Raw genomic sequence first — 56089 nt, 5'->3', positions numbered from 1 at the left:
TGATCGCTGACGGCCATGAGGTGACGGGCCTCGGCCGCAATATATCTGCAAGCCAGCGCCTCATTCCCGATGCCACATGGATCACGGCGGATATTGCGCGCCTGACAACAGCCGGGGACTGGCGGCCGGTCATTTCCGGTTTTGATGCCGTCGTGAATGCGTCCGGTGCCCTGCAATCGGGAGGGCGCGATAATGTAGCGGCGGTGCAATCGGCTGCGATCATCGCCCTCATCGAGGCCTGCGAAGAAGCGGGCGTCAAACGCTTCATCCAGATTTCCGCCACCATGGCCGCGGCCGATGCAGAGACCGATTTCATGCGGACCAAGGGCGAGGCCGATGCGCGCCTGAAAGCCTCCAGCCTCGGCTGGACGATATTCAGGCCCGGACTGGTCATTGCGCATGCCGCTTATGGCGGGACGGCACTGTTGCGCATGCTGGCCGCTCTGCCCGGTTTCGGCCTGATGGCTTACGGTGACCGCCGCATACAGACGATTTCACTGGATGATATCGCCGAGGCCGTTTCTCTTGCAGCTGGATCAGAACAACTGACCGGTGTGGAGGCCGATCTGGTTGAACACAGCGATCAGACGCTGGTGGAAATCGTTGCGGCGGTCCGCAAATGGCTGGGCTGGCCGGATCATGTCTTTGTCCTGAACCTGCCGCGCTGGACGACGTCAATCGTGGTGCTGTTGGCCGACATGGCCGGATGGCTGGGCTGGCGATCTCCCTTGCGGTCAAATGCCGTCAAAGTCCTCGAGGGCGGCATTTCCGGCAGTGCCTCGGAAACTCGCGCCGTGCTGGGGCGGCCGGCCCTGTCTCTGGTGCAAACGCTGCGGTCCATACCGGCGACACAGGCGGACCGGTGGCATGCCCGGCTGAGTCTTGCCTTCCCGATTATTCTGACGGGCCTGATTGCCTTCTGGGGAATAAGCGGCCTTTTCGCGCTTGTCAGGTTCCCGGAAGCCGCCGCCGTTTTAAGCGACAGCCCGGCATCCGGGCTGGCCGGCTGGCTGGTCGCAGGCGGGATCGCCGCTGATCTGACCATTGCAGCGGGGCTGGCGTGGCGGAGCACGACCGCTCTGGCGGTCAAGGCCGCCATGGGTCTGACTCTGGCTTATCTGGCGCTTGGTAGCTGGCTGACGCCGGATTTATGGCTGGATCCGCTGGGCCCCTTCGTCAAATCGGCAGCGCTGATCGGGCTGCATGTCATGATTTTACCGCTGCTGGAGGACAGATGATCCACGAATTCATCCTGCGCTGGCTGCATGTCGGCGGGGCCACCGTCCTGCTCGGAACGGGCGCGGGCATCGCCTTTTTCATGTTGATGGCGCACCGCACGAAAGATCCGGCCCTGATTGCCCATACGGCCAGTGTGGTGGTGATCGCGGATGCCGTCTTCACCGCCACAGCCGTCATCCTGCAACCGGTGACCGGTATATTGCTGGCCTGGGCGGTGGGATGGCCACTTGGCGAAAGCTGGATCGTGCTGTCGCTTGTCCTCTATGTGGTCACAGGATCGTTCTGGCTGCCTGTGGTGTGGATCCAGATGCGGCTGCGGGATCTGGCCCGCGCTGCCCATGCGGACAATGCTCGTCTGCCGGCGTCCTATTACCGCCTGTTCCACATCTGGTTTGCCTGCGGGATTCCGGCTTTTCTCAGCGTTCTTGCCATTCTCTGGCTGATGATCGCCCGGCCTGTGATCTGGTAGGCGTCAATCCTCGCGGACAATCCGCGCCTTGCCGCGCCCCAGTGCCAGCGCCTTGATGGCCCCGCGGAAGGTTCGGGCTTCCTGTTCGGTGAAACGGGCACGGACCAGAGCCGAGCGCAGATTATTGACCATAAGCGGCGTCTTTTCCGGCGGATGGAAAAAGCCGGCGCGGTCGAGCTCGGTTTCGAAATGCACGAGGAGGCGGTCCATATCCTCCTTGGTGGCCGGATCGCTGACCACCTCGAAATCGGAAGACACCTCATCTCCTGCCCGCCACTCATAGGCGCAACAGGCCACGGTCTGAGCGAGGTTGAGTGACCAAAATTCCCGATCAACCGGAAGCGTGATGATGGCATCGGCATCGGCGATGATTTCATTTGGCAGGCCGGCTTTTTCACCGCCGAACATGACTCCTGCCCGCTCGCCGGCTTGATGCGCCGCTCGGATCTCGGCCATGGCCTGCCGTGGGGTCAGCACACGCTTTTCCATTCCGCGCGGACGGGCCGTGGTCGCATAGAGCCGGGTCAGGCCGCGCATGGCGGCGGCAGCGGTGTATTCCACCTGAACCTCTTTCAACACCGGAGAGCCGACCGCGACATTTTCCGCCTTGGGATTGGGCCAGCCATCACGCGGATCAATCAGGCGCAGATCGCGCAGGCCGAAATTCGCCATGACGCGCGCCGCCGCGCCGATATTCTCGCCCATCTGGGGCTGGTGCAGGATGAATGCAGGGCCCGGCATCAGTCAGCCTCTTCCGATATTCGTTTCACAGTGATAACTAGCGGCCAGCTTTACCGGAAATCTCCGGCTTCCGCAGACCTTCAGCAGCATTGGATAAAGACCGACATGGCAAAGATCAAAGTCGATACACCGGTCGTCGAGCTCGATGGCGATGAAATGACCCGCATCATCTGGCAGATGATCAAGGACAAGCTCATCCTGCCCTATCTGGATATCGACCTGAAATATTACGATCTGTCGATCCAGAAGCGCGACGAAACCGATGACCAGATCACGGTCGATGCGGCCGACGCCATCAAGCATTATGGCGTGGGCGTGAAATGCGCGACCATTACGCCGGACGAAGCCCGTGTCGAGGAATTCGGCCTGAAGAAGATGTGGCGCTCGCCGAACGGCACGATCCGCAACATCCTCGGCGGTGTGGTCTTCCGCGAGCCGATCGTGATTTCCAACGTGCCGCGGCTGGTGCCGGGCTGGACCCAGCCCATGGTCGTCGGCCGGCACGCTTTCGGCGATCAGTATCGCGCCACCGATTTCCTGGTCCCCGGTCCGGGCAAGCTGACCATGAAATTCGAGCCCGCTGATGGCGGCGACGTTCAGGAATATACGGTCTTTGATTTCCCGTCCGCCGGTGTGGCGATGGGCATGTATAATCTGGATGATTCCATCCGCGATTTTGCGCGTGCCAGCCTGAATTACGGCCTGCAGCGCGGCTGGCCTGTCTATCTGTCGACCAAGAACACCATCCTGAAAGCCTATGATGGACGCTTCAAGGACCTGTTCGAGGAGATCTTCGAAGCCGAGTTCAAATCCGCCTTCGAAGCCAAGGGCATTTCCTATGAGCACCGTCTGATCGACGACATGGTCGCTGCGGCGATGAAATGGTCCGGCGGCTTTGTCTGGGCCTGCAAGAATTATGATGGCGACGTCCAGTCCGATACGGTAGCGCAGGGCTTTGGGTCGCTCGGCCTGATGACGTCCGTGCTGATGAGCCCGGATGGCAAGACGGTCGAGGCCGAAGCCGCACACGGCACGGTGACACGTCACTACCGCCAGCACCAAAAAGGCGAGAAAACCTCTACCAACTCCATCGCCTCGATCTTCGCCTGGACGCGCGGCCTCGAACACCGTGGCCGTATGGACGGCAATGAAGCGGTCATGGATTTTGCCAACAAGCTGGAAGACACCATCATCAAGACGGTGGAAGCCGGCTATATGACCAAGGACCTCGCCCTGCTCGTCGGCGATCAGCAAGGCTGGCTCTCGACCGAAGGCTTCCTTGAAAAAGTCGCCGAACGCTTCGAAGCGGCGATGAAGGGCTAAGGACCGTCCACCGGCTCTTTCTCCGGATCGCCGTAGATTTCTTCACGGGCGCGGGTGATCCGCGCCCGTGCAGCATCCGGCGACATCCCGAAATCCTGAAGCGCATGAACGGCGAGCTGCAAAGCGGCTTCAGCGGCCTCGTGAATGACAAAACTGGCCCCCGCTGTGATCAGCCTGTCCGCATGCTTGCGATCGGTAGCACGGGCGGTGATCGGCGCGTCCTTGCGGCGGCTGCGGACCGCCCTGACAACGCGTTCCGCCTTGTCCGGATTGTCCACGGTGACAATGAATTGCGCCGCAGACTCAACACCGGCCTTGATCAGGGTTTCGATGCGCCCGGCATCGCCGTAATAGATCCGGATTCCATCCTTGCGGCACTGGGCAATCCGCTTCGGATCGGTATCAATCGCGATGATGTCGGCATTCTCTTCGAGCAAGAGCTCGCCCAGGAGACGTCCCACACGGCCATAACCGGCAATGATTACATGACCGTCCGGCATGTCGTCCGGGGCGTGATTGTGTACGCCCAGATCGCCGGGCAAGAGCCGGTCGGCAAGACGGCTTCCCGCGCGTGCAATGAAAGGCGTGATAAGCATGGACAAGCCAGCCATGGCGGTTATCTGGGCCGCCACCTGTACGCCAATTACATTGGCCGCGACAGCTGCCCCGACAACGACAAAGGCAAACTCTCCCGCCGGGCCGAGCAGGGTCGCGACCTGCACGCCGACATGGCGTGGCTTTCCAAACAGGCGGGCGCCCGAATAGACGAGCACGCCTTTTCCCAGGATCAGAGCCGAAGTGCCACCGAGTATAATCGGCCAGCTGGCCGCCAGCTCGAGCGGGTCAACTCCCATACCAACAGTCATGAAGAAAAGGCCGATCAGAAGTCCCTTGAACGGTTCGAGGTCGATCTCGATCTGGGTCTTGAATTCGGTTTCACCCAGCAACAGTCCTGCGAGAAAAGCGCCAAGCGCCAAGGACAAGCCGGCATAGGCCGTCGCCGCAGAGGCGCCGAGTACGGCCAACAGGGTCAATGCCAGCATCATCTCCCGTCCCCCGGCGGACGCCGCCAGCTGGAAAGCAGGCCGGACCGCAAACCTGCCGACCAGGCCGATGAATGCGATGGCGAAAGCGCCACCAATCACAGCCTGCCCGATCGCAGGTAACAAACTGCCACCGCCAATGCCCAGAAATCCGACCAGGATGAGAATCGGGGCGACCATAATGTCCTGGAACAGCAATACGGAAAACGCCGTCCGGCCGGTGGGAGTTGCCGCTTTCCGGTCCTCGATGAGAATCTGCATGACGATGGCCGTGGATGAGAGCGCCAAGGACAGGCCAATGACGGAAGCCGGCCCCGCTTCCAACCCCATGAACATCGCGACCGCCCCAATCAGGGTTGCCGACAAAAGAACCTGAAACGCTCCGAGCCCGAAAACATCCTTGCGCAAGGCCCACAGCCGGCCGAAGGATAATTCCAGGCCGAGCATGAAGAGCAAAAAGAGGATGCCAGCTTCGCCCATTGGCTCGACCGCGTGGGGATCGGAAATTGTGACGAAATGCAGCCAGGGAATGCTTTCCACAAGGCGACCGAGTCCGAACGGGCCCAGCAGAACACCTGCCAGAAGAAAGGCGAGCACAGCACTCTGTTTGAGGGCACGGAAGAAAGGCGCTGCAATTCCCGCTGCGGCGAGGAATACGGCGACATCCTTTAGCCAGACTTCATTTTCCACGCTTGTCTTTCCCGTTTCTGTCCGGGGTCAAGTTTGTCAGCTCCAGCCATTAAAGGCGAGGCCAAACAGAACCAGAAAAGCGATGAAAGACGCAAATGCCGTACCGGCCAGCCACAGGAGCCAGCGAAATCTGCGCCAGAGCCCCCGGAAATCCGAGTGCTGAATGAAGACGTCCGGAATATAGGCGGTGGTATAAAGGACATTCGCGATCAGCGCGTAGGCAAAAAGCGCCAACAGGTATTCGAAAACATCACCCCGAAGCATGTAAATGCTCAATGCCAGAAGAATGAGATTAAAGGCGATGCGGCCCCGCTCCCAGAAGCGCAGGGCATCTGTTGCGATTTCCCGGAATCCGGAGCCGGGTTCGCCGGTCATGAAGCCAAAATCGCTTTCATGGCATCGATGGCGGCCTGCGCATGGGCGCCGTCCGGGCCTCCGGCCTGCGCAAAGTCAGGGCGGCCGCCGCCGCCCTTGCCGCCGACAACCGGCGCCCCGGCTTTCACCAGTTCCACGGCATTGAACCGGCCAGCGAGATCATCGGTTACGCCAACGGCCAGGGCGGCCTTGCCGTCATTCACGCCAATGAACACAGCGATGCCGGAGCCCATCTGACGCTTGGCATCATCGACCAGCCCGCGCAAATCCTTACCGCCTACGCCCTCGACCACGCGGCCGGTGAAATTAACGTCACCGACTTTCTCCGGCCCGGCCGGCGCATTTGCGCCAGAGCCACCGCCCATGGCGAGTTGCTTCTTGGCATCGGCCAATTGGCGTTCGAGCTGTTTACGTTCGTCCAGCAAGGACTGAATGCGTGCCGGAACGTCCTGTGCCGGCACTTTCAGCGCATCCGCGGAAGCTTTTGCCAACCCGGCCTGCTGCTCGAGATATTGCCGTGCTGCCTCTCCGGTCAGAGCCTCGATCCGGCGGACTCCGGCCGAGACTGAGCTCTCGCCCACGATCTTGAACAGGGCAATATCGCCGGTCCGTGCCACATGCGTCCCGCCGCACAATTCCACCGAATAGGGCTTGTCGGGACTCGACAGATCACACCCCATGGTCAGCACGCGCACCGAGTCGCCGTATTTTTCGCCGAACAGGGCCAGAGCGCCAGCCTTGATCGCGTCTTCCGGTGACATCTCCCGGGTCTCAACCGTCAGGTTTTGCCGGACCACCGCATTCACATCGGCTTCGATGCGCGCGATTTCATCCGGCGTAACGGCTCCGTTGTGCGAGAAATCGAAGCGCAACCGGTCGGGGCCGACATAGGAGCCTTTTTGCGAAACATGCGGTCCCAGCACATCGCGGAGGGCGCGGTGCATAAGGTGGGTCGCGGAATGGTTGGCGCGCGTGCGGTCGCGGCGCGTCCGGTCGACGCTGAGATGCCCCGTATCACCCGGCTTAATCGTTCCAGATTCCAGGATTCCGGCATGGGCGAACACGTCCCCGGCGCGCTTTTGCACGTCATGAACAACGAATTTGGCGCCATTTTCGAACGTAATGGTTCCGGTATCACCGATCTGACCACCGGATTCGCCGTAGAAGGGCGACCGGTCAAAAACCAGTTCGCCGCTCTGTCCTTCCTCGAGCGTGTCCTGCGTATCGCCGCTGGCGACGATCGCTTTGAGCGTTGCAGCCTCTTCGCTGGCCGCATAGCGGAGGAATTCAGTCTCACCGGCTGTCTCGCGAACACCGAACCAAACGGCATCCGGCGCTGCATCGCCGGAACTGAAACCGGCTTTGCGGGCGCTGGCGCGCTGTTTTTCCATGGCCGCATTAAAGCCATCCTCGTCCACCGACATGCCACGGGCGCGCAATGCGTCCTGGGTCAAGTCGAGCGGAAAGCCGTAAGTGTCATACAGCTTGAATGCCGTTTCTCCCGCGAGCGCATCCCCTTCGCGCATTCCGGTTGTGGCTTCATCCAGCAGTGCAAGACCGCGGCCGAGCGTGCGCTGAAAGCGTTCTTCCTCGGCCTGGAGTGTGGATTCAATAGTCGCCTGGGCCCGGCCCAGTTCCGGGAAGGCATCGCCCATCTGGTTAACGAGTTCGGGCACCAGAAGGTGCATGACCGGTTCGGTTGCCCCCAGAAGGTGAGCGTGGCGCATAGCGCGGCGCATGATGCGGCGCAGGACATAGCCGCGGCCCTCATTCGAGGGCGTCACACCATCGGCCATCAGGAAAGAGGTCGACCGAAGATGGTCCGCAATAACGCGATGACTGGCCAGCGCTTCACCGGCGGCTTTCGACGACAGGACATCTTCGGAACTGGCGATCAGCGCCTTGAAGAGATCGACCTCGTAATTGTTATGGACGCCTTGAAGAACCGCAGCGATACGTTCCAGCCCCATGCCCGTATCGATGGAGGGTTTGGGCAGGCTGATGCGGGTGCCGCCCTCCTTTTGCTCGAATTGCATGAAGACGAGATTCCAGATCTCGATGAAACGGTCGCCATCCTCGTCCGGGGATCCCGGCGGTCCTCCGGCGATATCAGGGCCATGATCATAGAAAATTTCCGAACACGGGCCGCACGGGCCCGTATCGCCCATCATCCAAAAGTTATCGGACGTGGCGATGCGGATGATCCGTTCATCGGGCAGGCCGGCAATCTTCTTCCAGAGCGCGGCCGCCTCATCATCTTCTGAAAAGACCGTCACCAGCAGCTTCTCGGCCGGCAGCGCGAATTCCTTTGTGATCAGATTCCAAGCGTAGCTAATCGCTTCTTCCTTGAAATAATCACCGAAGGAGAAATTACCCAGCATTTCAAAGAAGGTGTGGTGCCGGGCTGTATAACCGACATTATCAAGGTCGTTGTGCTTGCCTCCAGCCCGCACACATTTCTGCGTGGTGACCGCGCGCGGCGGATTGCGCTTTTCCTGTCCGGTAAAAACATTCTTGAACTGCACCATGCCGGCATTGGTGAAGAGCAGAGTGGGATCGTCCTTCGGCACGAGCGGGCTGGAGGATACGATCTCGTGGCCGGCCGCATGGAAGTAGTTCAGAAAATCGCGGCGAATATCGCGCAGGCTGGTCATGTCACTATCCCGGAATAATTGCTGGTCTGGTCCCATATACGAACGGGCGCCCGGCATCGCCAAGCACCCGTTACTGTGAACTTCAGGATAGAGAGGGTTGGCGCGCTTATCTAGCCCGCATCCGCAATATCATCGAGATCGTCTTCCGGGCCGGGACCGACCAGCATCTCACCGGCGATCAGTCCGGCATTGGCGCGCACCTTCTCCTCGATGGAGGCCGCAATGTTGGGGTTCTCCTGCAGGAATTTCCGGGCGTTTTCACGCCCCTGACCGATACGCTCGGACTCATAGGAATACCAGGAGCCGGATTTCTCCACGATATTGCCCTTCACGCCCAGATCGAGCACCTCGCCCATCTGGGAGATGCCTTCACCATAGAGAATATCGAATTCCACCTCACGGAAAGGCGGTGCCACCTTGTTCTTGACGACCTTCACGCGGGTCTGATTGCCAATCACCTCATCGCGGTTCTTGATCTGGCCGATACGACGGATGTCCAGCCGGACAGAGGCATAGAATTTCAGCGCATTGCCCCCCGTCGTGGTCTCCGGCGAGCCGAACATGACGCCGATCTTCATCCGGATCTGGTTGATGAAGATGACCATGCAATGGGATTTCGAGATCGAGCCGGTCAGCTTGCGGAGCGCCTGGCTCATCAGGCGGGCCTGCAGACCGGGCAGGCTGTCACCCATCTCGCCCTCGAGCTCGGCGCGTGGCGTCAGGGCGGCGACAGAGTCGATGACCAGCACATCCACCGCGCCGGAACGGACCAGCGTGTCGGCAATCTCGAGTGCCTGCTCGCCACAATCGGGCTGGGACACCAGAAGCTCGCTGACATCGACACCCAGCTTGCCGGCATAGACCGGGTCCAGCGCGTGCTCGGCATCGACGAAAGCCGCCACGCCGCCGCGCTTTTGTGCTTCGGCGACGCAATGCAGGGCGAGCGTGGTCTTGCCCGATGATTCCGGGCCGTAGATTTCAATGATGCGGCCCTTGGGAAGTCCGCCAATGCCCAAAGCAATGTCCAGGCCCAGCGAGCCGGTGGGGACCGATTCGATATCCATCTCCGGGCGCTCGCCCAGCTTCATCACGGAACCCTTGCCGAAGGCCCGGTCTATCTGGGACAGGGCGGCGTCCAGCGCCTTTTTCTTGTCGTCACTTTTCACGTCGCTCACCAGTCGAATCGCTGCCTTGGCCATAATGCTATCCCCTTATTTCACGTCCCCGGGCGGGGAGCAATTAAGGGATATGTACCGCTTTTGTTCGCAGAACGCAAGGAGAACATTCAAGCTCTTATGCGGCGTCGCGAATTTCACCGGACAATACCGCCTTCACGCGCTCGGCCAGCTGCGTGAGCGTGAACGGCTTGGGCAGGAAGGAGATATTCCTGTCGCGGGACAGCGTGTCGGAAAACTGTTCCTCGGCGTAACCCGAGATAAAAATCACGCGCGTGTCCTTGAGGAGGTCGCCGGCCTTTGCCAACAGGCCCGGGCCATCGAGGCCGGGCATCACGACATCGGAGACGAGGAGGTCAAATCCGTCCTCATCACTGACGAGAATGTCATAGGCTTCCTCGCCATCGCAGGCCTCAACCACATCATAGCCACGTTTTGCCAGCGTCTTCGCGGCGATGGACCGGACCGCGTCTTCATCCTCAACCAGCAGGAGGCGTCCGCGGCCTGCCAGATCGGCAGGTTTTGGATCGGTCTTCGGTGTCTCCTCCGGGGCCGCTTCCTCCCCTTCAGCTGCCACATAGGCCGGCAGGAAAATGCGGAAGATCGAACCTTTTCCGATCTCGGACTCAACAAACAGGAATCCGCCCGACTGTTTGACGATGCCGTAAACCGTGGCGAGACCGAGTCCGGTCCCCTGCCCCACGGCCTTGGTGGTAAAGAATGGCTCGAAAATTTTCTGACGGGTTTCCTCGTCCATACCTGTGCCCTGATCGATCACTTCAATCTGCACCCAGGCTCCGTCCTCCACATCCGGTGCACCGGCAGCCGTGACCGTCTCAGGCGTTACGGCTGATGTGCGGATGGTGAGCGTGCCACCGCCGTTTTCGCGCATGGCGTCGCGGGCATTGGCCGCAAGATTCATGATCGCGGTTTCCAGCTGCCCCTTGTCGGCGCGGATGGCGGGAACATCGCGGCCATGGACAATGTCCAGCTTGACGGTCTCCTCGAGGATCTGGCGCAGAAGCACGGTGAAGTCAGACAGGACGTCAGCCACATCCAGAGCTTCCATGCGGAAAGTCTGCTTGCGGGAGAAAGCGAGGAGTTTCTTCACCAGGCCGGCGGCGCGGGCCACGGTCTGATTGATCACCTGGAGCTCGCCATAAGATGGATCGCCAACGGGATGGCGCCCCAGAAGCTCATCAACATTCAACCGGATGGCCTGCAGCAGATTGTTGAAATCGTGCGCGACGCCACCGGCGAGCTGGCCAACGGCCTGCATCTTGTTGCCCTGGCTGAGCTGGCGTTCGAGTTCCTTCCAGGCCGTCACATCAATCATGTAGGCCGCGCGCTTGCCGCCTTTGGACGGCGAGAAGACGAGGTGAATATCCATCGGCGGATCGGTCTTGAGCACAGCTTCGGCCGGCTCCCCCTTCCGCGATGCGATCTCGAACACGTCCTCGGGGCTGCGACCGGCCTCCCAGTCAAACAGGTCGGCAAATGTCGCGCCCGACTTGGCGAGTCCCCCTGTCATGCGCACCAGTTGCGGATTGCTGTCCTCGATGATGGCCGTGGCCGGATCCGAACCGGCAAGGCGCGCGACGCCGAATGGCGCGGCAGCGAACATGTCATCAAATGTCCGGCCCGCCTTGCCACCGGTCGCTCCGGCAATGGCCTGCGCCACACCCGAGGGGGCGCCTGTCGCGGTCAGCCCGTAAATCACGCCACGGGCCGAAGGCTTCTTCGTATTGTCCCACGACAAGGCAATAACCGCATCGGTTTCGATGCCGTCACGCCCCTTCAGGCGCGTTTCGAAGCGGCAAACATCCTCATCGCCCTGCGATTTTTCGAGCGCGCGGACGATGTCTTTCTCGAATATATCTGACAATGGCGGCAGCGGGTCGGCAGCAGCCAGACCGAGCCAGTCGCGAAGCGTCGCATTGGCGGCGACCATCCGGCCGTCGCCGGAAAGCGCAAACAACCCGACCGGTGATTTGTGGGTCCAGTCCGCCGTGGGAACAGACCCGGCCGCACTGGTCGCCTCGTGAACGGGCATTAGCCGCCAGCTGATATGGTCCTTTCCCGATGGCCGCGCCTCAAGACAGTATTGCCGGATGCCCTCTTCTTCGCCCGGCAGTTCGGGCAGACGCTCGCGTGCGACGTCACCCTTGCGGGCGGCGCGGGCGAGCCGGTAGATGGCGCCATCGCCGCTGGCGGCCCAGATCCGGTCAAGCGCTGGCAAGGAAGATGCCTGCCCTGTTGCGGCGAACCGCCCGGCAAGCTCGCGATAGGCCGAGTTGCCCCAGCGCACGGCGCCGCGCCGGTCTGTGACGAGCACCGGATCATCCAGGGTTTCCAGTGCTTCCAGCGCCAGCCCGGCCGGACCGGGTTCAGAATCGCGATCAACTTTTTCCTTCATGGACCGCCCGGCCGCTTCCCCTGCAGCCAGCGCGTACAGCATACCAAAAGCGGCAATGGCGATGCCGCACAGCAGGATAAATCCATTCCAGACCATGGCGGAGGCGGCAAACAGCGCGACCGCGGAGACACTCAGCACACCGAGTCCGATCACCCATTGAAGCCCGCGCCTCAAGCCGCGGGACAGGAAGGGGGATTTCATGGATTCTACTGGTTCGGTGAGATCAGCCATGGCTCTGTCCTTATGCGAATCAATATCCGCCATTTGAAGTCTACTCCGGTTGCGGCTTCTGTGCGCGCTTGCCGGTGAGTGTGAGGACGTAGCCAATAACTTTGGCGACGGCCTGGAAGTGTTCTGCCGGAATGGTTTCGTCGATATCCACACTGGCAAAAAGGGCGCGCGCCAGCGGCGGGTCCTCGACGATGGGCACATTGTGCTCCTCGGCAAGCTCGCGAATATTCAGGGCAACCTGATCAACGCCCTTCGCGACACAGAGCGGGGCCGGCGTTTCTCCCTGCTCGTATTTGAGCGCGACGGCGAAGTGGGTCGGATTCATGATCACGACCGTAGCTTCGGGCACGGCAGCCATCATCCGGCGCTGGGCCCGCTCCTGACGTATCTGGCGCAGCTTGGCCCGTATCATCGGGTCGCCTTCGGATTGTTTGAGCTCGTCCTTGATCTCGCGCCGCGACATACGGTTCCGCTTCATGAAACTCTGGCGCTGGAAAATGAAATCCGCTGCAGCAATAAAGGCATAGGCAACCAGCGCAGCGACGAGAACCAGAAGAATGTCGTAACGGATAATATCGAGCAGCGCCGACAGATCGACCTGGGGCATGGTCGCCAGCTCCTGCCGTTTTGGCCAGATCACCACGAAAACCGCCGCCGAGACGATGGCCATCTTGCCGACGCCCTTTAGGAAATTGGCCACCCCTTGCGGACCGAACATCCGCTTGAACCCGTCAACCGGATTCAGCTTTGAAAGCTTCGGTTCCATCTTTTCGGTTGTGAACATTAGCCCGGTTTGCAGCAAATGCCCGGAAAGCCCAGCGATGGCGATAACCGCAAAGGCCAGCCCGGTCGCGGCAATCACGCGCCAGCCCAATGCCAGGCTTTCGGCACGCAGGGCCGCCGGCTCGAGGCTCATCGTGTGGGCATTCGACAGAAACAGGCTGAGGTCAGACGACAGGGAACGGGCCGCCGCCGGGGCCATCAGGCCGATCACGACCAGACCGGATGCCAGCACAAACCATCCCGGCACTTCCTGTGATTTGGGGACATCACCTTTCTTGCGCGCGTCATCCAGCCGCCGCTGTGTCGGTTCCTCGGTCTTTTCGCTTTCGTCCTGCCCCTCGGCCATGGATTATTGAAACTCCACAGCAAAGCGTTCCATCCGGCTGAGCCAGAGCGTGGCCATCGAGCCGAGGGCAATCGCGGTAATGAACAGGCCCGCCATGATGTTGACCGGCATGGCAATGAAGAAAATCTGCGCCTGCGGCATCAGGCGGGAGAGAATTCCGAGGCCGAAATAGAAGACCAATCCGAAGACGATGAGCGGGGATGCGATCTGCACACCGATCATGAAGGCGTCGGCAAACGCGTTGAGCGCCCATTGCGCGGCATCCTCGATCATGGGCAATTGGCCGACCGGGAAAATACTGTAGCTGCCCTGCGCCGCCTGCAGCAGCAGGTGATGAATATTGGTCGCAAAAAGGAGCAGCATGAAGGTGAGGTTCAGGAAGGTCGCCATCAAAGCGCCCTGCTGCCCCTGAGAAGGGTCAAAGACCTGGGCCATGGCCAGGCCGGTCTGTTGACCGATCACCTGACCGGCGACGGCAGCCGAAGCCAGGAACATGCGGGCGACCGAACCGATCATCAATCCGATCAGAACCTCATTGATGATCAGTCCGGCGATCTGCAGGGGGCGTTCCGGCTGGGCCGGCATTTCCCCGGCGAGCATGGGCCCCAAGGCAAGCGCAAACAACAATGCAAAAGCCAGGCGGATACGTGGCGGAATACTGCCCTCACCGAATCCCGGCAAAAGCATGAGGATCGCACCGAGCCGCGCAAAAATGAGAGCGCCGGCAAATACAAGCAGTGAGAGATCCGCAATCATGCGGCAACGATCCGGTCGAATATGCCATTCATGAAGGCCGACATCAGCGCCCCCATCATCGGCAGGAAAATCAGCAGGGCCACAAAGATGGCAATGATTTTCGGGACGAAAACCAGTGTCATTTCCTGCACCTGTGTCAGAGCCTGAAACAGGGCGATCACAACACCAACGGCGAGGCCGATCAGCATGATAGGCGCTGCCATGGCCAGCATCAGCCAGATGGAATCCCGGGCAATATCGAGGACTTCTGAACCGGTCACGCGGCTTCTCCGCAACTGCAGTCACACACTTGTCTGAGCGGTCACGGTCCGGCTGTTCGCGTTAAGAAAGAGTCAACACTGGTAAACGCCAACCCGGAATTCAGTGCCGGAATTGCACTCTGTTGTGCCGCCCGAAAGTTCGGCGACGCCTTCTGCCCACAAACATTACGGATCAGTCAGGTTTACGCGCCCGACCTTTGCGTTAAGAAAGAGGCAGCGTTTTGCCACACGGCCTTCCCGGGGAGTTTTCCATGCGTCATTTTCTTGTTGGTATCAGTTCGTTTGCGTTACTGGCCGCCTGTTCGGATGGACAGGTCCAGGTCTCCAATCCGCCCGCCGGGGTTGAAACGGCGGCCAGCGAAAATGGCGGAGCTGAAATCCAGACTGAAACCGAACGCCTGATGGCGTTTTTCGACGCCCAGTTCCAGCGCGAACTGGCGTTCAGTCCTCAAGGGCAGACCTATCTCGGACTGATCGATGATGTTGAGGCCTATGGCCGCTGGGATGATGCAAGCGATGCAGCCTTCGAGGCCGGTCTGGACCGTGCGCGCGCAGATCTGGAAACGCTGCGCAATGATTTCGATTTTGAGGCGCTGACTCCGGAAGCCCAAGTCTCCTACCGGTTTGCCGAATTCGTCCTTGAAAACCAGCTGGATCAGGGCGCGTTCCGGGATCATAATTACATTTTCACACAATTCTTTGGCCCGCACAGCGATATGCCAGCCATGCTGATCGGCTATCATCGCATGGCGAATGCGGATCATGCCGATGCCTATGTCCGGCGTTTGCAGGGCCTGGGACCGCGTCTGCAGACGCTGGTCGATCAGGCCGATGAACGCGCCGCACAGGGCGTTCTGCCGCCAGCCTTTGCCTTTCCGACCGTGATCAACACCGCGCGCGGCATGATCACCGGCGCACCTTATGATGACAGTGGCGCAGACTCGCCGCTGTGGGCCGACTTCAACGAAAAGCTGGCCGGCCTTGATCTGGATGAAAGCACTGCGGAAGTCTTGCGGGAGCAGGCACGGGCCGCTTTGGTGGAAACGGTTGCGCCAGCCTATGTGCGTCTGATCACGACCATGGAAAGCCATGCCGAAATGGCCGAGCGCCTAGAGATTGACGGGGTTTCGCGCCTGCCTCGCGGCGTTGCATACTATGAAGCACAGGTCGCGAATTTCACGACGCGCGACGATATGACGGCCGAGATGGTTCACAATACCGGCCTTTCGGAAGTCGAGCGCATCCATGGTGAAATGCGCGATATCATGGCCCAGGTCGGCTTTGACGGGACACTCCAGGAATTCTTCGCCTATCTCCGGACCGACGAGCAATTCTACTACCCGAACACAGAAGAAGGCCGTCAGCGCTATCTGGATGAAGCGACAGCCATGATCGCCACGATGCGAGACGCATTGCCGGACTATTTTGGCCGGCTGCCGCAGGCCGAAATGGAAGTGCGCGCCGTTGAGCCTTATCGCATTGAAACTGCAACCGGCGCGTTCTACGAGCCGGGACCTCTGGATGGCTCCGCCCCGGGCGCATATTATGTGAATCTCTCGCAAATGGATGAATTGCCCGTCTACCAGATGGAAACGCTGGCCTATCACGAAGGATTGCCGGGCCATCACATGCAGGTTGCCATCAGCCAGGAACTGGATGATGTGCCGATGTTCCAGCGCACGACCTGGTTTTCTGCCTACGGCGAAGGCTGGGCGCTCTATTCCGAAAATCTCGGCAAGGACATGGGGTTCTTCACGGATCCGTATCAGGATTTCGGGCGCCTGGGATACGAGGTGTTCCGTGCAGCACGCATGGTCGTGGACACCGGTATTCACTTCTATGACTGGAGCGAGCAGGAGGCGATGGACTACATGCTCGCCAACACGCCGATGACCGAAGGCGATATCCGCAACGAGGTCCGGCGCTATATCGTCTGGCCGGGGCAGGCCATCTCCTACAAGGTCGGGATGCTGACCATACTGGAGTTGCGCCAGCGCTCCATGGAAGCGCTGGGAGATCAGTTCGACTATGGGGATTTCCACGATGTCGTGCTCGGCAACGGCGCTGTGCCGCTAACTTTGCTCAGTGACCTCGTCGATGCCTATATCGAAGAGACGCTTGCCGAATAGACTTGTCCCGTGGAGGGCGGAATAGTGCTGACAAATGGCTCTATCCCGCTCGCCATGCTGACCGATCTGGTCAATGAATATGCCGCCGAACGGCGCTCTGAAATGAAGAGGAGTAATCTCCGATGACGAAATTCCCCGCCTTCCTGACATCCGTTTCTCTGGCGGCCATTCTGGCAGCGTGCAGCCCCTCCGGCGAAACACCCGAGCGGCAAACACCCGCAAATGACTCCTCCACTTCCAGTGCTGCCAATGACAATGATGGTAACGGGGATTCCGGCGACGAGCTCGAAGTCAGCGAGTCCGAACGCCTGAATGCATGGTTCGAGGAAGTCTATGAAGCCGGAGTCGCCCGCTCACCGGTGACGCAGACCTTCCTTGGCCGCAAGACGGATTACGATCAATGGAATGATGTGTCGCCCGGCTTTGCGGAAGAAAGCATCCAGATTGCCGAGAATAATCTGGCGCGTATGCGGTCGGAATTCGATTATGAAGCACTGGACGAGAGCGCGCAGATTTCCTGGCGCATGTTCGAACGCAATGCCGAGCGTACGATCGAAGGCCGCCGGTGGCAGGATCACGGCTATATATTCACGCCGCGCGCCGGACCGCACAGTTTTGTGCCCTCATTCCTGATCGGCCAGCATCGGGTCGCAACATTCGGAGATGCCGAAGCCTATGTGGGTCGGTTGAACAATGTCGGGGCGTATCTCGACCAGTCGATGGAAAATGCCCGCCGCGCCTATGATATGGGCGTGAGGACCGCGCGCTGGACCTATCCGCCGATGATTGAGACGGCGCGCAATGTCATTTCCGGCCATCCCTTTGACGACAGCGGCGAAGATTCGCCAATCATGGCCGATTTCCGCAACAAAGTGACCGGTCTGGGACTGCCGCAGGATCAGCATGATCAACTGATCGCCGAGGCTGAGACCGCGATGGTCGAGGTATTGCAACCCGCCTATGAGCGCATGATCGACATGTTCGGTGAAATGGAAGCCGGAGCCACCGATGATGACGGTGCCTGGACCATGCCGGATGGTAGCGAATACTACGCCTATATGCTGGAAGGTTACACCACGACCGATATGACGCCGGAGGAAATTCACAATCTCGGTCTGGCGGAAGTCGAACGCATTCATGGCGAGATGCGCGACATCATGGCCGAGGTCGGTTTTGACGGCTCCCTGCAGGACTTCTTCGAGTTCATGCGGACCGATGAACAGTTTTATTATCCTAACACGGATGAAGGCCGCGAAGCCTATCTCGCCGATGCGACAACGCTGATCGACAGTATGCGAGAGGCGCTTCCGGCCTTTTTCAACACCTTCCCGGAAGCGGATATGGAAGTTGTGCGCGTCGAGCCCTTCCGTGAGGCTTCTGCGGGCAAGGCTTTCTATAACCGCCCGTCTGAGGACGGATCCCGCCCGGGCCGCTATTACGCCAATCTGCGCGACATGCGGGACATGCCGACCTACCAGATGGAAGCGCTGGCCTATCACGAAGGCATTCCCGGCCATCATATGCAACTGGCGATCATGCAGGAGCTGGAAGGCGTGCCGTCTTTCCGCCGGTTTGGCGGCGTAACGGCCTATACGGAAGGCTGGGGGCTCTATTCGGAATATCTGCCGCTGGAAATGGGCTTTTATGACGACCCGTATTCAAACTTCGGGCGCCTGGCGATGGAGCTCTGGCGGGCCTGCCGGCTCGTGGTCGATACCGGGCTGCACCATTATCGCTGGACGCGGGAAGAAGCCGTCGACTATCTCTCCGAAAACACGCCGAACCCCCAGGGCGATATCGTCAATGCAATTGACCGCTACATCGTCATTCCGGGACAGGCGACGGCCTACAAGATCGGCATGAACGAGATTTTGCGCCTGCGTGGCGAGGCACAATCTGTCCTTGGTGACGATTTCACCATGGGCGCATTTCACGATGTGGTGCTGACGCAGGGGGCCATGCCACTGAACATCCTCGAAGAGCGTGTTCAGGCATGGATCGAAGAGGTTCAGGCTGCAGAGTAAGCCTAGATCGGCATTTTCAGGATGTCGTTATAGGCCCGGATGACCTGGTCGCGGACGGCCATGACGGTTTCGAGCTGGACCTCGGCCGCAGCTACCGCCGTGACCACATCGACAAGCTCAGCCTGCCCGGTCGCGGCATTGGCGGTCATCTGCTCGGCCTGGACCAGAGAGGTGTTGGTGGCTTCCAGCGCGCCCTGCACCATGTCGGTGAATTTGAGCCCTTCGGCGGCTGCATCCGGTCCGGTTGCAGCGGTTCCGGCGGCACCTGCAGCCTGTTGATATGCGTTCAGCGCGGCTGTGATATCCATGGCCATGATCTAGCGTCCTAGCGGCGAAGCAGATCCAGCGCGCGCTCCATCATGCGCTTGCTGGATTCCACCATGTTGAGATTGGCTTCGTAAGAGCGTTGGGCTTCGCGCATATCCATCAGTTCGATCAGTGTCTGGACGTTGGGATAGCGGACATAGCCCTCTTCATCAGCTGCCGGATGACCCGGCTCGTATTCCAGCCGGAAATCCGACATGTCAGGCGCAGCGCGGCTCATGCGGACGGTTTCCAGACCGCTGGCGCGATCCAGCTCGGATTCAAAAACCGGCATCTGCCGCCGGTAGGGATCCGTGCCCGGCGTTTCCGCAGTCGAGTTCGCATTGGCAATGTTTTCGGCGATAATCCGCATGCGCGCGGACTGGGCCCTGAGCCCGGCGGCAGCGACCGAAAGCGCGTCAGATGCATCTGTCATCTATTCACTCCTAGCCACCGACCGGACGCGCGGCCATGCGCATCAGGCCCAGACTTTTCTGGTAAAGCGTCAGCGCGGTTTCGTATTGCATCCGGTTTTCCTGTGCCCGCACCATCTGCTCTTCCAGAATCACGGAATTGCCGTTCACCGTTGTCTGGCTGTCCGGGCGGTCCTGCGCCGTATAGCGGCGGTCAGCGGCAGAGACGCTGGCAGAATTGCGCAGCTGCTCCTGCAGCGCGCGATGGAAATCGGCACGGGACAAATCCTGTGGCGTGTAGCCGGGCGTATTGGCGTTCGCGATGTTCTGCGTCAGCAAATCATGCCGCTGACTGTGAAAAGCCATCGACTCACGCAAGATTGCCAGTGTTGGCGCGTTATCCAGACTCATCCTCTAACTCCGGTCTGTTGAGGAAGAAGCTGGAGCGCGTCGCTTAACGCCGCGTTAAACAGGAAGGAATTGCCCACCTTGGACGTTGTCGATGCCGCCCGATACATCGCCGCGCTGGCCGTGGTTCTGGGTCTGCTGGGCCTGCTGGCGTTGGGCGCCAGGCAGGGATGGCTGGCCAGCTTCCTTTCTGGCGTTTCACGCGGGGCGCTTGCAGGCGTGAAACGTGAGCGGCGCATGAGGGTGGTGGAGACACTGGTGCTCGACCCGCGGCGCCGAATCGTCATCGTTGAGATTGATGGCAAGGAAAAAGCCTTGCTGCTGGGGGCATCGGACGAAACGCTGCTGCCCCATGACGAAAGGCCGACTCCATGAGCCTGAAACGCTGGGCCGGCATATTCGCACTGATCGGCGGGTTTCTGCTGGTCAGCGGATCGGTCTGGGCAGCGGCGCCCGCCGGCCCCGGCATATCGCTGGATCTGGGCGATGAGGGCACGCTGACGGAGCGTGTCCTGCAATTGATGGCGCTGCTGACCGTACTGTCGCTGGCCCCGTCCATTGTCATCATGACAACGTCTTTCGTGCGGATCGTGGTGGTGCTTTCACTGTTACGGACGGCGGTCGGTCTGCAACAAAGCCCGCCCAATGCGGTGCTGATCTCGCTGGCAATTTTCCTGACCGGATTCATCATGGCGCCCGTCTTCAGTCAGTCCTATGAGCAGGGCATCCGCCCGCTCCTGGATGGCGAGATCGAGCTGACCGAGGCCTTTGACCGGTCCAGCGCACCGGTCAAAACTTTCATGCTGGCGCATACGCGGGAAGATGATCTTGGCCTGTTCATCGGTTTCATGGCAGGAGATCCGCCGGCCAGCGCCGAGGAAACGCCGTTTCATGTTGTGGCGCCCGCTTTCATGATTTCCGAGCTGCGCCGGGCATTCGAAATCGGCTTTCTCCTGTTCATTCCCTTCCTGATCATCGACCTGGTGGTGGCGTCCATTCTGATGTCGATGGGCATGATGATGCTGCCACCCATCGTGATTTCGCTGCCTTTCAAACTGATATTCTTTGTTCTGGTGGATGGCTGGCGTCTGGTCGCGGGCAGTCTTGTCCAGAGTTTTGCAACGATCTCACCGCCCGGCTAGGCGGGATCCGTGTCGTCCGAGAAGCGGTCACGGAAGCGGCCCATGAAGGCATCCAGCGTGTCGACTCCGGCAATCTGGCGGGCCAGATCACCAATCCGGACATCGCCGCTGGCCGAGGTGTCGCTGGTCAGAACGTCGAAGGCTTCAGCCTGATCGGTTGTTGCCATCTGCGCACCGTAACGTGTCGTCAGGCGATCAATCGCTGACCGGTCTTCCGCCAGATTATAGGCAATGGCGGCCCGCAGGACATCGGCCTGTTCGTCAATTGTCAGCGGTTGCGGGTCACTCCAGCGATTGCCGAGCGCCGCTTCGATGCGGCGGCCGGCATCCGGCCAGTTACGCTGGGCCCATGCCACATCGGCGCGCAGGCGGCGGGCTTCCTCGCTGGTATCGCGTTCGATCAATTCCAGCGCATGTTCATGCCGTCCCAGTTCGGACAAGGCACGCGCTTCCAGAATACGGCGTTCGGCCACCAGTTCCGATGGCAGCCCGGCAACACGGGTGGAGCGGATCACCGTCAAGGCTTCACTGGGCCGGTGATCCATCAGATAAATCACGGCGAGGTCTGTGCCGACACGGGCGCGGGCGGCCGGTTCCCGCAAGCGCTCATTGACCTGATGAGCCAGAAGCTGCGCTGCCGGTTCCAGCAGATCAAAAGCCACCAAGCGGTCCGCCAGACGCCGGATCATGCGGTCGCCATCTGCACCAATCGGGGTCATGTAGGAGTGTTCATAAAACAGGGCGACGGCCTCTATCGGATCCATCCGGTCCGCGGCACCATCCAGAAAAAGCGTATTGAAAATACGGCTCATTTCCTGGCCGGTACGGCGGGCTGCGCGAGTTTCCGGAAATTCAGCCCGGGCATTCTGCATGATCCGCAGGCCCTCACTGAACTGCCCTTCCCGGACATAGAGCCGGCCCAGCAAATTCATGGTTTCAAGCTCTATGGTGTCCCCGCGCCAGCGCAGGCGGAGCATTTCCAGACCCTCAACGGCTTCGGTTGGCGAAATGAGCTCGTTTTCGATCCGAATCTTGTAAAGTTCCAGCAAAGCCAGCGCCTGGATTTCCGGAATTCCCGAAGACGAGAGGGCCTCCAGCTGGCGCAAGGCCGAAGCGGTGTCACCGGACGCCGCCGCCAACCGAGCGTCCAGCCAGTCGGCTCGCGCCGCAATTTCCGGACCGGGATTTTGGCTATCCAGATTCCGCAACAATTCTGTAGCGGACGCAAAATCATTCAATTCAAGAGCGGTTTCAGCATGCATAACGCGAAAGCGGGACTGCCATTCGGGCGCGTAATCGAACAATGTCTCGCGCGACGCCGCAAACCGCCGGCTGGCCTCTTCCCATTCGCCTCGCTCGGCAGCCACCATGGCCTGCCAGGGCGCAACACCTGGATCATTGCGCAACTCCGGCGCATTGAAGGCCAGACGGGCATCTTCGATCCGGCCCATCATCAGACTGGCGACACCTGCCAACGCCAATGCGTGCGCATTGCTCTGCATTGCAGGATCACGATCAATCGCAACGTCAATAATGCCCAGTGTCTCCGCCGCGAGGCCGTTTGCCAGCATATATCGGGCAAGCGTGATCCTGTCGCTGGTGGTTCCGCGTGCGGCCTGGGCATAGAGTTCTGTATATGTCGGCCAATATTCGCCCTGGCGCTGCCAGCGCTCGAAATCCATGAAGGCCGGGGAGTCGAGGCTGCGGCGTCCGGACGCCAGAATGCTGTCGGAGGTCGGCGATAGCGCCAAACCTTCCGGGCGGGCAAATACCACGACTTCGCCCTGCGTGGTCATGACCACATCATCGGCAGTGACTTCCATCGCCGCGCCATGGCTGGAGGGCAAAAGCGCCATGCCCACGAAATCACGGCGGCCGGGCGAACCCTGTATCTGACCACCAGCGGTAATCACCGCCATCGTGTCACCGACCACCGGGTCATCGACCCAGAGCGTTTGCCCCATTTCCTGCAACGTGACGAGAATGCGGGCAGACGCACCCCGCCGGGCATCCCGCTCGACTGAAATCGGACGCGGCGGCGATTCAATTCGCTCGGCCAACACGATGCGCCAGACCGGCCCTTCGTTGAAGACTTCTGCCTGTGTGGATTCCGGTACAACGACCCGGGCGGCCGTAAAATCCTGCCCCACCACAGCGGTGAAGCCGATGACGTGCCCGCGCGAACCGTGCGCCATCTCATCGAGATTCAAATCCGCTTCTGCATCGAATACAATCCAGACGGCAGATCCGCGGCGGAAGACAGCCGCTCCGACCGGTGCCGCCCATTCGAAGGACGCCGTGAGCTCTCCGTCCGCTTCCACAACACGGGCCTGAACCACACCACTGGCCGGAACCGGATCAGCGCGCTCGACGGGCGTATAGCTGAGACCATTGTCCTCAATGTCCGGCACCGGCACCGTCTGACCGGGTTCGATTTCCGGCTCGTCCAATTCATTTTCTGCCACATCCGGATCGGCGGTCGGTGACGGATTTTGCCGGGATTCGGGCGCATTTTCTTCAGGCGGTTGTGCATCGGCCAGCGCAGCCAGGGCTGCCAGTACATCCGTCGGATTTGTGACGCCATCGGCCAGCAGGTCGATGACAACGCGTTCGCCCTCGTCCCAGATGCGGGCTGTGGCTCCGTCTTCGAGGGTCAGGCGCAGACGGTAGTCATTTTCACCGCGTTCGCCTTCAATGTCTTCCAGCAGACGAGGGTCGGACGTCCGCAACTCAACCAAGTCCATATTTGCAGGTGCTGAAAACTCGACCGTGGCGATATCCCCGTCCTGAAGCAGTTCATATTCCACGACTTCCGGCCAGATCAGTTCGATACGGGTGTATTCTGCTGCCTGTCCGAAGGAGACCGCGACATCCAGAGCAGGAGGAGGTGGCGGGGGCGGGGCTGCAGCAGCGGCTGCGGCGGCATCGATTTCAGCTTGCTCGCGCGGGGATACAATATCCGGGAGCGGTTGTGTCCCTGCCGGCACCAGGTCAATTGCTACAAGATTATAAGACGAGGATATTCGCGGCGTCACCGTGCCGCTGCGCAAGGCGAGCCGCAGAGTATTACCATCGGGATCGACGCGGGCGAGCGCCACCAGATCCCCCAGGCGGCTGGTGATTTCACCGGCACTGCCTTCGATGGCGTCCGACAGGCGAACGACCAGCACCTGGCCGCCCACGATTTCAGCCTCTGCGCCCGGGCGTTCATCGGAAAAAGCTTCCGGATAGGCCACGACAATGCGGGACACGCCACTGATGCGCTCGACCGAGAAACTGACCGGCTCGGCGGCATAAGCCGAAGCACAGACCATAATCCCGGTCAGGCTGGAAAGGAGGCTAGCCCTCAGTGCCAATCCGCGCCTCCAGCTCGGCTGCTGTATCAGGAACATCACGGCGCGATGCGATCAATGCGGTAAGATTGGCAGCATCGCGGACATTCATTTCGCCCATGATTTCACCGGCCTTGCGGGCGGCCATACGGGTGACAATCTGAACCTGAGTTTGCGGATCCAGGGCGGCGAGCCTTTCAGCGGCGGCATCCACTTCCATATTATTGTAGATCGACACCAGACGTGCAATTTCGGCTTCTTCTTCCTCGGAAAGTGTACCGAGGAGGGTTTCGATATCATCGCGCAGGGCACGCAACTCGACGATACGTTCGTCGATGCGTATTTCTGCGGCTTCCAGCAATTGTTCACGCGTATCAAGTTCACGGGCGCGCCCATCAAGCTGATCCCGCCGCTCCCGGAGGGACGTCAGAACATCGGCTTGGGACGGGCTGAGACCGACGCTGGCAGCGAACAGGCTCGACTGGTCCGGACCGGGTTGAACCGGCGGGCATTGTGCAGCACCGATCGAGTTTTCCGGCAAAGGTGAAGCGGTTTCATCGGTGAGGCCTGTATCGTCTTGCTGCGCCGGGGTTTCGGCTTCTTCGGAGAGACTCCATGCCGTCAGCGCGTCCGCTGCGCTGACCCCGACTTCCAGCGCCTTGAGAACGAATAGACCGCCTGCCAAAACAGCGGCTGTTGCGAGAAGACGAACCGGACGCATGATTATCGTACATCCTTCAGATCAGTATAGACGGTTTTCCGTCCACCTTCGGGAAAGTGTTCAGCAATCGTTTTGCGGCTTGGACGCGATGCTATGGAGTCGGCCTGACGATCACCGGCTTCCACCAGAAGCCGGAGCTCATCCGACAGGCCTTGTGCACGGCGCACATTCTCTTCCAAGGATTCACCGCTTTCACGAGCCGCCCGCTGAAGCCCGGCAAGGCTGGCGCGGGCGCGTTCGGATGCCTCGTCCAGCGCGATGATGGACGCCCGGATTCCATCCTGTCCCGAGCGCAGGGCGCGCAATCGTGCATCCACGCGCCACAGCATCACCGCAGCAATCAGGACGAGCAGCGCAACAGCGCCTTCAAAGACAAGCGTGGCAAGGGTCATACTTTTCTCAACAATGCTTTCTTGGCGCGGGAGGTCAGCGGAGCATCCAGGCGTACGGCGACATTGTAGCCAAGCCGCCCCATGCGTCCCCGTGTCAGCGGAACGGATCCGCACTTCAGTTCAATGGCGCTGTCGGACGACGCATCGAGGTAAAAAGTGTCGCCCACCTTCATGTCCATCACCTTGCCCAATGGCATCCGGATTTCATCCAGAACCGCCGAGACTTCCATCTGTGTGGACCAAAGTTCCGTGGCGAGGTGACTTTCCCAGATATTGTCACGTCCAAACTTCTCACCCATGAATTGCTGCAACAGCATTTTCCGGATGGGCTCCAACGTGGCGTAGGGCAATAGCAATTCGATGCGCCCGCCCCGGTCTTCCATATCCACGCGCAGCTTCACCAGAATGGCGGCATTGGCCGGACGTGCGATGGCCGCAAAGCGGGGGTTTGTCTCGATCCGTTCGAGCGCAAAATCGACCTCGGTCAGGGGCTCGAAGGCCGACTTGGCGTCCTGTAACACCACTTCGATCATGCGCTGGACCAGTGTCCGTTCGATCGTCGTGTAGGGCCGGCCTTCAATCCGCATGGCGCTATTGCCGCGGCGGCCGCCGAGCAAGACATCGACGATGGAATAGATCAGATTGGAATCGACCGTCAGCAGGCCGTAATTGTCCAGCTGTTTGGCGCGGAATACCGACAGAATGGCCGGTAACGGTATCGAATTTAGATAGTCGCCGAAGCGCATGGACGAGATGTTGTCGAGACTGACTTCGACATTGTCCGAGGTAAAATTACGCAGGCTGGTCGTCATCAACCGCACCAGGCGGTCAAAAACGATTTCCAGCATGGGCAGGCGTTCATAGGAGACAAGCGCCGAATTGATGATGGCGCGGATACCGGACTTGTCGCCGCCTTCCTCATCCGAGACCGAAAAGCCCAGAAGGCTGTCGATTTCGTCCTGGTTGAGGATACGCTCAGGCGCAGCGCCGGGCTGTCCGTCGCCGCCTTCTTCACCAACCATGGACTGCCATTCTTCGGAGAGATCGTCTCCGGAGGCATCCTCGGCTTCAGTGGCTTCCGGGGCTTCTGTTTCTGCAGCGTCCGCCATGAATGGTCCTAAACGATCAGCATATTGGTGATGAGAACAGCCGATATCCGGTCTTGGCCGAGTACGAGCTGTGCGCGGCGCAGCAATTCCATGCGTACGCGCTGATAGCCCGCGCTGCCGGCCAGATCCTCAGGCCGCAACTCTCGAAGGAAGGCAATGAATTGATCCCGGATTCGCGCCTGCTCAGATTCCGTGAAATGAGCGGCAAAGTCTTCTTCCTCGGTTTCAAACTGGAGCTGCATGGACAGAATAGAGAAGCCGCCATTGCCGTTGGAGATGGAGACCTGCATTTCCGGCAATTCCACATAATGCAAGTTGTCATATGCGGCATGGCCGTCTTGACCGTCAGCGGCTTCACCATGCTCTCCAGCTTCGGCAAGTTGCGCATCTTCTCCACCGCCGGACAGAAGCAGGAAGGCCGCAGTCCCGCCAAGCAGGAGGATGACCACGGGCAGGCCGATAAACAGTGCCAGCTTCATCAGGCCCGGCTTCTTTTTTCCGCCTTCAGCCTCTTCGCCTTCCGCGCCGTCTTCGATCTCTTCGTTTTCGTCCGCCATTTTCCGGCTCCGATTCTTGGAATCAAATGCTGATTAAGGCCCGGTCCGGTTAACGAGGCGTTTGCAATTGCCGCCAACCCGGCAATTCCTGCCGCCTGGTGGGCCGCAAACTGCCGGGATGCGCCAACCATCCCGGCGATCTGACGCGCCAAGCTATTGAAATGCAGCGTTATTAACCATGGCACGCTGGATGCAACGGGTGGAACAAGCACTGCGGAAGACGGTGCTGAAACATATCGATCCAGAACGGACGGAACGCGCCATGGAAAATGCTCTGATGATAGGGCTTTCGCGACAGCTGACGCTGCGCCGCGAAATGGATATCACCGCGAACAATATCGCGAATGCCAACACGCCCGGATTTCACGTCGAAAGCCTGCTGCTGCGCAGCGAGGCGGCCTCCACCGCCCGATCACAAGATGGTCCGCAAGACCTTCAATATGTCGATGCCTGGGGCATTGGCCGGGATTTCCGTGAGGGGACGCTGGAATTTACCGGCCGCCAGCTGGATGTCGCGCTGGAAGGCGACGGCTTCTTCCAGGTCGAGGCGGCGAATGGCGACGCGCTCTATACCCGCGACGGCCGCTTCACCATTGATGGCGAAGGCCGGCTGGCAGCGTCCGATGGTGCACTGGTTCTGGATGATCTGGGCGCGCCCATCCTGATCGATCCGGCACAGGGACCGGTGATGATTTCCGAGGACGGCGCGCTGGTCCAGAACAATGCCGAGATCGCCCGGCTGGCCATCTATACCTTTGAAAATCTTGGCGCGCTGGCGAAGACCGGCTCCGGCCGTTATGCGGCGTCTGAAGACGCGCCAGCCGATCTCGCCGCCGATTTCCAGCTGCGTCAGGGCTATGTCGAGAGCTCGAACGTCCAGCCCATTCTGGAGCTGACCCGCATGATCGAGACCATGCGGGCCTATGAATCCGTTTCCCGCTTTATCTCACAGGGCGAGGAATTGAGCCGCAAGGCGATCGAACGCCTCGGCCGCGTCTAAGGGGAGTTATACCATGCGTTCTCTCACCACCGCCGCTACGGGCATGCAGGCCCAGCAGATGAATGTCGAGGTGATCTCGAACAACATCGCCAATATGAACACCACCGCTTTCCAGCGGCAGCGGGCCGAATTCCAGGACCTGATCTATCAGAGCGTCGAGCGCATGGGTGCGTCGTCCTCTGATGCCGGCACGATCGTGCCGACCGGCGTCCAGATCGGCCTCGGTGTCCAGGCGGCCTCGGTCTACCGGATCACCGAGCAGGGCAGTCTGAACCAGACCGGCAACCGCTATGACCTGGCCATTTCGGGCCGCGGATATTTCCGCGTCCAGCTGCCCTCGGGCGAGGATGCCTATACCCGCGCCGGCAATTTCGCCATCAGCCCGGACGGGCAGATCGTGACCACGGACGGCTATACCGTCGCGCCGGGCATCGCCATTCCGCAGGGCACGCGCGATGTGGCGATCAACCAGCAGGGACAGGTGCAGGCCATCATTGATGGCGACCCGAACCCGCAGATTGTCGGCCAGCTGGAATTGTCGACCTTCTTCAACGAGGCAGGCCTGGAAGCGCGCGGCGACAATCTGTTCACCGAAACCGCGGCCTCGGGCGCGGCGACCAGCGGCACGCCGGGATCGACCGGATTCGGCGTTGTGCGCCAGGGGTTTGTGGAAAGTTCCAACGTCAATGCGGTCTCCGAAATCACCGCCCTGATCCAGGCCCAGCGCGCCTATGAGATGAATGCGCGGGTGATCTCGGCGTCTGATGAAATGCTGGCCGCCAGCTCCAATCTCCGCTGAGGATTAAGCCATGAAAACCGTCCTCTTCGCCCTCGCCCTCGTTCTCGCCCCGCCGCCGCAGATCCTCGCCACGGCTTTTGCCGACGAGGCGGTCATGCTGCGCAGCGATATCCGTGTCGAAGCCGATATGGTGACGCTGGGCGATCTCTTCGGCATCACCGGAGACGCCGCCGATGTGGTCATCGCCCGCGCGCCGGAACCGGGCCGCCGCACCTCGCTGGATCCCGATTATGTGCGTCAGCAGGCGCGCAATAACGGCCTCGCCTGGGCCAATGCGAACCAGCTGCGCCGCGTCACCATCGAGCGCGCCAGCCGCATGATCGATACCGGCCTGCTGACCGAGATGATCGCCGCCGAGCTGAATATGCGCGATGGCAATGAGTATGAGGTCCAGCTGTCGGGTGCCGGGGCGCTGCACATGCCGGTCGAGGCGCGCGGCCTGCCGGAGATTTCGCAGATGGATTTTTCCAGCCGCACCGGCGTGTTCCAGGCCGAGCTGGTTGCCTATGACGGGGCGGTGCCCGTGCGCCTGTCGGGCCGGGCTTTTGCGACGCTGGAGGTGCCGGTCCTGGCGCGGCCGATTCCCGCCGGACAGGTGATCGAGCACAGTGATATCGACTGGATTTCCGTCCGCGCCGACCGGGTGCGCGCCGATGCGATGATGAATCCCGACAATATGGCCGGTCTGGAAGCGCGCCGGGCCTTGCGTCCGGGCGAGCCGGTCCGCGCCTATGACCTGCAGCCCCCGGTCGTCGTAGCGCGCGGCGAGACGGTGAATCTGGTGTTCTCGGTCCCGGGCCTGACGCTGACAGCCCGCGCCCGCGCGCTGGAGGATGCCGGGGAGAACGAGATCGCCCGCTTTGTGAACCTGCAATCCAACCGGACGGTGGACGCCATGGTGGAAGGGCCGGGCCGCGCCCGCGTCGTTACCGCCGGACCGTCCTGATTCAAAATCGGAGACTCCTACAGTTTTTGACGTTTTGTCTCCTACTACAACTACTACAACGACGACTACAGCTCCAACATCTGAAGCCAATAAGAACAATAAAATCAACAACACTGGGAAAATTGCCATGATCCGTAAACTGCTCGTTTTCTCCGCCGCGCTTGTCCTTCCGGCCTGCGCCACCGCCGACCGGCTCGCCGAGGTGGGGTCCGTGCCCGCCCTCACACCGATCGAGAATCCGGCGCTCTATGCCACAGGGTCAAACGCGAACCCGGCCTATGGCCCGCAGTATAACGCCCCCGCCACACAGGGGGGACAAAACGGCCCATACGGACAGCCGCAACAGGGCGGACAGTCCGGCTATCCGCCGCCGCCCGCCTCGCAATATGGCAGCGCTTACGGGGCCCGTGCCGGGGCCGTTCCGGTGCATTACGAGGCCTCGCCCACCAATTCCCTGTGGACGCCGGGACGCCAGACCTTTTTCGGCGATCCGCGCGCCGCGTCGCCGGGCGATATCCTGACGGTGAATATCAATATCTCCGACAGCGCCAATGTGCAGAACTCGACCAACCGGACGCGCACGGCCTCGGAAGACAGCAATCTGACCAATTTCCTCGGCGGCGAAGCGGCGCTTTCGCAATTCTTCAATGATGCGGTTGATCCCGCCTCGCTGACCAGTTTCGGCTCGTCGGGTTCGCACAGCGGCAATGGCGCGGTCAGCCGGCAGGAGACGATCAATCTGTCCATCGCGGCGGTGGTCACCGGGCGCATGCCGAATGGCAATCTGGCCATTGCCGGGCGGCAGGAAGTGCGCATCAATAACGAGATCCGCGAGCTCCTCGTCTCCGGCGTGGTGCGGCCGCAGGACATCGCCTCGGACAATACGATCCGCCACACCCAGATCGCCGAAGCGCGCATCTCCTATGGCGGCCGCGGCCATATCTCCGACGTCCAGCGCCCGCGCCTGGGCCAGGAAATCTACGACATTCTCTGGCCCTTCTAGGGCAGAGCAAACCTCCACCACCCAGTGGCGCACCTTGGCCCCTGCCGTTTCTGACGGCAGGGGTTATTTTTGCCTGCGGAGCAGGCATCCCGGACAAGCGCGATAGCGCGCGATCCGGGATCTGGATGTGACAGATGCCCTTTTTCTCCCCCCACCCCTACCCCTCCCCACGGCGGGGGAGGGGAAAGTGTTGGCAGCGTTGGGTGCTCTTTTCCCCTTCACTTGATGGCTTGAACGAGGGTTTGAACCAGAGGCCCGTTTCCCCTCCCCTCGATGGGGAGGGAAGACGGCGCAGTCGTCAGGGTGGGGTGATGATGGCAAATGCCATGCCGGTAATTACCCCCCACCCCTACCCCTCCCCACGGTGGGGGAGGGGAAAGTATTGGCAGCGTTCGGTGCTCTTTTCCCCTTGATGGGGAGGGTCGCAGGTCCGTCAGGACCGGCGGGGTGGGGTGATCAGACTAGGAACCATCATATTCCTGCCTGCGTCGAAGCTCGCAAACCGCCGCATAGATGCCGTCCATCACACCATCCAGATTCTCCCGGACATCGACATTCCAGACCCTCAGGACCTCATAGCCTTCGCTGCGGAGCCAGGCATCGCGGGCGGCATCCCGTTTCGAGTTGTCTTCAAAGCCGTGCTGGCTGCCGTCAATCTCGATCACCAGACGGTATTTGTGGCAGACAAAATCGACAATGAAGCCGCCGATCGGTGATTGCCGCCGGAAATGAAAGCCCTGTTCGCGCCAGCCGCGCAGCACATACCAGACCAGCCGTTCGTGATCGGTCATGCGGTTTCGCAGCGATTGGGCACGGCTGGACATGGTTCAACCTTATCACGGGTTGCAATTACCCCCCACCCCTACCCCTCCCCACGGCGGGGGAGGGGAAAGTGTTGGCAGCGTTGGTTCTCTTTCCCCTCCCCTTGATGGGGAGGGTGGTCCGCAGGACCGGGTGGGGTGAAGATGGCGGACGCGACACCAGCCCCCCACCCCTACCCCTCCCCACGGCGGGGGAGGGGAAAGTGTTGGCAGCGTTCGGTGCTCTTTTCCCCTTGATGGGGAGGGTCGCAGGTCCGTCAGGACCGGCGGGGTGGGGTGATCAGACTACGAATCATCCTGTTCCTGACGCCTGCGGAGCTCACAAACCGCCGCATATATGCCGTCCATCACGCCATCCAGATTCTCCCGGACATCGACATTCCAGACCCTCAGGACCTCATAGCCTTCGCTGCGGAGCCAGGCATCGCGGGCGGCATCTCGTTTCGAGTTGTCTTCAAAGCCGTGCTGGCTGCCGTCAATCTCGATCACCAGACGGTATTTGTGACAGACGAAATCGACAATGAAGCCGCCAATCGGGGCTTGCCGCCGGAAATGAAAGCCCTGTTCGCGCCAGCCGCGCAGCACATACCAGACCAGCCGTTCGTGATCGGTCATGCTATTGCGCAGCGATTGGGCACGGCTGGGCATGGGTCCAGCTTATCACGGGTTGCAATTACCCCCCACCCCTACCCCTCCCCACGGCGGGGGAGGGGAAAGTATTGGCAGCGTTCGGTGCTCTTTTCCCCTCCCCTTGATGGTCAGACGGAATGTTTGAACCGATGGCGTTCTTCCCCTCCCCTTGATGGGGAGGGTGGTCCGCAGGACCGGGTGGGGTGAAGATGGCGGACGCGACACCAGCCCCCCACCCCTACCCCTCCCCACGGCGGGGGAGGGGAAAGTTTTCAGCGCCGGCGTCTTTTCCCCTCCCCTTGATGGGGAGGGAAGACGGCGCAGCCGTCAGGGTGGGGTGACGTGTTTTGCTGCCCCCCGTAAACAGGAGGAGGAAACCAACCCCTCACCCTCGAAAGCCGTCCACTCGCGTGGCCGCCTTCCTCTACCCTCTCCCCTTTGAAAGGGGAGAGGGAAAGGGTGCGAAGTCGCGCAGCGGCGAGCAGCCAGGGTGAGGGGAAGTCAGTTTGCACCCCCAACCCGTCATCACACGGCCGCGCCACGCGCGGGTCCGGGTGATCCCGATGTCATGGAGATCACCCGGATAAACCGGGTGATGACGCGTTTGTATGGGTGAAAAACAGGGCGCTATTTCCCCTCCCCGCTTGCGGAAGGGGAAACCAACCCCTCACCCTCGAAAGCCGCCCACTCGCGTGGCCGCCTTCCTCTACCCTCTCCCCTTTCAAAGGGGAGAGGGAAAGGGTGCGAAGCCGCGCTGCGGCGAGCAGCCAGGGTGAGGGGTTGGACGTCCCGCAGCAAAGCCTCGAACCACACTCTCCCCCTCTCCAACTCCGTCACCCTCCGGCTTGCCTGTCCTCGCGACACCCGCTTTCGCGGGCGCAGGAAGCGGGTCATCGGGTTGTGAGGTGGTTCAGGATTGCGTTCGCTTGTTGATTCTTTAACCGACACACTCAATTTTGGCGGTAGGGAGATCATCATGCTTTCAACTATTGGATACGAGTCCGCGCAACTCAGCCACTTTATCGGAACGTTGCAAACGGCAGGCGTTGAAATTCTGGTCGATGTTCGCGATCGCGCGCAATCGCGGCGAAAGGGGTTCTCCAAGACTGCTTTGTCAGATGCTCTCAAGGCTGTTGGCATTGATTACCTTCACCTTCGCGAACTCGGTGATCCGAAAGCTGGTCGCGAAGCAGCAAGGGCTGGCGAATGGAAGAAGTTTCGCAAAATCTACGATGAAGCGGTTGCATCAATGGCCGCCCAAGAAGCTCTCGATGAAATTGAATTAATCGTGGAGAAACAACACGCTTGCCTACTCTGCTATGAACGTGATCCCAGCACATGCCATCGCTCTATAGTTGCGGATATAGTGGCGGGTCGTATAGGCTTGAAACCTCAACATCTTGGGGTTCGCGAAATTGAGCCGACTTTCCACGCAAAAAGACGAGTGCTTCATAGTCGTCAAAGCACTGCCGCATAGATCCAGCGATTATTTTGAAACTGTCTGTTGCGCAGGGTTAGGCCGTGATGGAAGGTGGCGACGCCTTTATCCTGTTCCGTTTAGAATTCTCGAGCGCGGCTCCCAGTTCAAACGATGGGACTGGATTGAATACGAGTATACCAGCCCCAAAACAGACGACCGTTGGGAAAGCCAACGAGTAGATGCTGACACGCTATCTGTCTCAAAAGCACTGACGATATCGCAACGACCGGCCTTCATAAATCCACTCATCCGTGCGTCGCTCGTAGAGGCTGCTGATCGCGGCGAGTCGTTGGCGTTAGTGCGCCCCCGAAATTTAGATTTCACGGCCAAAAGAAAATCCGACGCAATGGTGGCCGATGAGACACGAAAACACGCGGAGTATGCTCGGCAATACACGATGTTCGATAAGCCTGTCGATCCGATGAAGCCCTGCCCATTCTCGTTCCACGTCAAATGGGCGGACCAGGATGGCAGAGTTCACAATCACACCTGCGATGATTGGGAGACCACAACTGCTTTTTACCGCAGAAGCAAAAACCTCGGCGACAAGGCAGGGATTGTTTCGCTAAAGGAGACATACGAGAACGATTACATGCGTCGAGGCATGGCGCTGGCCTTCAGCACACACTCTCGTCGGAAGTCGCAATGGTTGCTTGTTGGGATGATCAGGATCGATGAGGACAACCAATCGGACTTGTTCTTGTCGTGAATCTTAATCGTCGCGATGCACGCGCTCGGAGCGCTCATGGCGTTCCTGGGCTTCGAGCGACAGGGTGGCGACGGGGCGGGCGTCGAGGCGTTTCAGGCTGATGGGCTCGCCGGTTTCCTCGCAATAGCCATACGTGCCGTCCTCGATGCGGCGCAGGGCCGAGTCGATCTTGGCGATCAGCTTGCGCTGGCGGTCGCGGGCGCGCAGTTCCAGAGAGCGGTCGGTTTCGGTCGAGGCGCGGTCGGCAATATCCGGCATGGCGCCGATATCTTCCTGCAGCGCTTCCAGCGTGGTCTTGCTCTCGCGGATGATCTCGTCCTTCCACGCATTCAGCTTGCGCCGGAAATACTCGACCTGACGCTCATTCATGAAGGGTTCTTTGGGGGACGGCACATAACCGGCCGGAAGTTCGATTTCAGAGACCGAGGCGTCTTTTGTCTTCGCCATAACGCACACTCCGATATTTTACCGCCCCTCGACAGGCGCGGCGCAATCTACTCAGGACGCTAATCGAGTCAACGCGCAAGCGCGGTTTGGCGGGGGAAAAACGCCGTCACAATTTCGTGTAAAAAGCGAAGTGTTATCCACAGTTTAGCGTTCGAGCTTGGCGAGTTCGACCGCGGCGCGGGTCTCGACCTCGTCCAGCATCGCCTCCAGCCGGTGGTCGTGGGTTGATTCGCGGCGCGTCTGCAGCAGGTCCATCAGGGCGACCAGCTTGGCGCGCGGAATGCCGCCATCGAGCAGTGAGAGTTTGAGATCATCGAGCACATCGAGCAGGGAGAAGGCGCGCATGGTCGCCTTCTTCCTCGCCTCGGTGAAATCGCCCACCGATTGCAGCGCCAGTATGGCGTCCACGGAGGTGACCGCCGAGGCCGAACCGGTTTTCGCCACACCGGCGGATCCGCCCGACGGCGTCTCCACGGAAAACCCCTCCCCGCTGGCGCCGGAGCGGCGTTTGGCGGAAGAGACGGAGGCGGCGGAATTGGGCCCTGTGACCTTCATGGATCGGCAAACCTTCCTGCGTGTCAGTGATGACAGGCGGAGACTCCCTTGCTTCGCCTTAACAAGCTTTTAAAGCTGTGATTGCGCACGGCAATTTCTGCCGGGAGCGGCGGATCTGCCTATGGGGCGCGCCGTGGCCGGGCCGGTTTTCAACGGAATTTCAATGGCTTGAAGTCTGTGCGCTTTGGCACGGATTTCGCACCTTCCCCCGCAGGAACCACAAGGGGAGAACCCCGGAAATGCGCCGCGCCACCTATATCTTCGCCTTCATCGCCTTTCTCATCGGCTGTCTGGTGCTGAACGCGCCGGCGCATGCCAATTCCCGCATCAAGGATATCGCCGATGTGGAAGGCGTCCGCGACAACCAGCTGGTCGGCTATGGCCTGGTCGTCGGGCTGGATGGCACGGGCGACAGTTTGCGCAATGCCGCCTTCACCCGGCAGAGCCTGTCGGCGATGCTGGAGCGTTTCGACGTCAATACGCGCGATGCCACGCTGAACACCCGCAATACCGCCGCCGTCATCGTCACCGCGCATCTACCGCCCTTTGCGACGCAGGGCACGCGGGTGGACATCACCGTGTCGGCCATCGGTGATGCCGGCAGCCTGCAGGGCGGGACGCTGATCGCGACGCCGCTGATCGGTGCGGACGGACAGGTCTATGCCGTCGGCCAGGGCCAGCTCGCGGTTGGCGGATTTGCCGCCCAGGGCGATGGCGCTTCGGTGACGCGCGGCGTGCCGACCGCCGGACGCATCGCCAATGGCGCGCTGGTGGAGCGCGAAATGGCGTTTGATCTGGCGGGCCGTTCGGCCATCCGCCTGGCGCTGCGCAACCCGGATTTCACCACGGCGCGGCGCACCGCCATCGCCATCAATAATTATCTCGGCACCGAAGCGGCGCGCGCCTCCGACCCGGCCACGGTCGTGCTGACCCGGCCGGACTTCTTCGAGGGCGATATGGTCGCCCTTCTGGCCGAGGTGGAGCTGCTTCGCGTCGAGCCGGACCTGCCTGCCCGCGTCATCATTGATGAAGCCACCGGCACCATTGTGATGGGCGAGAATGTGCGCGTCTCCACCGTTGCCATTGCGCAGGGCAATCTCACCATCTCGGTCACCGAAAGCCCGGTCGCCAGCCAGCCTGCGCCCTTCACCGATGGTGAAACCGTGGTGCTGCCGCGCACCAATGTCTCGGTGGAAGAGGATATGAGCCAGCTTGGTATGCTGGACGAAGGCGTATCACTGTCGGATCTGGTCGATGGCCTCAACGCGCTCGGCGTCTCCCCGCGCGACATGATCGCGATATTGCAGGCGATTGCCGCCTCCGGCGCGCTGCAGGCCGAGATCGAGGTGCTCTGATCATGGACACGCTCCTCTCCCCTGACATGCAATTGTCGCAAGCGCTCTCCGGGGCGTCTTCGGGCCGCGAGCCGACGCTGCGCCGCGTCGAGAACGAGGCAGAGGCGCGCCAGGTTGCCGAGGACTTTGAAGCCTTCTTCCTGTCGCAAATGGTGGAAGCCATGTTCAAGGGCGTGGGCGAGAATAATCCGTTTGGCGGCGGGGCCGGCGAGCAGGCCTTCTCCGGCCTGTTGCACGAGGAATATGCCCGCGTCATGGCGGGGACGGGCGGGCTCGGCCTGTCGGACAATCTGACGGCTGAAATCCTGCGCTATCAGGAGACGATGTCATGAGCCTTCTGGCCGCCAACTCGCCCGCCGAACGCGCCGAGGCGCTGATCCTGCTGACCACGCGCCTGACCGGGCTGATCGAGCAGGAGACCGCGCTGTTCGAGGCGCGGCGGCCGCTGGATACGCAAGCCTTCCAGGATGAAAAATCCAAGCTGGCCACCATCTACCGGCGCGAGATTGCCGCGGTGAAGCAACAGCCCGACCGGCTGGAGGGCGCGCCCGAGGCTCTCAAGTCGCAGCTGAAGGAAGAGACGGTGCGCTTTACCGCCGCGCTGGAGGCCAATGGCCGCGCGGTCGAGGCGCTGCGGGTTTTAACCGAGGGCATTGTCCGCGCCGTCGCCGATGAAGCCGGACGCCTGCAGGACCAGGACACCGGCTATGGCCCCGGCACGCGCCGCCCGGCGACGCCGTCGATCGCGGTGAACCAAAGGGCTTAGGCCGCCGCCCGTTACCGGGTTCGTGCCCTTGCGGCGTCCATGACTTCCCTGCAATCTGCCGGCTGCGCTGCAACCGAAAGGGCCAGTGGATGATGTCTGCCAGTATTGCGGCTGTGCTTTTAATGGCCTCGGATGCAACCGCTTGCCCGAGCGACATTGAAACGGCGATGGATCTGGAACAGATTTCGCACATGTCCGGCGCTTCCCGGGACATGGTTGCCGAACAGGCCCGGGCCCTGTCATCGCTCTCTCTGGATACGGATCAGCCGCAAAATTCGTGGGAACTCTGGATCTGGTACCGGGACACAACCGAGGGCGAAACAACAGATTGCCTGTTCACCCTTGTCGCGCAGGAACAGTTTGCACGGCTCTGGTTTCGCTCTATCCAGCGGCCTGACGATCCTGTTGAAACCAGTCCCGAAGAGCGCGCCATGATGGGATATCTCACCTCCGCGCTGGATGCGCGCAACCGCGAATGGCTGCGCGCAGTGGTGGCCGACCAAGGCTGGTTCACCATATCAGAATTCGGCGAAGGGGCGGATCAGGCCGCCTTTCTGATTGTCCAGCATGCCGACCGGGATGTGGCCTTCCAGCGTGAAATGCTCGATCTGTTGAACGGGCTGGTGGACGCCGGGGAAACACGCCCCTCCGGTTATGCCCTGCTGACCGACCGGGTTGCCGTCAATTCCGGCGACCCGCAGCTCTATGGATCACAGGGCGGGTGCACCGGGCTGCGCCAATGGGAGGCGCGGCCCTATGCTGGCACGTTCGAGGAGATGGACGCAAGACGCGAAAGCGTGGGGCTGGAACATCACGCGGCCTATGTGTCGCGAATTGCGGAGAATTGCTCGTCAGATCAGCGGCACTGAGACGCGCCGGCCGTCATCTTTTTTACATGCGTCTTCGTCCGGGTGTGCCCGACACGGCACTGGCTCCCTTCCCCTCCCCTTGATGCGCAGGGAAGACGGCAAAGCCGTCAGGGTGGGGTGATCAAGGTGGCTATCAGCCATCCTCCCCCCACCCCTACCCCTCCCCACCAGTGGGAGGGGAAAGTGTTTGCATCGTTGGGCGTTTTTCCCCTCCCCTTGATGGGGAGGGTCGACGATCCGTCAGGGTCGGCGGGGTGGGGTGTCTGGCTTTATGCCAAAGTGCTGCCAATAATCCCTTCATCCCCCAATTTACCTGCCCTCGTGGACGCGGGGTTCGGGAGACCTCCTGTCAGAACTGAGATCACCCGGACTCGCGCAAGCGCGGCCGTGTGATGACGGTTTGAGGATGACGGGCGTTATACCCACCTCATGGTGAGGTGCCGCCGCAGGCGGCCTCGAACCACGCCTATCCCTCTCCCGTCATCCCGGGGCGAGCGCCAGCGAGAACCCGGGACCCATGCTGGAAGCGTGACGTTACGGAATGGGTCCCGGATCGTCACTTCGTTCCGTCCGGGATGACGGAAAGTGACGCCTAGAAAAATCCGCCGCCGCCACCGCCGCCGCCCGATTGCAGCCGCGCAAGGCCGGCGGAGTAATTGGCGATCTGGGCGGTGAGATATGCCGGGACCGGGCCGTTCCGATTGCCCTTGCCCTCGCCATTGAGCAGGTCTTTCAGGGCCTGCGGCGTGGTCAGGTCACGATAGGCGCGCTGGACCACATTCATGGCATCTTCGAGCGCCTTGGCGGCAGCCTTGGCGCGGTCCCGGTTGGCCAGGGAGAGATCATTGGAGAGCTCCAGCGCGAAGACTTTCGGGGCCGCTGACGTCTTGTCGCGATCAAGGAAGCTTTCCTTGCCGGTGACCGATCCCGCCGTCAGCCCCAGCCCGGCCAGCGCATCGCGGCCTTCGGTGCCGGAAAACAGCTCGATCGTGAAATTCGGCTTGGGGGTGATGCGCAGCACATCGCCGTCCTTGGTGCGGCGGACATCGCCGGAGCCATCCAGCACCAGGGCGGCGTTGATCTTGAAGGTGACGGCGCGCAGCGTGTCATCGGCATCGATGGTGATCTTCTTGCGCCGCCCGCCATCGACGGAGAGGTAGAAGAAATCGCCCTCGCGCACCGAGGTACGGTCGGTGACGACGCGGCTGTCGGCATAGGCGAGCGTGCCCGCCGGCAGGCCGAGATCGTCGAGCACGCTGTCGCCTGCGGGGTCAATGGCGATGCCGGTGGCCGCCGACACCCCGCCGCGGCCGGAAATCTGGGTGGCAAAGCCGGTGGCGCCGGTGGCGGTATCGAGCGAGGCGACAAAGGCGTTGCGGGTGCCGTTCTGCGTCGCCCCGGCGAGTTCGCCCGTGGTCTTGCCAGCGAGATAGACGGTGCCGCTCGAGACCTGCACCGCGCTGGCGCTGTCATCGGCATCGGAGCCGACAAATTGCGTCCATTGCGTGGTCGGCGTGGCCCCGTCGGTGAGCTTGACGACGACCGCATCGCGGCCGCCGGAATGGGCGGTCAGGGGCGCGCTGGGCGCAAAGCCGGACCCGGCGGACCCGGCGAAATAGATGTCATTCCCGTCAACGGTCAGGCCGCCAATGGCGCCATCCTCGAGATCACCGAGATCGACTTCCCAGAGCGCGGCGGAATTGCCGTCCGCACTGTCATATTTGCGCAGGATCGCCCGCCCGTCCTCGTTCGAGGCAACCAGCAGGCCGCCATCCGAAGCAATGGCCACGGCCTCGGCGCGTTCATCGCCGGATGCGCCGGTGCGGCGGGTGAAATCGAGCGTGCCGTCGGCGTTGAAGGCGCGGACATAGCCGTCATTGGCGCCGCCCTGATGGTTCTGCCCGCCAAAGGCGGTGGCGGCCTGTCCGGCGACGAAGATGCGGCCATCCGCGGCGACGGTGACGGCGGCGGGGCGGTCATTGCCGGTGCCGCCAAAGCGTTGCAGCCATTGCTCCACACCGGCGGCGTCGAATTTGGCGACGAAGCTGTCCGTGCCGCCGATATCGGTCGTGTCGCCCAGCGCGCCCTGCACCGAGCCCGCGACCACGATATCGCCATTGGCATCAACGGTCAGGCTGGCCCCGGCGGCCTCGTCGGCGGCCCCGAGCGTGCGGGTCCAGACGGTCTTGCCGGTGGAATCGATCTTCTGCAGGACGAGATCGCTCTCGCCCTTGACGATGCGGCCCTCAATGCCGGCGCTGGTCTTGCCCAGCACATAGAGCGCGCCATCCGCACCCAGCGCCGTGTCGGCGATTTCCAGCGGATTGGATTCGGTGGTGGTCTTTTCCGTGCCGTCATCCTTGACCGTGGTGATCTCGTCCGCGCCCGCTTCCAGGCGGCGGGAAAATTCCGATGTCGGTGTGCCGGAGGCCAGATCCGTCAGCTTGACGACCTGCCCGGCCGCGGTGTCGCCCAGCCCGGAATTGCCGGCGAGATAGACGGCGGGGCTGGCAGTGGGGGCGGAAAAGGTGAGCACTTCGGTCGAGGCCCCGGAGATCCTGAAGCCGAAATTATTGCCGGGGACGATGCCGTTCTCGTCCTTCTCGCCGATCTTCACGCGCTCGAAGCGGGAGATCATCTCGGCGGCTTCCAGCTGCGAATTGATATGGGCGGCGATATTGTCGAGATTGCGCGGCGTTGCGCCCATATCGGCCAGATCGATGGTGATGGGGGTGGTGGCGCCGGACTTCTTCACCGAGATGGTGAATTGCACATTGCCGGTCAGGCTTTCCACCTCGGCATCGAAATCGCCGGAATGAAGAATGCCGGTCGTATATTCCGACAGGCCGCGCTTGATCGCGACGCCGGCCTCGGCCTTGGACAATTCCTCACCCTTGAGGACGCTGACGCCCTGCAGGTCGATATCCTGGAAGAAGCTGTCGAGCTGGCCCAGACCTTCGGAAAAGCGGCGGTCGAGGAAGGTGCGGCGGCTGTCAATCGTGGTCTTGTCGGCGGCCTCATTGGCCAGCGCATAGAGGCGGCGCAGCCCCTGATGCATGGCAAAGAGGGATTTGATGTCGGTCGAGGCATCGGTGCCGGAAAACTCCGACAGTTTTGAATCGAAGAAAATGCCACTGGCCAGCGCCTTGCGGCTGACTTCGTCAAGACCGGTGATCTCGCCGCGCACATCCCAGGGCGGCAGAACGTCTGCCCCCTGCCGGGCCGCCGGGTTGATCTCGCCCGCACTCACGCCGGACGCGCGCGGTGCCAGGTTCGCCAGCCGCGTCGCGGTCTGGGCCTGATACCACCCGGTCAGGGCAGAGAAATCAAAGGGCGTGATATTCACGCGGGCGCACTCCGGTCAATTGACCTACAAATGTGCGCCCGAGACATTGGGAATTCGTTTATTTTATTGGTGAATGGGGAGGTTTTCGGTCACCGAATTTGGTCGGAATTCTCGTCAGCAAGGCGGGTCGTCCAAAACGCCGCCCTCGACTGCTTCGATTGCCCAGAATTCTTCTACTTCGGCCATAAAGGCATCAACTGGGCCTGCACCCTCAGCTTCGTTCCAGATTCTGACCGAGAGTACAAACTTGGTTCTCAGGCCCAGATTGGTTATCCCAACGCGAAACACATCCGGTTTTTCAACCGTCATTAGAACAGGTGCCCCACCCGTATCGGTGAGAATGCTTGATCCGATATCCGAAAGCTCTTGTTGAACGCCGGCGCTTCGATCAGTCAACCGTGCGTCTTGTTGCTCAGCAAATTCCCTCACTTGATCAACCAATCTCTCCCGGGCGTCGTCTGTCGTCGGGCAAAGGCTGTACGCCTGTTTGGATCCCGTATCGCGGCCATCGAATTGGTCGCAACCAAATAGAAATAGTAGCATAATCAATTGAAATATTGTCAGTATTCCGGTTCGCACCGCTTCGCTCCGATTGTGCTAGCCCTACGCGTTGCCGGACTTGCCATTCGCGCGGAGATGTTATTCTCATACCACTCGGTCTGCACCAGGAAGTCAAAGAGCTAAATGTCGACGGATCGGTGGCTAAGGCCGTTTAAACGAGCAGAATTAGTGTCCGAATCCGGCGTCTTTCATGGAAAATGGTTTTCGATCACAAACTCTCCGGCATGCTCGAAAATGACGGCTTCGAAATCTTCAAGCGTCTCCGCCTCGATATGAAGGCCCTTTATATCGCTTTCAGAGACATAGACTTTGGCCTCATCGTCCCATAGCGCGCGGACAAAATAAGTGTTGTCTGACTTTGCCTTCAAGGCTCTCTCCTGACCGAATTCAGGACCGTGATTAGCCGCCAAGATTACCGCATTCGACAAGGCTGAACAATCCAGGCCTTCGCGCCCGGCATATCAATGGTCGGCCTAAGCCACCGCCGCCAACGCCATGGGCGGGGTTGCAAATTCCGGCGTGCCGATGACGGGCCGGGCGCGGGCCAGGGCGGTGTTCAGCCCGGTAATGTCCGGCCGGCGCAGGCAGAGCGCGGCGAGTTCGGCGGCGCTGACGCTGGCGGCGCGTGTCCCCAGCTCGGCATAGACGGCGGCGCAGAAATCCAGATCGGCCGGTTCTTCCAGCGTCCAGCGCAGTTTTTCGAGGCCATTGCCCGGCCCGGTCAGCGCCACACGCCGGATGCGCGGATGAGTGCGGATCCAGCCGGTGACCGAATGCCGGTCGAACGCCTTGACCGCATTGCGCTCGGCTTCATGCAGAAGCAGCGCCGGAAAGGCCTCGCATTGCAGACCGTCGGGAAAGGCCAGCGGCATGTCATTGCAGGCAAAATCGGCGTGCGTGTCCTGCAGGAGCTGCAGCGTCCGGGCGCAGATTTGCGGGTCGATGAAGGGGTGATGGCCTTCCACACGGATGATGTATTCCGCGCCGGATTCGCGCGCTGCACTGGCCATGCGGGCCAGAACGTCATCTTCCGGGCCGCGCGTGACCATATAGCCGGCATCGGTGGCTTCCTCGGCGATTTCATCATCTCCGGGGCCATCGGCGACGGCGGCGATGACGAGTTCGGCGCCCTCTATGGCGCGGCACCGGTCCATGCAGCGTAACAGGGCGCTGCGTTCGCCCAGGGATTCCAGCAATTTCAGCGGAATGCGGGAGGAGGCGGCGCGAGCCTGCACAATGACAGCCAAACTCATGGCATCCCTCCTCCGATCTGCCTTTGAGGATCGCTCCGACAGCCTAACGGCGCGTTAACCGGCGCACAGCAAGGCTTGAGAAAATCGATTCGTCAGGATGGCCATGGCTACGCTCGCTTCGCTCCCCGCCGCAGATATTGAAAGCCTGTTTTCAGGCCGGGATTTCCGCGATCCGCGGATCAATCTGGATGGTCAGACTGTGCTGATCACCGGCGGCACCGGCTCTTTCGGCCGGCGCTTCGTGAAAACGGTTCTGGCTGAATTCAAACCGAAAAAGCTGATCATCTTCTCGCGCGACGAGCTGAAGCAATACGAGATGGCGCAGGAATTCTCGCCGGCCGACTATCCCTGCCTGCGCTATTTTATCGGCGATGTGCGCGACGAGACGCGGCTGGATATGGCGATGCGCGATGTCGATATCGTGGTCCATGCGGCGGCGCTGAAACATGTACCGATTGCCGAATACAATCCGTTCGAGTGCATCAAGACCAATGTGATGGGCGCGGAAAATGTGGTGCGCGCCTGTATCAAGCGCGGCGTCAAGCGTGTCGTGGCCCTGTCGACGGACAAGGCCGCCAGCCCGATCAATCTCTATGGCGCCTCGAAACTGGCATCGGACAAGATCTTCACCGCGGCCCAGCATATGGGCGGGCGCAATGGCCCGGTCTTCTCGGTGGTGCGCTATGGCAATGTCATCGGCTCGCGCGGCTCGGTCGTGCCCTTCTTCAAGAAGCTGATCGCCGAAGGTGCCAGTGAATTGCCGATCACGGACGAGCGCATGACGCGCTTCTGGATCACGCTGGACCAGGGGGTGAATTTCGTCCTCTCCAGCCTGGAAATGGCCAAGGGCGGCGAGGTCTTCGTGCCGAAAATCCCGTCCATGTCGATCAACGAGCTGGCACGGGCGATGGCCCCGGACCTGCCGCACAAAATCATCGGCATCCGCCCCGGCGAGAAGCTGCATGAAGTCATGGTGCCGGAAGATGATGCCCGCCAGACGGTGGAACTGACCGACCGCTATGCCATCCTGCCGGCGCTGGAGGCGGAATTGCGGGTGCGCTATCTCGCCGAGGGGGCGCGGGCCATGCCCGAAGAATTCGCCTATGCCTCCGACAATAATCCGGAATTGATGGATGCGCGGGCGCTGCAGGGCCTGATCGAGACACGGCTGAAAGCACTGGCCGGCTAACCATGGCCGGCGCTGATCCCTTCCGTCATTTCACGCGCGACGGATATGCGTTGATCCGCGATCCCGCGATTGCGGTCATGAAGGACGAGGTGGTGGCGGCGCTGCACGCGGCCGCGCTGCGCATTGCCGCGCGGCTTCTGGATGCGGACACATTCAATGCCTTGCCCAAAGACGCCGGATTTGATGCGCTGCTGGATGCCATACACGCCGCCGAGACCGGCCATGCCGTCACCCGCGCCCTCTATGAAGTCTTCCCGGCCCTGCCGCCGGTGATTGCCCTGATCCATCATCCGTTTGTGCGTGAAAGTGTTGCCGCCGCCGGGGTGGAAGACGCGGTGGCGGGAACGCTGCCGCTGATCCGGCTGGACCGTCCGGGGGATCAGCGCTTTGCCACGCCGGCGCACCAGGACAGCTGGTACTCCTTGCTCTCGCCCAATGCCGTGACGCTGTGGACGCCGCTGTGCCGGATGACGCCGGAGATGGGCGAGTTGCGCATTCTGCCGGGCAGTCATGCCGGGGGGTTGTGCCCCTTCAAGCCCTATGAGGCCGGGCATGAATGGTTTGAAACCGCCGAGCCGGTGCCCGAGGCCGCGCTGGTCCCGGTGGCGGTGGGGTATGACGAGCTTCTGATCTTCAATCAGTCGCTGATCCACAAGAGCGGGCCGAATGCATCCGGCCGGGTGCGGATCTCGGTGCAGTTGCGCTTCAATGATCTGGCGACGGCACAGGCCCTGACCTCGACCTATACGCCCTCTCTCTCCCGCTATGTGCTGGAGCAACAAAAGGCGCGCCTTGATGGCCGCGCCTGACCGCCCCCTGCGCCGCGCCAGCTGGCAGGTGGTGGCCTGTGATCTGTGCGGCGCGTCCCGGCCCGACGTGCTGGGCCAGCGCGAGATCATTGTGCGCGGCCGCCGCTGTGATCATCAGATGGTGTTCGCCGATGCCGCCTGTGGCCAGTGCGGCTTCGTTCAGGCGCTGGAACGGCCCGATGACGCCTTCCTGATGGATTATTACCGCGATGCGCATATCGGTCATCGCGGCGGGGAATTGCATTTCGACGGCCCGGCGCGCCTGGCCGCCGTGGCGGCGCGCGTGCCCGGCGGCGGGCGGATCATCGAGATCGGCGCCAATGACGGGGCGTTCTGTGCCGAGCTGTCAAAGGCCGGCTATGACGCTTTCGGCTTTGATCCGGTTGAGGCCGACGAGGCCTCCGGGGTCGAGAAAGGCTTTCTGGAGGCCGGGATTGCGTCCGTTGCGCCCCGATCCGCCGATGCGGTGATCGCCTATTATGTGCTGGAGCATGTGATCGAGGCCGGGGCGTGGCTGCGCTCGGCGCTCGCGCTCCTGAAGGATGGCGGCGTTCTGATCCTGGAAGTGCCGGACTATACAACGCATCCGCAGGACTCGCTGAATGTAGAGCATTTGCTGCATTTCACGCCGGAAACGCTGCGCGAATTGCTGGAACAACACGGGCTGGAGATCCTGCGTGACCAGCCCGCGCCGACCGTGGCCTATGGCCAGGCGATTGCGGCGCGTCTGAGGGACCGGGCGCTGGCGGAAAGTCCGCGTCCGGCGTCCAATGCCTATCTTTCCGGTGGCCCGGCGCGGCTGACGGCGGCGAAAGCGGCCTATGCCGAGGCGATGGCGGACCGGGCGCGGCGGCAACAGGCGGCGGAAAGCGCGGCGAGACTGGCGCGGGAAGCCGATCCTTCGGGTACGGCTTCGGTCTTTATCTGGGGCGCCAATGAATATGCCGAGCGCGCCGCGCCGCTTCTGGCACAGGCGTTTTCATCGGTTCAGGTGGTGGATAAATCCGCCAGCAAGATCGGCACGCCCTTTCCGGGCCTTGCCGCCCCGGTTGCGCATCCGGATGCCGCGGCAGAGGCGAAGGCGCGCATCTTCCTTCTCTGCTCACCCAACTGGAATGAACAGATCGCGGCCGAGATCGCCGCGCAGGGCTGGGCCGCGCTGGCCGTGATTGATGCGGTGACGGGTGAAAGGCTGGCCTGACCAGAATCATTATCAATGAGGCACTTCCCCTCCCCTTGATGGGGAGGGAAGACGGCGCAGCCGTCAGGGTGGGGTGATGATGGCAGATGCCATGCCGGTAATTGCCCCCACCCCTACCCCTCCCCACACAGGGGGAGGGGAAATTGATCAGTACTCGATGAGACTCACCCCTTCTCCAATAAAAACCACGTCCCGTCATCGGACCAGGAGATGGGGTCGCGGTGATAGAAGAAGCCGTAATCCTTCAGCGCCAGATTTCCCTTGAAGCGGTCGAGCATCTCCCCGGCAAAATCGCGCTTGAACAGCCGCGCCTGATGGCCGCGATAGGTGACCTCGACCGGCGTCGGATTGTAGTATTCAAACAGCAGGATATGGCGGTTCGAGGCGTTGAAGAGCACGTCATAGACCTGCGGCAGCACCTCCGGATCGAGGTGGATCAGCACGCCGCAAATCAGGGTCAGATCATAGCTCCGCGGCGGGGTGTATTCGAGGATGGAGCCGGTTTCGATCTTCGCCACACCCAGTTTGCGGGCCTGTGCCGCGGACTCGGCATTGATCTCGATGGCCTCCAATTCGGTGCCCGGCGACACCCGGTTCATGGCCACCAGGTTGAGGCCGATATTGCAACCGATCTCGAAGGCGGATTTCACCGGCGCGGCCTTGCGCAACATGCGCGCCATGCAGGCGGTCCGGGCCGCGACCAGCTCGGGTTCCAGGGAACAGCGTTCGCGGTATTCATCGCCGAATTGTCCGGCCCAGAAGGCTTCCTGCTCGGTCCTGTAGGTCATGACTGTGTCCTTGCAGCATGGAGGCGCTCGGCAAGGGCCCAGTCCTCCTCGGTATCGATATCAATGGCTTTCCAGCGGTCGAGAATGAAGGGCCGGAAGCGCAGGGGCGCGCCGCCATCATCCTCGGCCAGAAGGCCCGGGGCGGAGAAAATGCCAAAGGCGCCGGCGTCCTGGTAAGCCGGGCTCAGATCCTGGGTGCGGGACCCGAAACGGTTTTCATCGACGGTCCGGAGCACGCCCTCCCTTTCCACGAAGAGCTTCTCGACCGGCGAACCGACATGGTTGACGGCGAGCACGGGATGGGTGCGGTGCGCTTCGAAATCGGCCACCGCGCGGGCGATATCGTCGGGCTCAACGAAGAAGGCCGTGGCATAGAGCAAGGTCGCGGTTTCGAAATACCGGCCGCGCTTTTCATACTCGCGCAGCGTCCAGCTCATCACCGAGCGGATGGGGGTGTGGTCATCGGCGATGGCGGCGTCGCGGCGGAAATCCGGGCGGTGGCCGGCTGTGGCCGCGACTTCCGCGATCTGCTGGTCGTCGGTGGAGACATGGATGATATCGAACAGGCCGGTGGCCTCGGCGGCGCGCAGGATATGGGTCAGCGCCGGCTGGCCGGCAAAGGGGCGGATATTCTTGCGCGGAATGCGTTTGGACCCGCCGCGGGCCGGGATGATGGCGATACGCTGCATCATGATTTCAGACCCGAACGGAGAATGACGGCGGCCTCCGGGCCCGCATTCACGAGCAGGTCGAGCGCGCTCATATATGGCTCGAACGGCCCGTGAAGCTGGTCATATTCCGGATGGGAATAGTCGAAATAATCGAGCGCGATTCCGGCCTTTTCGAAGGCATCGCTGTCCTCGAGATAGGCTCTGGAGCCGGGCGGGGAGAGATAGTCCGTCACGCCATGCGCCTGACAGAGATCCACAAGACGGTCCGCCTTGGCGGAGGCGACCAGTGTTTGCGAGGCGCGCGCCGTGGGCGTCGTGATCCCGAACTCGCCTGCCATCCACTCGATGAGAGCGATGTTCAGCGCGCCGATACGGGTGGTGTGCGCCAGCATGATGTCGTGCAGCGGTGGCAGGTAGCGCGACGCATAGGGCGCTTTGGCAAAATTCATCTCGATGGTGCGCCACATGGCGTCCGGGAATTTCGCATCCGGCTGGATTTCCGCTTCACATATTTTCTGGTCGCGGCGGCCCCGGGTCAGCACCGGCACGGTCAGCCAGACAATGCCATTGGCCGTCTTGATGCGGTTGCGCTGTTGCCAGGAGCGCTTGTCGAACTGGACGTCATCCAGAAAGACAAAGAGGTCGACCGACGCCATCAGCCCGAAATAGCCGATCCAGGGCAGAAAGGTGGGCTGCATGATGGCCGCGGATTTCCGGGCGGGATTGACGGCGGGCCGGGTCATTCTTCCACTGCGGCGAGCACGCCGCCGACGCCGTAGTCATTGCCATTATAGAAGGCGATGCGCTGGCCGTTATGGGTCAGCACAACGCCGTATTCGATCATCTCGCTGTCTTCATCCCCGCCCGGCTCCAGCCCCGGCGGATCGGTGCGGGTCCAGTGGAGCCCGTCGGGCGAGACGGCCTGCTGCTGGCGATAGGCCTCGCCCTTGGCCGCAAACCACATGCGCCACATCTCGCCATCATGCCAGACATAAGGCCGGGCCAGCGCATTCTCTCCGGGCTCGAAATCAATCGCCACGCGGCCCTTGCGCTGCCAGTTCAGCCCGTCTTTCGAGGAGGCGATCTGGATATTGTAGCGCGGCAAATCCTTGTGCACCCATTCCACCCCGGCGACATAATACATGCGCCAGCCCACCGGCGTTTTCACCACAAAGGGCGCGGTATTGATGAAGGGATTGACCTTGCAACGCTCGATGATCGGCGCTTCGGACCAGCGCTCGAAAGCCGCCGCACCATCGGCCTTGATTGCGAGGCCGCCGAACAGATCCATGCGTGTCGTGCCGCCGGGCTTGAAGCCGATATAATAGAGCCGGGTTTCGCTGCCGGTATGGATGACGCAGGAGGGCAGGACGCCATTGTCGTCAAACGTGCCGAGCCGGCCGGGCGCGAGTTCGGGTTCCAGCGCGGTTTCCAGCACCACATCGGGGCGTTCCAGATCGATCAGCGACCAGCCGATATGGGACTGGTTGGCATCATTGCGTCCGCCCCACCAGATGCGGACCAGTGAACAGCCAAGGCGCTCCGGTGTGGGCAGCATGGCATGGGTCCGGCACCACCAGAGGTCCGGGTCAGGTCTGATCACGGGGCCGAGTTTTTTCCAGTCAGTCATCGAGGCCGAAATAATTGTTGCGGATCTTGCGGCCCTTGGGATCGTCCGGGCCGAAAACGGTGGAGGGGGCACCCAGCACGACAGAGCCGGCCTCAACGTCCTTGGTCAGGCTGGCGTCCATGGCGATGAAGGCTTCGTCTCCGACTTTCAGGAAATCCCGCAGCGTGGCGTTGACGCCGAAGAAGCAGCGTTTACCGATCCGGCAATGACCGGAGACCACGACATGCGAAGCGAAATAGGTATGGCTGCCGATATGTGTGCCGTGGCCGATATGATTGCCCGACCAGAGCATGACATTATCGCCCAGCTTCACGGTCGGCTGGAGGGTCTGGTTTTCAAGGATGAAGCAGTTTTCGCCCATCTGCAGGTCTGGCCAGGTGACGGATTTCGAGCAGACATAGCTGGGCATGTCATAGCCGGCCGATTTCACCTGTTCGAACTTGGCCTGCCGCAGACGGTTCAGCTTCATGTAGGACAGGGCGACATGACAGGCATGTGTGTCCGGACCGAAACGGGTCTGCGCCTCGCTCCACGGCACCATGGGCAGACCGCAAAACGAGTCTTCCTTCACATAGGCATCGTCCACGGTGAAGGCGGCGATGCGATGGTCCGTATCCTGGCTGAAATAGAAATGCGCCAGCTCGGCCATTTCCGCCGAACCGAAGAGGATGAGATCGCGTTTATCACTCATCGACCGCCTCCCAGGTGACGGGTTCGTGCGCCGCAATCGCAGACGCGGCTTTCGCCCCGAAGAGGCGTTCAAATTCCCGCGCGGCGATGCCCTTGCGGGCGCGAATAGCCTTCACATTGTCCGGCCCGATGATCTCGCCCGCCGCAATGTCGCGCGTGGCATAGAAATGACGGCGGTAGATGGGTGATTTTGTCTCCGCCTCTTTCAAACCGAATTGCGGACCGCCCATGGCGGCATGCGCATCGCGCACGGTTTCGCACAGGCGTTTCAGTTCGAACGGTTCGATGGCGAAAGAGGAATCCGGTCCGCCCTCCGATCGGTCGAGCACGAAATGTTTCTCGATAATGGCCGCACCGAGCGCCGCCGCCACGATGGGGGCGGTGATGTCCAGCGTATGATCAGAAAAACCGATCGGCACCGGAAACTGATCCCGCAGGGCGGTGATATTGCGCATATGGGCACTGTTCATGGGCGCGGGATAGGCACTGACACAATGCAGCAGGGCGTAATCGGTGACGCCCTCGCCTTCCAGAAACCGGACGGTATCGCCGACTTCCTGAAGGCTCGCCGTGCCGGTCGAGAGAATGACCGGCTTGCCGGTTTGTGCCGTGCGGCGGATCAGCGGCCAGTCGGTAAACTCGTTGGAGGCAATCTTGTATGCCGGAGCCTCCAGCCCTTCGAGGAGGTCCACCGCCTCATTGTCAAAGGGCGAGGAAAAGACGGTGATGCCCATGGCCCGGCCATGATCGAACAGCGCCGGAAACCACTCATAGGGCGTCGCCGCTTCCTGGTAGAGTTCGTGCAGATTCCAGCCCGCCCAGGTGCCGGCCGTAATCTGGAAATCCGGCTTGTTGCTGGGCAGCGTCAGGCTGTCGGCGGTGTAGGTCTGGAATTTGACGGCATCGGCGCCGCACTCGGCGGCCACCTCGATCATCTTCAAGGCTTTGCCCAACTCCTTGTTATGATTGCCGGATACTTCAGCGATCACATAGGGCGGGTGACCATCACCAATGCCGCGGCCGGCAATGGCGAAGGCGGATCTGGGCAGGGCCGGGTTCGAAGACATAAAACGGGTCCGATAGCTTGGCCGCAGCTTCCCGCGATTCGTCTTAACGATTACTCGCCAAATGTGCGCAGGAGCTCACGGGCCACACGCCGTGCGCCCTGCCCGTCCACCGGACCGGGGTGCGCCGGGTGGTCCTGCAAGGCCGCCTCAAGCGCGGATTTCAAATTTCCGCAAAAGTCCGATCGGGCTGCATTTACAAGATGCCCCAGCCCCGCATGAATGAAGGCCGATTGCAGGTCCGCATGGCGGTCATCCGGGCAGACAATGACGCAAGGCGTGCCGGTCGCCGCGGCCTCATATTTGGCCAGGCCGGGCCCGAGAATGCAGGCTCGTGCCGCATTGAAATGATCAAACAGGCTTTCGGGTGCCATGAGGGGGCTGGCCCCTATGGCCTCGGCCGCGGCAGCCAGTTTCAGCCCGCGATCATGCGGAATGGAATTACCGATGACGATACGCAATCCCGGGCCTTGATCCGGTAAAGCGCCGATCACCCGTTCCGTGAGATGCCAGGGGTCTGACCCTGACAGCATGACCAGCACGCCCTCGCGCCGGTCCAGAGGTGTTGGTGCTGTCTCATATTCCGGGCCAAGCACGGCATATTCCCCGCCGCCGATCCAGCGATGTGCCAGGCGCGGCGTTCCGGCTTCGGCCCCGATATAGGGGGTGATCACGAGATCTGGCCGGGCCAGGCCAGCATAGGCTTCTTCACCCAGCCCGTCGATGAGGGCTGTTCTGCGGCCTTGTGACTGCAGTTCCGCGACGAGGCCTGAGAGCTGATCCAGCAGGAGCGGGTTCGAGAGGTCCAACACGACGGGTCCCGGCGGGAATTCTGTCACTTCATCGGCCAGATGTTCCCGCGGCGAAACCGTCAATGCCGGGATACCGGCGTCATCCGCTTGCGCCAAAAAAGCAGTTTTATCCGTGTCCAGGACAATGCCGGCTTCACCACCTTCTGCCGTAATGGCTCTGGCGAGCGCAAGGCAGCGCACGGCATGGCCGGTGCCGATGTCCAGCCCGGCCTTGCAGCGCAGCCAGATCATAACGCGCGCAGACCCAGCACATCGCTGAGAGCGCGGACGACACGGTGAACCTCTTCATCGGTCATGCCATAGAAAAGCGGCAGGGTGAGGCAGCGCTGGTACCAGCTTTCCGCACCCGGAAAATGGCGGGGGTCATCATAGATCTTCTGGCTGTGGCCCGGGATATAATGCACCTGGGTGCCGATACCGCGTTCGTGCAGCGCATTCATCACGTCCGTGCGGGTCGTTCCGAAGGCGTCAAAATCGATCAGCGCAACATAGAGGTGCCAGCAGGGTGACTGGTCCGGCATCCGGGCGGCGGGCCGGATATGCCCGCCCAACCGGCCGAGGGAATGATCATAAATGTCCGCCATGGCGCGGCGGCGCGCCGCAAATTCATCCAGCTTCGACAATTGCGACCGGGCCAGCGCTGCGCACAGATCCGGCAGCCGGTAATTCCAGCCCAGATCATGAAATTCCTGACGCCAGGGTTCTGACGGGTCGCCGATGAATTCCGCGCGGTTGCGTGTCACGCCATGACTGCGGAGGCGGCGCATCTTTTCGGCGAGTGCGGCATCATTGGTGGTGACCGCCCCACCCTCCCCTGCGGCAATCGTCTTGACCGGATGGAAGGAGAAGGTCGCGGCATCCGCATAGCGGCCATCACCCACCCGGCCGCCGCTGCGTTCTGAGCCGAGCGCGTGGCAGCTGTCCTCGACGATGACCGCACCGGCGTCGCGGGCCAGATCGGCAATCGCCGCCATGTCGCAGCTCTGCCCGCCGAGATGCACGGGCAGGACAGTCTTCACCGGTCCATCGGCGCGCGCCATCGCATCGGCCAGGGTGGCGCGGGTCATCAGGCCTGTCTCCGGGTCAACATCCGCGAATATCACCCGGCCGCCGCAATAGCGCACGGCATTGGCGGTCGCCATGAAGGTGATGGTCGGCACGATGCAGAGATCGCCTTCCCCCACACCGAGGGCTGCCAGCGCCAGATGCAGGGCCGTGGTGCCATTGGAACAGGCGACCGCTTCTCCTGCGCCGGTCGCCGCACACAGGGCGGTCTCGAATTTTTCGATTTCCGGGCCGGTGGTCAGATAGTCAGACTTCAGGACGCGGATCACCGCATCGATATCGGCCTGATCAACGGATTGACGGCCATAGGGCAAAAAGCGCGCGGTCATGCGTCATATTTGCGCTGAGTCGCCCATAAAAAAAGCGGCGAGCCGGAGCCCGCCGCCTGTTTTCCGCATGATCATGCCGGGACCGGCTAACCGCCATTGAGCAGGTTGAGGATGATCTGGGGCTGGGAGTTGGCGATGGAGAGCGCCTGCACGCCCAACTGCTGCTTGACCTGCAAGGCCTGCAATCGCGCGCTTTCCTTGGCCAGGTCGGCATCGACCAGATTGCCAACACCTTGGGTGAGGGCATCCATCAGCTTGCCGACAAAGCCGCGATGGGCTTCCATCTTCTTGGCGTCCGAACCCATATTTGCGAGCGCCTGATTGACATTGTCGAGGCTGGCCTGGATCTGCGAGTTGACAGCACTGGCCAGCGATACCGTTCCGAGACTTGCATTATTAGCCAGGGTAATGATCGAACCGGAAAGGCTGAGATCCTGAGAGCGCAAGGTAATAGAGCGCGAGGCATCGGCATCCGCCAGGAAGTTAATCCCGCCCGTAATGGAGCCATTGAGAATGTTTGCGCCGTCAAATTCGGCATTCTGGAGAATGACCGAGACCTGATCGATCAGCGCCTTGAAGTCGGCATCATAGGCCTGACGCGAGAAGGTATCGATGGACGGGTCCATCGCTGCAGTCGCCTTTTCACGCATCTGCACCAGAAGATCGGATATGGCTTCGCCGGCCGCCAGCGCCACATCGGCGATCGAGACCGAACGGTCGAGGCTGGTCTGCACCGCCGACAGGCCGCGGATATCCGAACGCATGCCCTGCGCCACGGCATAGACAGACGCGTTATCCTTGGCACCGCCGACGCGGAGGCCGGTGTTCAGCTTGGTCTGTACGTCAGCGAGCTGATCATTGGTCTTGTTGAGATTCTGCAACGCGACCATGGCCGCGGCGTTGGTATGAATAGAGAGGGTCATGCGGTTCCCCTTTTGATGTCCTTCGGACGGGCCGGGAGACAATTCACCCGGAGTTCGACATCAGGGTCGCAAACAGCGTGCCGAAGCAGGCTGGAAATTATACGTTATATTTCAATGGGTAATTGAGGGCGCAATTTTCCTGTCCAGCCACACGGTCATTTTTGCCGGGCTGATATACGCCAGATGGGCCGCCTTTTGCCGGGCGGCACGGCTCAGATGCGTTCGTCGACGAGACCGCCCTGCCTGGAGCGCAGATATTCGCGCAAAGCCAGGAATTCCTCGGACGGCCACTGGCGGATCACACTGCCATTCTGGCTGTCGATCAGGCGATAGACGAATACGCCCGCCGCCTCATTCTTCTCGATGGCGAGGCGGGACTCGGCAAAGGCGGTTTCGGCCAGCTTGTCGATGGAAGCCTCCAGCTCGTCCCGCGAGGGCGGTTTTGAACCGTCCTTGCTGTCCGCTTCGCGTTCGCCGCCGGGCGAGACTTCGCGGATCGGGACAGAGGCCATTGGCAGGCCGGAAAAGGCGGCCGGGGCCGACGATGTTACACTCTTGATCAGCTCGTTCATTCCGGGTTGCAAGCGGGTTCTCCGCCCACACCTCCTTATCTGAACGGACAGCTTCCCTTATCGGGGGGTGGGTGACCGGAACGGAACCCCTTCAATTCCGGCCACCCGAATCCCGCGATTAACGGAAGTATCCGAGGATCGCTGACGGCGCAGAGTTTGCGATGGAGAGCGCCTGGATGCCCAGCTGCTGCTTGACCTGCAGTGACTGGAGGCGGGCACTTTCCTTGGCAAGATCCGCGTCGACGAGATTGCCGATACCCCGTTCCAGGGCATCCGACAGCTTGCCAACAAACGTCTTGTGGATTTCGAGCGATGTGGAGCCCGTACCCAGACGCGCCAGAGACGCATTCAGGTTATCCAGTGACGTCCCGATCTGGCTGGCAATGTTGCTAGCCTGGGTGGCGGTCGAGAAGGACGCATTGGTTGCGATCGTGACGACCGAACCGGCAAGCGACAAATCCTCGTCCGCAACCGTGATGTTGTTCGAGCCGTCGGCATTGGCCAGAGCCGAAATGCCGGTGGTCGAACCATCGATCAGGTTGGTGCCGTTGAACTCGGCGTTGGCGATGATCGTTTTCAGCTGATCCCGCATAGCCGTGAAGTCAGCATTCAACGCTGTCCGCGAAGCGGCATCGAGTGAAGTATCAGCCGCAGCCAGCGCCTTTTCCTTCATCTCGACGAGCATGTCGGACAGAGCCTCGCCACCGGCCAGGGCCACATCCACAGTGGATACGGCAAGGTCGATGGAGTTACCCACGGCACGATAGCCTGCCAC

General features: G+C 61.3%; 56 protein-coding genes (2 of these 56 only partly in view). 20 read left to right on the top strand and 36 right to left on the bottom strand.

Translation table 11 applies throughout. The annotated features are described in order from the left end of the window. Window positions 1-1238, top strand: the 3' portion of a protein-coding gene (locus DBR16_RS04195; RefSeq protein WP_161539403.1) for an SDR family oxidoreductase. Its footprint begins 58 nt before the window's first position; only the last 1238 of its 1296 coding nucleotides appear in the window; its start codon lies beyond the left edge, outside the window; it ends in the stop codon at window positions 1236-1238. Next, window positions 1235-1708, top strand: a complete 474-nt coding sequence (locus DBR16_RS04190; RefSeq protein WP_109259951.1) for a DUF2269 family protein — start codon at window positions 1235-1237, stop codon at window positions 1706-1708. Before DBR16_RS04195 ends, DBR16_RS04190 begins: the two co-directional genes overlap by 4 nt. Before the next feature lie 3 nt (window positions 1709-1711). Here DBR16_RS04190 and DBR16_RS04185 read toward each other — a convergent pair whose 3' ends face one another. Next, window positions 1712-2449: an RNA methyltransferase gene (locus DBR16_RS04185; RefSeq protein WP_109259950.1), complete on the bottom strand. Its 738-nt coding sequence runs from the start codon at window positions 2447-2449 to the stop codon at window positions 1712-1714. Between the two features lie 105 nt (window positions 2450-2554). On the opposite strand from DBR16_RS04185, the gene DBR16_RS04180 reads away from it, so the two are divergent. Continuing rightward, on the top strand, window positions 2555-3772 hold the full coding sequence (locus DBR16_RS04180) for an NADP-dependent isocitrate dehydrogenase (RefSeq protein ID WP_109259949.1): 1218 nt from the start codon (window positions 2555-2557) through the stop codon (window positions 3770-3772). Here the strand turns inward: DBR16_RS04180 and DBR16_RS04175 are convergent. The 8 genes from DBR16_RS04175 to fliQ form a co-directional block, all read right to left on the bottom strand. Next, the gene (locus DBR16_RS04175) at window positions 3769-5505 is read right to left on the bottom strand and encodes a cation:proton antiporter domain-containing protein (RefSeq protein ID WP_109259948.1); all 1737 of its coding nucleotides are present in this window, start codon (window positions 5503-5505) and stop codon (window positions 3769-3771) included. The genes DBR16_RS04180 and DBR16_RS04175 overlap by 4 nt on opposite strands. A gap of 36 nt (window positions 5506-5541) precedes the next feature. After that, window positions 5542-5880, bottom strand: a complete 339-nt coding sequence (locus tag DBR16_RS04170) for a hypothetical protein (protein ID WP_109259947.1) — start codon at window positions 5878-5880, stop codon at window positions 5542-5544. After that, the gene (alaS, locus tag DBR16_RS04165; protein ID WP_109259946.1) at window positions 5877-8534 is read right to left on the bottom strand and encodes an alanine--tRNA ligase; all 2658 of its coding nucleotides are present in this window, start codon (window positions 8532-8534) and stop codon (window positions 5877-5879) included. Before alaS ends, DBR16_RS04170 begins: the two co-directional genes overlap by 4 nt. Before the next feature lie 110 nt (window positions 8535-8644). Then, window positions 8645-9733, bottom strand: coding sequence for a recombinase RecA (gene recA, locus DBR16_RS04160; protein ID WP_109259945.1), 1089 nt, complete (start codon window positions 9731-9733; stop codon window positions 8645-8647). A gap of 94 nt (window positions 9734-9827) precedes the next feature. Continuing rightward, window positions 9828-12356, bottom strand: a complete 2529-nt coding sequence (locus DBR16_RS04155; protein ID WP_109260049.1) for a hybrid sensor histidine kinase/response regulator — start codon at window positions 12354-12356, stop codon at window positions 9828-9830. A gap of 40 nt (window positions 12357-12396) precedes the next feature. Continuing rightward, on the bottom strand, window positions 12397-13485 hold the full coding sequence (gene flhB, locus DBR16_RS04150; protein ID WP_109259944.1) for a flagellar biosynthesis protein FlhB: 1089 nt from the start codon (window positions 13483-13485) through the stop codon (window positions 12397-12399). Between the two features lie 3 nt (window positions 13486-13488). Further along, complete coding sequence (gene fliR / locus DBR16_RS04145; protein WP_109259943.1) at window positions 13489-14241, bottom strand: flagellar biosynthetic protein FliR; 753 nt, start codon at window positions 14239-14241, stop codon at window positions 13489-13491. Further along, entirely contained in the window at window positions 14238-14501 is a 264-nt protein-coding gene (fliQ, locus tag DBR16_RS04140; protein ID WP_109259942.1) for a flagellar biosynthesis protein FliQ, read from the bottom strand. Before fliQ ends, fliR begins: the two co-directional genes overlap by 4 nt. Window positions 14502-14752: 251 nt before the next feature. On the opposite strand from fliQ, the gene DBR16_RS04135 reads away from it, so the two are divergent. Both DBR16_RS04135 and DBR16_RS04130 read left to right on the top strand, forming a co-directional pair. Further along, the gene (locus tag DBR16_RS04135) at window positions 14753-16630 is read left to right on the top strand and encodes a DUF885 domain-containing protein (protein WP_109259941.1); all 1878 of its coding nucleotides are present in this window, start codon (window positions 14753-14755) and stop codon (window positions 16628-16630) included. Window positions 16631-16752: 122 nt separating this feature from the next. Then, complete coding sequence (locus DBR16_RS04130; RefSeq protein ID WP_109259940.1) at window positions 16753-18654, top strand: DUF885 domain-containing protein; 1902 nt, start codon at window positions 16753-16755, stop codon at window positions 18652-18654. Window positions 18655-18656: 2 nt separating this feature from the next. Here DBR16_RS04130 and DBR16_RS04125 read toward each other — a convergent pair whose 3' ends face one another. The 3 genes from DBR16_RS04125 to DBR16_RS04115 are packed head-to-tail and all read right to left on the bottom strand — an operon-like array spanning window position 18657 to window position 19781. Continuing rightward, complete coding sequence (locus tag DBR16_RS04125; protein ID WP_233347568.1) at window positions 18657-18968, bottom strand: flagellar hook-basal body complex protein FliE; 312 nt, start codon at window positions 18966-18968, stop codon at window positions 18657-18659. 11 nt (window positions 18969-18979) lie between these two features. Continuing rightward, window positions 18980-19393, bottom strand: coding sequence for a flagellar basal body rod protein FlgC (gene flgC / locus DBR16_RS04120; RefSeq protein WP_109259939.1), 414 nt, complete (start codon window positions 19391-19393; stop codon window positions 18980-18982). A gap of 10 nt (window positions 19394-19403) precedes the next feature. Continuing rightward, on the bottom strand, window positions 19404-19781 hold the full coding sequence (locus tag DBR16_RS04115; RefSeq protein WP_109259938.1) for a flagellar basal body rod protein FlgB: 378 nt from the start codon (window positions 19779-19781) through the stop codon (window positions 19404-19406). 78 nt (window positions 19782-19859) lie between these two features. Here DBR16_RS04115 and DBR16_RS04110 point away from each other — a divergent pair, with 78 nt between their 5' ends. Together DBR16_RS04110 and fliP are read left to right on the top strand one after the other, a co-directional pair. After that, window positions 19860-20153 carry a flagellar biosynthetic protein FliO gene (locus tag DBR16_RS04110; RefSeq protein WP_109259937.1) on the top strand — a complete coding sequence of 98 codons (294 nt, stop codon included), beginning with the start codon at window positions 19860-19862 and terminating at the stop codon, window positions 20151-20153. Beyond that, complete coding sequence (gene fliP, locus DBR16_RS04105; protein WP_109259936.1) at window positions 20150-20920, top strand: flagellar type III secretion system pore protein FliP; 771 nt, start codon at window positions 20150-20152, stop codon at window positions 20918-20920. Before DBR16_RS04110 ends, fliP begins: the two co-directional genes overlap by 4 nt. Here the strand turns inward: fliP and DBR16_RS04100 are convergent. From DBR16_RS04100 to DBR16_RS04080, 5 genes are read right to left on the bottom strand one after another with little or no spacing between them, the layout of a single operon-like run. Continuing rightward, the gene (locus DBR16_RS04100) at window positions 20917-24276 is read right to left on the bottom strand and encodes a hypothetical protein (protein ID WP_125184495.1); all 3360 of its coding nucleotides are present in this window, start codon (window positions 24274-24276) and stop codon (window positions 20917-20919) included. The genes fliP and DBR16_RS04100 overlap by 4 nt on opposite strands. Next, window positions 24260-24973, bottom strand: coding sequence for a MotE family protein (locus DBR16_RS04095; RefSeq protein WP_109259934.1), 714 nt, complete (start codon window positions 24971-24973; stop codon window positions 24260-24262). The genes DBR16_RS04100 and DBR16_RS04095 overlap by 17 nt, the downstream gene beginning before the upstream one ends. Before the next feature lie 2 nt (window positions 24974-24975). Next, on the bottom strand, window positions 24976-25365 hold the full coding sequence (locus DBR16_RS04090) for a DUF6468 domain-containing protein (RefSeq protein ID WP_109259933.1): 390 nt from the start codon (window positions 25363-25365) through the stop codon (window positions 24976-24978). Next, window positions 25362-26474: a flagellar motor switch protein FliM gene (gene fliM / locus DBR16_RS04085; protein ID WP_109259932.1), complete on the bottom strand. Its 1113-nt coding sequence runs from the start codon at window positions 26472-26474 to the stop codon at window positions 25362-25364. Before fliM ends, DBR16_RS04090 begins: the two co-directional genes overlap by 4 nt. A gap of 8 nt (window positions 26475-26482) precedes the next feature. Continuing rightward, on the bottom strand, window positions 26483-27031 hold the full coding sequence (locus DBR16_RS04080) for a flagellar basal body-associated FliL family protein (RefSeq protein WP_109259931.1): 549 nt from the start codon (window positions 27029-27031) through the stop codon (window positions 26483-26485). A 262-nt stretch (window positions 27032-27293) separates the two neighbouring features. On the opposite strand from DBR16_RS04080, the gene DBR16_RS04075 reads away from it, so the two are divergent. The 4 genes from DBR16_RS04075 (at window position 27294) to flgH (ending at window position 30779) form a co-directional block, all read left to right on the top strand. Beyond that, the gene (locus tag DBR16_RS04075) at window positions 27294-28031 is read left to right on the top strand and encodes a flagellar hook-basal body complex protein (protein WP_109260047.1); all 738 of its coding nucleotides are present in this window, start codon (window positions 27294-27296) and stop codon (window positions 28029-28031) included. A gap of 13 nt (window positions 28032-28044) precedes the next feature. Further along, window positions 28045-28830, top strand: a complete 786-nt coding sequence (gene flgG / locus DBR16_RS04070; RefSeq protein WP_109259930.1) for a flagellar basal-body rod protein FlgG — start codon at window positions 28045-28047, stop codon at window positions 28828-28830. Between the two features lie 10 nt (window positions 28831-28840). Continuing rightward, window positions 28841-29776: a flagellar basal body P-ring formation chaperone FlgA gene (gene flgA / locus DBR16_RS04065; protein ID WP_109259929.1), complete on the top strand. Its 936-nt coding sequence runs from the start codon at window positions 28841-28843 to the stop codon at window positions 29774-29776. A gap of 127 nt (window positions 29777-29903) precedes the next feature. Then, on the top strand, window positions 29904-30779 hold the full coding sequence (gene flgH / locus DBR16_RS04060) for a flagellar basal body L-ring protein FlgH (protein ID WP_109259928.1): 876 nt from the start codon (window positions 29904-29906) through the stop codon (window positions 30777-30779). A 461-nt stretch (window positions 30780-31240) separates the two neighbouring features. On the opposite strand, the gene DBR16_RS04055 is transcribed toward flgH, so the two are convergent. Both DBR16_RS04055 and DBR16_RS04050 read right to left on the bottom strand, forming a co-directional pair. Further along, window positions 31241-31603 carry an endonuclease domain-containing protein gene (locus DBR16_RS04055; RefSeq protein ID WP_109259927.1) on the bottom strand — a complete coding sequence of 121 codons (363 nt, stop codon included), beginning with the start codon at window positions 31601-31603 and terminating at the stop codon, window positions 31241-31243. A 282-nt stretch (window positions 31604-31885) separates the two neighbouring features. Continuing rightward, window positions 31886-32248, bottom strand: coding sequence for an endonuclease domain-containing protein (locus tag DBR16_RS04050; protein WP_109259926.1), 363 nt, complete (start codon window positions 32246-32248; stop codon window positions 31886-31888). Window positions 32249-33146: 898 nt separating this feature from the next. Between DBR16_RS04050 and DBR16_RS04045 the strand changes: the two genes are divergently transcribed. Both DBR16_RS04045 and DBR16_RS13840 read left to right on the top strand, forming a co-directional pair. Beyond that, the gene (locus DBR16_RS04045; RefSeq protein WP_233347564.1) at window positions 33147-33707 is read left to right on the top strand and encodes a DUF488 domain-containing protein; all 561 of its coding nucleotides are present in this window, start codon (window positions 33147-33149) and stop codon (window positions 33705-33707) included. Then, a complete protein-coding gene (locus DBR16_RS13840) occupies window positions 33646-34419 on the top strand; it encodes a hypothetical protein (RefSeq protein ID WP_125184494.1) in 774 nt (257 codons plus the stop codon). Before DBR16_RS04045 ends, DBR16_RS13840 begins: the two co-directional genes overlap by 62 nt. Before the next feature lie 3 nt (window positions 34420-34422). On the opposite strand, the gene dksA is transcribed toward DBR16_RS13840, so the two are convergent. Continuing rightward, window positions 34423-34866, bottom strand: a complete 444-nt coding sequence (dksA, locus tag DBR16_RS04035) for an RNA polymerase-binding protein DksA (RefSeq protein ID WP_109259923.1) — start codon at window positions 34864-34866, stop codon at window positions 34423-34425. 144 nt (window positions 34867-35010) lie between these two features. Beyond that, window positions 35011-35421, bottom strand: coding sequence for a flagellar assembly protein FliX (locus DBR16_RS04030; RefSeq protein WP_109259922.1), 411 nt, complete (start codon window positions 35419-35421; stop codon window positions 35011-35013). A gap of 239 nt (window positions 35422-35660) precedes the next feature. Between DBR16_RS04030 and DBR16_RS04025 the strand changes: the two genes are divergently transcribed. The 4 genes from DBR16_RS04025 to DBR16_RS04010 all read left to right on the top strand — a co-directional run bounded on the left by DBR16_RS04025 (window position 35661) and on the right by DBR16_RS04010 (window position 38411). Beyond that, window positions 35661-36776, top strand: a complete 1116-nt coding sequence (locus DBR16_RS04025; RefSeq protein WP_109259921.1) for a flagellar basal body P-ring protein FlgI — start codon at window positions 35661-35663, stop codon at window positions 36774-36776. A 2-nt stretch (window positions 36777-36778) separates the two neighbouring features. After that, the gene (locus DBR16_RS04020; protein WP_109259920.1) at window positions 36779-37108 is read left to right on the top strand and encodes a rod-binding protein; all 330 of its coding nucleotides are present in this window, start codon (window positions 36779-36781) and stop codon (window positions 37106-37108) included. After that, a complete protein-coding gene (locus DBR16_RS04015; RefSeq protein WP_109259919.1) occupies window positions 37105-37542 on the top strand; it encodes a flagellar basal-body protein FlbY in 438 nt (145 codons plus the stop codon). The genes DBR16_RS04020 and DBR16_RS04015 overlap by 4 nt, the downstream gene beginning before the upstream one ends. Before the next feature lie 89 nt (window positions 37543-37631). Continuing rightward, entirely contained in the window at window positions 37632-38411 is a 780-nt protein-coding gene (locus DBR16_RS04010) for a DUF6624 domain-containing protein (RefSeq protein ID WP_109259918.1), read from the top strand. A gap of 592 nt (window positions 38412-39003) precedes the next feature. Here DBR16_RS04010 and DBR16_RS04005 read toward each other — a convergent pair. From DBR16_RS04005 to DBR16_RS03990, 4 genes are all read right to left on the bottom strand, one after another. Further along, entirely contained in the window at window positions 39004-41757 is a 2754-nt protein-coding gene (locus DBR16_RS04005) for an NHL repeat-containing protein (protein ID WP_109259917.1), read from the bottom strand. A gap of 114 nt (window positions 41758-41871) precedes the next feature. Further along, entirely contained in the window at window positions 41872-42336 is a 465-nt protein-coding gene (locus DBR16_RS04000; RefSeq protein WP_161539402.1) for a hypothetical protein, read from the bottom strand. A 170-nt stretch (window positions 42337-42506) separates the two neighbouring features. Continuing rightward, on the bottom strand, window positions 42507-42686 hold the full coding sequence (locus DBR16_RS03995; RefSeq protein ID WP_109259915.1) for a DUF1902 domain-containing protein: 180 nt from the start codon (window positions 42684-42686) through the stop codon (window positions 42507-42509). Between the two features lie 105 nt (window positions 42687-42791). Further along, window positions 42792-43571 (bottom strand): cytidylyltransferase domain-containing protein, encoded by a 780-nt coding sequence (locus tag DBR16_RS03990; protein WP_109259914.1) that lies wholly within the window; start codon window positions 43569-43571, stop codon window positions 42792-42794. Between the two features lie 103 nt (window positions 43572-43674). Between DBR16_RS03990 and pseB the strand changes: the two genes are divergently transcribed. Genes pseB through DBR16_RS03975 form a run of 3 tightly spaced genes read left to right on the top strand, consistent with a single transcriptional unit; the run spans window position 43675 to window position 46770 of the window. Next, the gene (gene pseB / locus DBR16_RS03985) at window positions 43675-44760 is read left to right on the top strand and encodes a UDP-N-acetylglucosamine 4,6-dehydratase (inverting) (RefSeq protein ID WP_109260046.1); all 1086 of its coding nucleotides are present in this window, start codon (window positions 43675-43677) and stop codon (window positions 44758-44760) included. Window positions 44761-44762: 2 nt separating this feature from the next. Next, the gene (locus DBR16_RS03980; protein ID WP_109259913.1) at window positions 44763-45569 is read left to right on the top strand and encodes a phytanoyl-CoA dioxygenase family protein; all 807 of its coding nucleotides are present in this window, start codon (window positions 44763-44765) and stop codon (window positions 45567-45569) included. Beyond that, complete coding sequence (locus DBR16_RS03975; protein WP_161539401.1) at window positions 45556-46770, top strand: class I SAM-dependent methyltransferase; 1215 nt, start codon at window positions 45556-45558, stop codon at window positions 46768-46770. The genes DBR16_RS03980 and DBR16_RS03975 overlap by 14 nt, the downstream gene beginning before the upstream one ends. Before the next feature lie 164 nt (window positions 46771-46934). Here the strand turns inward: DBR16_RS03975 and DBR16_RS03970 are convergent, their stop codons facing one another. From DBR16_RS03970 to DBR16_RS03920, 11 genes are all read right to left on the bottom strand, one after another. Next, window positions 46935-47558, bottom strand: coding sequence for a pseudaminic acid biosynthesis-associated methylase (locus DBR16_RS03970; RefSeq protein WP_109259911.1), 624 nt, complete (start codon window positions 47556-47558; stop codon window positions 46935-46937). Next, window positions 47555-48250: an acylneuraminate cytidylyltransferase family protein gene (locus tag DBR16_RS03965; protein ID WP_109259910.1), complete on the bottom strand. Its 696-nt coding sequence runs from the start codon at window positions 48248-48250 to the stop codon at window positions 47555-47557. The genes DBR16_RS03970 and DBR16_RS03965 overlap by 4 nt, the downstream gene beginning before the upstream one ends. Further along, the gene (locus DBR16_RS03960) at window positions 48247-48972 is read right to left on the bottom strand and encodes a WbqC family protein (protein WP_109259909.1); all 726 of its coding nucleotides are present in this window, start codon (window positions 48970-48972) and stop codon (window positions 48247-48249) included. Before DBR16_RS03960 ends, DBR16_RS03965 begins: the two co-directional genes overlap by 4 nt. Next, window positions 48969-49832 (bottom strand): glycoside hydrolase family protein, encoded by an 864-nt coding sequence (locus DBR16_RS03955; protein ID WP_125184493.1) that lies wholly within the window; start codon window positions 49830-49832, stop codon window positions 48969-48971. The genes DBR16_RS03960 and DBR16_RS03955 overlap by 4 nt, the downstream gene beginning before the upstream one ends. Window positions 49833-49851: 19 nt before the next feature. Next, a complete protein-coding gene (locus DBR16_RS03950) occupies window positions 49852-50550 on the bottom strand; it encodes an acetyltransferase (protein ID WP_109259907.1) in 699 nt (232 codons plus the stop codon). Beyond that, window positions 50543-51616: a pseudaminic acid synthase gene (gene pseI / locus DBR16_RS03945; protein WP_109259906.1), complete on the bottom strand. Its 1074-nt coding sequence runs from the start codon at window positions 51614-51616 to the stop codon at window positions 50543-50545. Before pseI ends, DBR16_RS03950 begins: the two co-directional genes overlap by 8 nt. 50 nt (window positions 51617-51666) lie before the next feature. Next, window positions 51667-52656, bottom strand: a complete 990-nt coding sequence (locus tag DBR16_RS03940; protein ID WP_109259905.1) for a hypothetical protein — start codon at window positions 52654-52656, stop codon at window positions 51667-51669. Beyond that, a complete protein-coding gene (pseC, locus tag DBR16_RS03935; RefSeq protein WP_109259904.1) occupies window positions 52653-53819 on the bottom strand; it encodes a UDP-4-amino-4,6-dideoxy-N-acetyl-beta-L-altrosamine transaminase in 1167 nt (388 codons plus the stop codon). The genes DBR16_RS03940 and pseC overlap by 4 nt, the downstream gene beginning before the upstream one ends. A gap of 86 nt (window positions 53820-53905) precedes the next feature. Continuing rightward, window positions 53906-54742: a flagellin gene (locus tag DBR16_RS03930; RefSeq protein WP_109259903.1), complete on the bottom strand. Its 837-nt coding sequence runs from the start codon at window positions 54740-54742 to the stop codon at window positions 53906-53908. Window positions 54743-54954: 212 nt separating this feature from the next. Then, on the bottom strand, window positions 54955-55314 hold the full coding sequence (locus DBR16_RS03925) for a flagellar protein FlaG (protein ID WP_109259902.1): 360 nt from the start codon (window positions 55312-55314) through the stop codon (window positions 54955-54957). A gap of 118 nt (window positions 55315-55432) precedes the next feature. Continuing rightward, window positions 55433-56089: the 3' portion of a flagellin gene (locus tag DBR16_RS03920; RefSeq protein ID WP_109259901.1), read on the bottom strand. 168 nt of this gene lie beyond the right edge of the window; 657 of the gene's 825 nt are visible here — the last part of the coding sequence; the start codon falls outside the window, past its right edge — the gene reads right to left on this strand; its stop codon occupies window positions 55433-55435.

Source organism: Hyphobacterium indicum (assembly GCF_003129605.1).
In the GTDB taxonomy this organism is placed as follows: Bacteria; Pseudomonadota; Alphaproteobacteria; order Caulobacterales; family Maricaulaceae; genus Hyphobacterium; species Hyphobacterium indicum.
This window is presented reverse-complemented; position numbering and strand designations above follow the sequence as displayed.

What these genes read in the sequence shown, in the direction of transcription:
- DBR16_RS04075 (WP_109260047.1), top strand. Translation starts at nt 27,294, where the DNA reads ATGGAAAATGCTCTGATGATAGGGCTTTCGCGACAGCTGACGCTGCGC.
- DBR16_RS03980 (WP_109259913.1), top strand. Translation starts at nt 44,763, where the DNA reads ATGGCCGGCGCTGATCCCTTCCGTCATTTCACGCGCGACGGATATGCG.
- DBR16_RS03965 (WP_109259910.1), bottom strand. Translation starts at nt 48,250, where the DNA reads ATGATGCAGCGTATCGCCATCATCCCGGCCCGCGGCGGGTCCAAACGC.
- DBR16_RS04050 (WP_109259926.1), bottom strand. Translation starts at nt 32,248, where the DNA reads ATGCCCAGCCGTGCCCAATCGCTGCGCAATAGCATGACCGATCACGAA.
- fliR (WP_109259943.1), bottom strand. Translation starts at nt 14,241, where the DNA reads ATGATTGCGGATCTCTCACTGCTTGTATTTGCCGGCGCTCTCATTTTT.
- recA (WP_109259945.1), bottom strand. Translation starts at nt 9,733, where the DNA reads ATGGCCAAGGCAGCGATTCGACTGGTGAGCGACGTGAAAAGTGACGAC.
- flgA (WP_109259929.1), top strand. Translation starts at nt 28,841, where the DNA reads ATGAAAACCGTCCTCTTCGCCCTCGCCCTCGTTCTCGCCCCGCCGCCG.
- DBR16_RS04020 (WP_109259920.1), top strand. Translation starts at nt 36,779, where the DNA reads ATGGACACGCTCCTCTCCCCTGACATGCAATTGTCGCAAGCGCTCTCC.
- DBR16_RS04010 (WP_109259918.1), top strand. Translation starts at nt 37,632, where the DNA reads ATGATGTCTGCCAGTATTGCGGCTGTGCTTTTAATGGCCTCGGATGCA.
- DBR16_RS03925 (WP_109259902.1), bottom strand. Translation starts at nt 55,314, where the DNA reads ATGAACGAGCTGATCAAGAGTGTAACATCGTCGGCCCCGGCCGCCTTT.
- DBR16_RS03940 (WP_109259905.1), bottom strand. Translation starts at nt 52,656, where the DNA reads ATGATCTGGCTGCGCTGCAAGGCCGGGCTGGACATCGGCACCGGCCAT.
- DBR16_RS04185 (WP_109259950.1), bottom strand. Translation starts at nt 2,449, where the DNA reads ATGCCGGGCCCTGCATTCATCCTGCACCAGCCCCAGATGGGCGAGAAT.
- DBR16_RS03990 (WP_109259914.1), bottom strand. Translation starts at nt 43,571, where the DNA reads ATGAGTTTGGCTGTCATTGTGCAGGCTCGCGCCGCCTCCTCCCGCATT.
- pseB (WP_109260046.1), top strand. Translation starts at nt 43,675, where the DNA reads ATGGCTACGCTCGCTTCGCTCCCCGCCGCAGATATTGAAAGCCTGTTT.
- DBR16_RS04090 (WP_109259933.1), bottom strand. Translation starts at nt 25,365, where the DNA reads ATGACCCTTGCCACGCTTGTCTTTGAAGGCGCTGTTGCGCTGCTCGTC.
- pseC (WP_109259904.1), bottom strand. Translation starts at nt 53,819, where the DNA reads ATGACCGCGCGCTTTTTGCCCTATGGCCGTCAATCCGTTGATCAGGCC.
- DBR16_RS04180 (WP_109259949.1), top strand. Translation starts at nt 2,555, where the DNA reads ATGGCAAAGATCAAAGTCGATACACCGGTCGTCGAGCTCGATGGCGAT.
- DBR16_RS04125 (WP_233347568.1), bottom strand. Translation starts at nt 18,968, where the DNA reads ATGGCCATGGATATCACAGCCGCGCTGAACGCATATCAACAGGCTGCA.
- DBR16_RS04095 (WP_109259934.1), bottom strand. Translation starts at nt 24,973, where the DNA reads ATGCGTCCGGTTCGTCTTCTCGCAACAGCCGCTGTTTTGGCAGGCGGT.
- pseI (WP_109259906.1), bottom strand. Translation starts at nt 51,616, where the DNA reads ATGTCTTCGAACCCGGCCCTGCCCAGATCCGCCTTCGCCATTGCCGGC.
- DBR16_RS04015 (WP_109259919.1), top strand. Translation starts at nt 37,105, where the DNA reads ATGAGCCTTCTGGCCGCCAACTCGCCCGCCGAACGCGCCGAGGCGCTG.
- dksA (WP_109259923.1), bottom strand. Translation starts at nt 34,866, where the DNA reads ATGGCGAAGACAAAAGACGCCTCGGTCTCTGAAATCGAACTTCCGGCC.
- DBR16_RS04135 (WP_109259941.1), top strand. Translation starts at nt 14,753, where the DNA reads ATGCGTCATTTTCTTGTTGGTATCAGTTCGTTTGCGTTACTGGCCGCC.
- DBR16_RS03930 (WP_109259903.1), bottom strand. Translation starts at nt 54,742, where the DNA reads ATGACCCTCTCTATTCATACCAACGCCGCGGCCATGGTCGCGTTGCAG.
- DBR16_RS03950 (WP_109259907.1), bottom strand. Translation starts at nt 50,550, where the DNA reads ATGAGTGATAAACGCGATCTCATCCTCTTCGGTTCGGCGGAAATGGCC.
- flgG (WP_109259930.1), top strand. Translation starts at nt 28,045, where the DNA reads ATGCGTTCTCTCACCACCGCCGCTACGGGCATGCAGGCCCAGCAGATG.
- DBR16_RS03970 (WP_109259911.1), bottom strand. Translation starts at nt 47,558, where the DNA reads ATGACCTACAGGACCGAGCAGGAAGCCTTCTGGGCCGGACAATTCGGC.
- flgC (WP_109259939.1), bottom strand. Translation starts at nt 19,393, where the DNA reads ATGACAGATGCATCTGACGCGCTTTCGGTCGCTGCCGCCGGGCTCAGG.
- DBR16_RS03960 (WP_109259909.1), bottom strand. Translation starts at nt 48,972, where the DNA reads ATGACCCGGCCCGCCGTCAATCCCGCCCGGAAATCCGCGGCCATCATG.
- DBR16_RS04030 (WP_109259922.1), bottom strand. Translation starts at nt 35,421, where the DNA reads ATGAAGGTCACAGGGCCCAATTCCGCCGCCTCCGTCTCTTCCGCCAAA.
- DBR16_RS04055 (WP_109259927.1), bottom strand. Translation starts at nt 31,603, where the DNA reads ATGTCCAGCCGTGCCCAATCGCTGCGAAACCGCATGACCGATCACGAA.
- DBR16_RS04170 (WP_109259947.1), bottom strand. Translation starts at nt 5,880, where the DNA reads ATGACCGGCGAACCCGGCTCCGGATTCCGGGAAATCGCAACAGATGCC.
- DBR16_RS04080 (WP_109259931.1), bottom strand. Translation starts at nt 27,031, where the DNA reads ATGGCGGACGAAAACGAAGAGATCGAAGACGGCGCGGAAGGCGAAGAG.
- DBR16_RS04130 (WP_109259940.1), top strand. Translation starts at nt 16,753, where the DNA reads ATGACGAAATTCCCCGCCTTCCTGACATCCGTTTCTCTGGCGGCCATT.
- DBR16_RS04190 (WP_109259951.1), top strand. Translation starts at nt 1,235, where the DNA reads ATGATCCACGAATTCATCCTGCGCTGGCTGCATGTCGGCGGGGCCACC.
- DBR16_RS04115 (WP_109259938.1), bottom strand. Translation starts at nt 19,781, where the DNA reads ATGAGTCTGGATAACGCGCCAACACTGGCAATCTTGCGTGAGTCGATG.
- fliP (WP_109259936.1), top strand. Translation starts at nt 20,150, where the DNA reads ATGAGCCTGAAACGCTGGGCCGGCATATTCGCACTGATCGGCGGGTTT.
- fliM (WP_109259932.1), bottom strand. Translation starts at nt 26,474, where the DNA reads ATGGCGGACGCTGCAGAAACAGAAGCCCCGGAAGCCACTGAAGCCGAG.
- flgH (WP_109259928.1), top strand. Translation starts at nt 29,904, where the DNA reads ATGATCCGTAAACTGCTCGTTTTCTCCGCCGCGCTTGTCCTTCCGGCC.
- DBR16_RS04155 (WP_109260049.1), bottom strand. Translation starts at nt 12,356, where the DNA reads ATGGCTGATCTCACCGAACCAGTAGAATCCATGAAATCCCCCTTCCTG.
- DBR16_RS04025 (WP_109259921.1), top strand. Translation starts at nt 35,661, where the DNA reads ATGCGCCGCGCCACCTATATCTTCGCCTTCATCGCCTTTCTCATCGGC.
- flhB (WP_109259944.1), bottom strand. Translation starts at nt 13,485, where the DNA reads ATGGCCGAGGGGCAGGACGAAAGCGAAAAGACCGAGGAACCGACACAG.
- DBR16_RS03975 (WP_161539401.1), top strand. Translation starts at nt 45,556, where the DNA reads ATGGCCGCGCCTGACCGCCCCCTGCGCCGCGCCAGCTGGCAGGTGGTG.
- alaS (WP_109259946.1), bottom strand. Translation starts at nt 8,534, where the DNA reads ATGACCAGCCTGCGCGATATTCGCCGCGATTTTCTGAACTACTTCCAT.